Below are 55,366 nucleotides of genomic sequence, written 5' to 3'. Positions count from 1 at the left end.
CCGAGCAGCCCGTCGACTAGGCCGGTATAACGGCCAAAGTCGAACCCCCGCCCCGGCTCGTACACCGCAGACGGGATGCCCAGCCGCTCCGCAATATCCCGCTGCACCGCGGCGTCGCCGGCAAGCTGCGCGGGATCGTCCGCGTACAGCAGCTCTGCCTCTATCCCGGCTGCAATCAGATGCCTGGCGCATACAACCGCATCCCCGCCATTGTTGCCTTTGCCGGCCAGCATCAGCCAGCGCTGCTTGTCTCTGCCGGTGTACTCATACCGGCCCGGGCGGCGGATCGGGGCTGAGCCGCAGCCGCCCGCCTGCTCCTCCCGGAGGAAGCGTCCCTCGCTCCCCTGTCGGCCAGTCTGCCTGCGGCACAGGTTCAGGACCTCCTCCGCAATCGCCCGTCCGGCGTTCTCCATAAGCACCAGAGCCGGGATGCCCAGGCCTTCAATCGCCTCCCGGTCAAGCGCCCGCATCTGCTCCTTATTGACTATGCGCATGGCGATTCCCCCTAAGCTGAGCTTCATATATTTCCGCCGTCAACGCTCCTTCGCTCAGTAAGCTACCGTAAAGCGTTCCCGGATAAACTGGGCGTCCTCCACCTCGTCCAGCAGGGCAGCGGCGTAATCCTCGGCCGAAATCCGGCTGTTGTCGAGCTCGTCGAGAATAACCCGGGTCGTCCCGATCCGGAACATGCCGGTGCGTTCCCCGGGCACAATGACAGGCGGCGGGCTCAAATACGTCCAGTCGATGTCCGAAGTCTTATAAATTTCATAAGCCTGGGCATGGGCGCGCGCCAGCGGCTTGATCTCCTCCGGGAATTCCGGGGTATCCATCAGCATCACGCCGGGCTGAGTTTCAAGGCTTCCCGCGCCGCCCACTACGATCAGGCGGTGAACATGCGCTCTCCGCACCGCTTCCACAAGCGAACGCGCCGCTTCCAGCAGCTCGTCTTCCGCTCCAAAGCGCGGTCCGTAAGCGCTGATAACAACATCCTGCCCGCTGATAGCCTCCGTCACCGTATCCGGCAGCAAAATATCGGCTGTCGCGATATGCAGCCGTTCATGCGGCGTAATGCCGGCAATTTTGTTCTGATCCCTGACCACCATGGTCACCTCGTGCTCGCGCCGCAGCGCTTCCTGCAGGATGCGGCTCCCGATCGTGCCCGTTGCTCCAAATAATGCTATTTTCATTTCCGTTCCCTCTTCCTAGCCCGGCGGTCAATCCATCCGGCTTTGTATTGTCTTCTGCTGCCCTGCGGCATTCACTCTTCTAATTTACCCATAATTATGGCCCTTCTGCAGTCCGAAACACAAGTTTACCCCTGTACATAACTATAATTGCCCCGGCGATCAGGAGCATCCCCATCAATGCGGGCGAGGCATGACCAAGGGATACGTAAATCTGCCCTCCGATGACAGGCCCGATGATTCGGGCCAGAGCCTGTATCGACTGGCTGCCTCCCTGGATTCTTCCCTGCCCGCCCGGCTCGGCCGATTTGGAGAGCATGCCGTTAAAGGCCGGCCCGAAGACCGAATCCCCAAAGCCAAATATAAACATGCCGGCGATCATAAGCGGGTAGAAGGAAAACAGCGCCGAGGCCGCTATAAAACCGTAACCGGCGATCTCCGAAGCCATTCCAAGAATGGCGATCTGTGCGTCGCTAAGCTTTTTCAGCAGCTTTGGCATAATAAGGCCCTGGGAGACAATGTCCTGAATGCCCATAATGGAGAACATAAGCCCGATCAGGGCAGGCGCCCAGTGGAAGGTGTCTACCGTAAACTGGGAGAGAACCGCCTGCAAAGAGCCGTTAGGAACCCAAATGAGGAAGGCTGAGATGAGCAGTCTGCTTAAATTTTTTGCGGTAAGTACGTGAAACAGCTGTGCCAAAGGATTGAGCCTTGCAGCGGTAATTTTGCTCAGCCTGTTCTCCCTGCCAAGACTCTCCGGCATCAAAAAGAACCCCGCGCCCGCATTTAACACCGTTATTGCTGCAGCCGCATACATAGGCACAGAATAGCCAAATTTGGCAAGCAGCCCGCCGATCGCCGGCCCCATCGCTGAACCTGCGCCGACAGCCGCACTCATCCATCCGAAATATTTGGTCCGCTGCGCCGCAGGCGTAATATCTGCAAAATAAGCAAAGAGAGTACTGATCACCCCGCCTGCTATCCCCTCAATTATCCGCCCGGCAAACAGCACCCACAAGGCTCCCCCCAGGCCAAAAATAAAGTAACCTGCTGCCGAACCGAGCAGGCAGATGAAGAGCAGCGGACGGCGGCCATACCGGTCGCTCAACGCTCCGAGCCCGGGTGCTGCAAGAAATACGCACAATGCATAAACGGAGGTGAGCAGCGTGACGACAACCGCCTGATTCCCCTGATTGGTATAGGGCTGCACCAGAAACGGGACAACCGGTGCGATGATGCTGAAGCCTATCCCGCATAGAAAAACAGACATAAGGCCGAATACGAAAGCCTTTTTATCGACGGCTTGCTCGTTGGCTTGCTCGTTGGCTTGCTCTTTAGTCTGCTCTCTGGCAGTTCCTCTGCTTGATTTGGATTTGAACAATGGAAATCTCCCCTTAAAGCTCGCTATTTTTCCTTCCTAGGAAACAAAATAAGTGTATCACGTTTTCCCTTCCTTGGAAACAAAAATTAAGCATCAAAAAAGGCACCCGCTCTCTTTCGAGTCCGGCTGCCTGTGGTTTGATTTTCAATTTTCAGCAATCCTATTTTTGTTCCGTTGCTTGCTCCGGCTTCATTCCCAGCCCCTGCTTCTTGATTTCCGCATCCAGATGCCTGCTGTAGTTCTCGATAAAACCGAGCATAGCCTCAAACTGCCGGTCGGTGATCTGCGCAAAGACGGCTTGGTCCCGCTCCTGAAACTCATTATGCAGGTCCTCATGGATCTTGAAGATCGCATTCCCCTGCTCCGTAAGCCTGAAATAAATTTCCTTCTTGTTATCCGGCTTCTGATAGCTTTCGATAATGCCTTTTTCAAGCAGCTTCTTCATAATTTTGCTTATAGCCCCGGTAGTCATATAAAGGGCTTCTGCAAGCCTGGTCACGTTGGGTTCTTCAAGCTTTCCAATGTATTCGATGCAGTGTACTTCAGAGGGCTTATAGCCTTTAAGACTCTCTTCCATTTTAAACTTATTGAGCCAAGCCAACTTGTTAAATAATTCCCGGAAGCTGGCTATGACCTGTTCTTCTTTGTTCATGATTTGCTCCTCCACCCGTCAGCAGCTTACAGCTATCATTATAAACAACCTGGCTGGACTTGTCCGGAAAATAAACAAAGCAGGCGGTCCCGCGACCCCTGCTTCTTCAGTTCAATTAAACCCTTAACCCGCTTTGCCCAGCGCGAAGCTGATGATCAGGATGACCAGCACAAGTGCGGTGATCCAGGCGAAGCGGTAATCTTTTTCATGGAGAAAGGTAAACAGGGACACCACCACCCGCATCACCGGGGTCAGGATGAGCAGGAACAGCCCCGCCTCGATCACGGCAACCGGCTTCCAGTCGGCCACGCCGCTGGCGATGTCCGTGAAGCTGGTCGGATACGTATCCTCCGGATACCCGCCTTCGCCGGTAATCAGCAGCCACAGCAGACCTGTAACGATAACCGCTGCAGCGGCGTAAATGCCGATGCGCAGCATCTTGGTTACGGCCAGCTCGACCGCGGCTATGCGGCTGGCGGCTTGTTCCCCTTCCGCTCCTGTTATTGCATTTGCATTTGCGTCTGCTTTTGCCTTCGCTTTCGCTTCCTCCATGCTTAACCCCTCCAGCCTGTGTAGAGCATTTGCGCCGCGACGTAAATCATGACCGGAATGAACAGCTTGCGGATCGTTCTGCTCTTCATGCGCTGCATAAGCCGGGAACCCACCGTCGCGCCGATCAGAACGCCCAGCGCTACCGGTGCTGAAATAACCGGATCAATATCTCCCCGGAACAGATAAATGACCGCGCTCGCCGCCGCCGTTACGCCCATCATAAAGTTGCTTGTAGCCGTCGATACTTTAAGCGGCATCTTCATAAAGACGTCCAGCGCCATAACCTTAAAGCTCCCGCTGCCGATGCCGAGCAGGCCGGAGATGACGCCCGCGCCGTACATAACGCCGAACCCCTGCGGCACCCGGTCCACGTTATAAGCAACGGTCTCCCCCAGCGCCTTGTCGTAATACTCCCCCTGCAGGCGCAGCTTCTGCGCAATCGGGTGCAGCGGGACATTCTGCGGGACTTCCTGGCTGGCCTTCTTGACCATGGCATACGCGGAGTAGAGAAGCAGTACCGCAAAGATGACGTACAGAAATTTCGGAGCGATGACGGCTCCCAGAAAAGCGCCGGTAATCGCCCCTACGGTTGTAGCGACTTCCAGAAACATGCCCACCCGGATATTCGTGATTTTGTCCCGGATATAGGCAACCGCCGAGCCGCTGGAGGTCGCGATAACGGAGATAATGCTGGCCCCGATGGCATGGTTGATGTCCACCCCGAACAGCAGCGTCAGCGCCGGCGTAACGACAATCCCGCCCCCCAGGCCGAGAATGGAGCCCACCACCCCTGCAAGGATGGCAATCAGAAAAATTTCAATCACTTCAGCCGTCAATATTGGCCCTCCTTCCTCTTCTTTCCTCTTCCTTCCTCTTCCTTCAAATTCCGTATCTCTGCTTTGTATGTCGCCACATTATATCATGAAAGCAAATCAGATCATTATATTCCGCAAAAATTAAATTACTTTACCCCAAGTTTCTTTTCGAAATAGTTTATCTTGATTTTTAATCTTTATGTCACTTCCTCGTAAAATAGATAAGTCTCAGCTCCGAATGGCGCCGAATTCCAGCAAAAAAAAAGAAGAAGAAGCCCCAGAGGAGGCTTACAAGTCCTCTTTAGGCTCCCACCCGGAGTCTTCTTTATGCTCAAGAATGTACAGTCCCTCGGATTTTTGCCATTCCGCATAAGCGATGTTCTTGAGGTCTGCATATCCCTTCTCCTGGAGCTCGTTCATGAGCCAGGCTTTATTTTTGCCGATGAGCTTGAGGTTCTCCTCGATGATCTCCCCGTCCTCAATCAGATTATAAGAAAGCGCGGGAGGCTGCTCCGGTAATTTCAAGTCCCCGCGTGTTACCGTCTCGGATTCTGACTTCTTCATCACGCTCAGCGTTCCGTTGGCCTCAAACAGGGCATATTCGACTTCGCCGATATAAAAAATATTTTGCTGCCGCAGCAGCATCCGCAGCTGATCAAAATCCACGCTGTTGCGGCGCATTTCCTTCAAATCGGCTTTGCCGCCGCGGATCAGGACGCCCGGCCTGCCGTCCATCACTTTCCGCAGCCTGCGGAAATGCTGGGTTACTTTTTCAAACAGGTAGGACAGCAGTGCCCACAGCAGCAGTGCATACAACAGCTTCACCACACTGGCTTCCTCGTCATAAATCGTGTTCCCGACCAGCTCGCTGAGCATAATGGAAGAAATAAAATCGAACGGGGTCAGCTGGGAAATTTCCTTCTTGCCAAGCCATCTTGTCATCACCCAAAGACCCAGAAAGCCGACGATCAGCTTAACGGTGATTTCGCCTATCATCATACAGGAACGCCTCCTCGCTACATTCAGCTTGTAATTTATATACCCGCTGTGCTTGAATTCGCATGCATTCTTGTGCAATAGTGGAAATATTAGAGTCAAGAGGAGTGAGCTTGGTGTTCCTTACGGATTGGCTGAATTGGATGGATCAGTATCCGCTGCGGGCCGCTGCGGTTATAGCTTCCGTGCTTCTCTTCGTCTGGCTGTATGTAACGGCAGCCCGGTTTTGGCGGAGAAATGAGGAAGCGCGGCTCAGCAGGCTCCGGGAGAGCCTGGAACGGTTTGGAACCGCCGGTTATGAAATCAGGCGGCAGCTTGCCAGACAAGACGGCCTGGAGGGGCCGGAGGAGCTGGCGGAGAACGCGGAGCTGGCAGACAGCCTGCTGTCCTGCCAGGCAGCGCCTTACAGCTCCTCCAATCTCCGCGAGCAGATCGGCATTTATTTGAAGCGGGGAGACGCTTCAAGGCTGGAGCCGCTCCTGCGCCTGCTGAACCGCGAAGCGCATCAGCTTGCGGAGGAATATGAGGCGCTGCTGGAAGCTGCCGAGCAGCCGGGCTGGGGACGTTCGCTGCTCAGGCTGCTGCAGCCGGCCCTGCCCTTTCTGCTTGTGGCTGCCGGCGTTTTGCTTGGCGTCTGGCTGGCGCTGGATCTCGCGGATCTCCCGCCGTCCGATGCGCCGGACTACGCCTGGACGATCGCCTGCCTGGTCATGCGCACCGCTTCGGGGCTGTTCTCGCTGCTTATGCTGGGACATGCCCTGCTCGTCAGCCGGAGGCCCGCTCCCGGCGCAGGCCTGCAGCGCTGGCTGGCGCTGCTGATCGCCGCTTTGTTCGCCGTACACAGCGCCGGGCTGGAAGCCGCGCCCTATACGCTCACGCTCCAGCTTCTGCTGTTCCCGCTGGGCTTCTGGAACCAGGGCAAACCGCGCAAATCCCGGCCGTTCGCCGGGCATTACGAGCTGGCCGGGCTGGACGGATCTTCGCAGCCTGCAGATTCATCCCAGGCGTCTTCGCTGGAGAAAGATTTAGAGCCTTCCGTCCTTCATTCCCGCGAATGAGGGAATGAATAGAATAGACAAGGCCCCCTGCCGCTTGTTGTTAACCGGCAGGGGGCCTTGTCTTTTATTTTTGCTGCTGCAGCCAGGCGCATATTTCCCGTTACGGGTCAGCGCATGCCTGTTCCACAGGCGTCCTTATATTCGCTCGGGCTGTAACCTGCATATTCCTTGAATACCTTGGAGAAATAGTGCTGGTCGGCAAAGCACAGCAGCTCCGCAACGTCCTTGACCTTGACATCCGGGCCTGTAGCGAGCAGGCGGCGGGCTTCAGCAATTTTAAGACTCATGTAGTAGTGGACGAAGGTGTCGCTTGTGTACCGCTTGACAATCCGGCTGATATAGGACGGGCTGACATGAAAATGCTGCGCCGCATCGCCGATGGACAGCTGGGCGTACAGGCGGCTCCGCAAATAGCGGTCGAGCTGGCCGAACAGCTCCTCGCCGCTCTTCCGGCAGGGCTCCTGGAGCGCCTCAAACTTCCGGCCGGCCCACGCCAGAAGCTCTTCGCCAAGCGACTCCAGGCTTTCGCCCGCCATGAACTGCCCCGCTTCCTCAGCCGGGCTGCTGCAGCCGGATTCGCCCGGGCTGTCCCTGTCCGTCCCGGGCACGGCGGCGAAGGCTTCCGCCAGAAAGCGGACGGAGCGCTCCAGCTCGCAGAGCCGGGCCGAGCGGCTCAGCCATTTCGGCAGCTGCTGGCGCAGAAGCAGCAGAAAGCGCTCCTTGTTCCGCTGCGCGATCAGGTCGGCGAGCTGGGTCCGGACGGCGACCGTCTCCGCTGCGTCTCCCGGAGCCGCGCCGCCCTCCCTGTCTGCCTCCGCAGGCTGCGCCAGCTCCCCGGCAATTGTGAGCCGGCCGTTCATGGCCCGGTCCAGCCGGCCATAGACCGACACCAGCGGCTGAATACCCGCCGGCAGGTGGTCGGCCAGCACGGCCGCCCGCAGGCCGAGCTGCTGCAGCCGGCTCTGCACCGCCAGGCCCCAGGCCCCGGCGGATGCCGGTGCGCTGATCCCGGCATTCCCCGGAATCCCTGCATCCCCTGCGCCCGCCAGCACAATAAACTGCTCCGGGCGGCCTGCAGGGAGCACGGTGCAGCCGCAGGGCGCGCAGGCTTGTTCCAGGGAAGCGCGCATCTCTGGTGCGCGCCACTGCTCCGCCCCCGGAGTAAAGGGCTGCCTGCGCACCAGCAGCATGATTTTATCTGCGGCATACAGCTCAGCGCCGAGCGCCATTGTGGGCAGAAATTCAGGCTCGACAACGCCTTCAAGCAGCTTGCGGTCCATCTGACGCTGCGCATCCAGCTGCTCTACGAGCCGCTGCATGACCTGGCTGAACTGGCTCTCCTCCAGCGGCTTCAGCAGGTAATCAAACGCCTGGAGATTCAGCGCCTTGCGCACGTATTCAAAATCGTTGTACCCGCTGATCAGCACGGTCTGGAGTCCGGGGCAGACGAGCTTGCCCTGCTCAATCAGCTCCAGCCCGTTCATCTTGGGCATCCGGATGTCCGTCAGAAGAATATCCGCAGGCTGGGACTTGAGAATTTCGAGCGCTTCAAGCCCGTTTGCGGCGGTGGCGGCCAGGCGGACCGGAAGACCGGCCGATTCGAGCAGCCTTTGAATATGGCGCAGGATCGGCTTGCTGTCTTCAGCGATAATTGCGGTATACATGATGCAGCCCCTCCCTCCACTTTCGTACCTTTTTTTCCTAAGACAAAGACGCCCGGCAGCCTCCTAATAAAAATCCTCCGTCAGCGACGCGATGATCTGAACTGCTGCTCCTCCGCCGTCCTCCGAGTGATTGTAGAGGTTAAAGAACAGCCGGTTCTTGTACATCAGCTTGAGCCGGTGCACCGTGTTGACGATTCCCATGTTGCCGATGCCGGCCGAGTCCAGCCCGGTCCCCTGCTCCCCGTCCTGCGCGCAGCCTGCATTCACGTTCTCCAAAATTTCACGGATCTTGTCCGCCTCGAACCCAGTGCCGTTATCCCTTATCTCCAGAGCCCACAGGCCGTTATACAGCTTCACCCTGACCTCAATTCTCCACGGCGGGTCTTCGGACTTAAAGGCATGCTCGATGCAGTTCTCCACAAAGGGCTGAATAACGAGGCGGGGCAGCCTGATCTGGTCAAACACAGGGTCTGCATCGACGATCCACTCGAGATCTTCTTCAAAATTATGCTGAACCAGCGTCAGATAATGCCTGGCATGCTCCAGCTCCTGCGTCAGACTGACATGCTCATACGGAGAAGAAACAATATACCGCAGGCTGTCTGACAGGTGCTTGCACATATCCGAGACAACCTCATTCTTCCCCTCCTGTGCGGCGATGCTGATCAGGTACAGCGTGTTGTGAATAAAATGCGGCGCAATCTGCGCCTGCAGCGCCGAGTTGCGCGCTTTCGCCTCCTCATGCACCGCCTGCTTCTCCCGCTCGATGGACACCTGCAGCCGCTCAAGCAGCTCGCGGAACGCCTCGTTCAGCATGAGCAGCTCGTTGTTGGAGGAGCGCGTCTCCACCTTCATGTCCATATTGCTGTAATTGATCCGCAGAATCTGCTTGCGCAGCTTCCGGATCGGCAGCAGCAGGTTGCGCGCCGAGACGTAGAGATACGCTGCAGAGAACAGAATCAGCGAGGTAATCAGCAGCATCGAGAGATATTTGACCGAGTTCACCGGTCCGAGCACGACCTTTCTCGGAATCACCATGTACGTCGTCCAGCCTGTCTCGGCCGAACGGTGGTAGGCGACATAAGTCATCCGGCCGCCCGGGTAGACGCCTTCTTCCGCTTTCGGCTTGTCAAACGAAGGGATTTTCCCGTTTCCTTCCCCTTCCCCTTCACCTTCACCATCCTCAAGCACAGATGAGCCATAGACAAGCTGCCCGTCCGGGTCCAGCACATAGACGTCGCTGCCCGCACTTCCGACAGCCGCCCTGCTCAGGTACTCCTGCTTCAGCTGAATGGACAGATAGCCGAATACCTGCCCGTTCTGGTTCATAATGGTGCGCAGAAAATAAACCCGCCCGGACTCCGGCCGGTATAACGCATACGCGCTTTCGGACCAGCTCGGAAATTTCCAGCTGTCCTCGAGGAACAACACGAGCGAGGACAGGTTGCCGGAATTGCCGATGTACGAGGTCAATAGACTGCCCTGCGCATCATAAATCGCCATATCCTCAATATTCATGCTGGGGCCGATCGCCTGGAACATCACTTCCCGCAGCTTCCGGTTGATTGTAAGCCCTTCCAAAGGAGGCGGCGAATCTCCTCCTCTCGGGAGCAGCGTATACACCTGCGTGTTGGCCAGTATGCGCTGGGACAGCTCGTTCTGGCTGCTGACGTACAGGTCCAGCTGATCGCTGATTTTGGCCGCCGCAAGCTGCATTTCATTCTCGCTTCTGGCTTTGAGCGGCTTTATGACCACAACATTTACATAGACGGTGAAGCAGCCGACCACGATCAGCAGAAGCACCCCAAACGCCAGAAAGAACCTGGTCTGCAGGCTTGTCTGGCCGCGGCGGACCCTGATTATCCCCTTGCCAAAAACCACTCCAACTCCCCCCGGCCTTGTGTTTCTCATACTTTACAACTAAAATGGCAGCCGGACAACCCATTCTTGCAGGTTCAGGATATTACACACAAAGAGTAAACCAGAAACATGTACCTTTACCTGCATCGTCTCTATAATCAATCGGTGTAAGCGGATTCACTGGTTCGTTACTACCATTCACTAATCTCAGGGGGAGATCACATGAATAAGACAACGAGGAAGGCTTCGGCAGTTCTGCTGGCGGGTATGATGGCTGTTTCTCTGGCTGCCTGCGGCTCCGGCAATTCCAAATCAGACAGCTCCGCAGCATCCGGCAATAACAGCAGCGGCAGCGGCGGCAATGTGAAAATTGAGCTGGCCATTTCCAAGAGCTCGCAGGATTCGGCGTTTGTTCAGCAGGATCTGCTGGATGCTTTTGAGAAGGAAACCGGCATCAAGGTCAATCTGCAGCTGCTCCCGGCCGAGCAGACCGCAACCGTGCTGCAGACCAAGCTGGCTGTCGACGAGACGCCTGACATTATCCAGTACAATCTTGCCAGTGCGACAACTGACCTTAACCTGGAGCGGAACTTCGAAATTCTCGACAACGAGCCTTGGGTCAGCCGCATTCTGAACAAAGACGTGCTCTCCGCCTACGGCCATGTCTACAGCTTCCACGTCAGCCAGGATACCGGCATGCAGGGCGTTGTGTACAACAAGGATATTTTTGAGCAGCTGGGGTTGTCTATTCCGAAGAACTACGATGAATTCCTCGCAGTCTGCGAGAAGATCAAAGAAGCGGGCATCACGCCGGTATTTATGCCTTATAAAGACAACTGGGCCGCTAACGTATGGCCGGCAGCCGCTTTTGCCGATTATGCCGACAAGAATGATCCGACGCTGTTTGACGATATCAACTCCAACAAGAAGAAGTGGTCCGACGTACCGGAGTTCCAGACCATTCTTCAGCAGCAGTATGACATTTATAAAAAAGGCTACACCAACGCCGACATTCTCAGCGACAGTTATGATATGGCGGTCGGCAAATTCCTGAACAAGGAAGTAGCCATGATGTTTATGGGCGACTGGCTCATCCAGGACGTCGTTACGAAAGATCCGAACATGCACCTCGGGCTGTTCCCGATTCCTTATACTGATGATGCCAAACTCGGCGCCAGCCCGCTCGGCGGCCAGCTCTTCATTCCGAAGAAAGCCAAGCACATGGAAGAAGCCAAGAAGTTCCTGGATTACATTGCTTCCAAGGATGTCGCCCAGAAGATCGTGAACGAACAGAAATACGTGTCCAATTTGAACGACGTGCAGACACCGGAGCTGCCGGAATACAAGCAGGAGATCGTAGACAACTACATTACGCCTAAGAAAACCGTGCTGACCACCGACGCCTACATGCTGGTTGACCGCAGCGAGCTGTACCGCCTGCTTCAGGACGAGTTCGCCGGAGGGCAGGATCCAAAAGGCGTGCTCTCGGCCTGGGATGACAAGTTCCAGCAGCTCATGAAGGATAAAGGGATCGAAGGCTTTTAACTAGACTAACTAGATGCGGTAAATGAACGGGGGCCGCGCAGGCCCCCTGTTTAAATCCCGCTTTAAGGATGGGGTGTGAGAGAAGGATGAAAATATCGCGCAAGCTGTACTCCTATTACCTGGCCTGGCCGGCGCTTTTGATCTATTCGGTCTTCTTCGTCATCCCGGCCATCGCCGGCCTGTACTATTCGTTCACGGACTGGCGGCTGGACCGGACGGCCATCAAGTTTATCGGCTGGGACAACTTCGAGCGGATCTTCACGGACAAAACCCTGCTGCTCGCCATCAAAAATACGCTGATCTTTGCCATAGCAACCGTAATCGGCAAAAATCTGATCGGAATCGCGCTCGCCGTCGGCTTGAACATGCGGCTTAAGACGCGCAATATTCTGCGGGCGATCTTCTATTCCCCGTCGATTCTGAGCATTCTGGTCATCAGCATTGTGTTCACGCCTATGCTGCGCGCTGACGGCACCATCAACCGGATCCTGGATGCGGTCGGGCTTCACTTTCTCAGCCAGAACTGGCTGACCAACCCTTCCGTCGTAATCTGGACCATCGCCCTGGTGTCAATCTGGCAGCAGGCCGGCTTCCAGATGGCGATCTACCTGGCCGGTCTCCAGTCCATCTCCAAAGAGTATTATGAAGCCGCCACCATCGACGGCGCCGGCGCCTGGAGAAGCTTCCGCAGCATCACGCTGCCGCTGCTGCTTCCCGCGCTGAACATCAACCTGATGCTTACGCTGATCGGCGGCCTCAAGGTGTTCTCCGAGGTATTCGTGCTCACCGGCGGCGGTCCGGGCAATTCGTCCCAGGTGGTCGGCACCATCATTCTGCGTTCGTTCGGCGAGGGCAGCTGGGGCCTCGGGACAGCGGTTAACACGCTGCTGTTCGCCGCAGTAACCGTCATCGCCATCCCGCTGCTGATCTTTATGCGCCGCAAGGAGGTATCGGAATAATGAGCTATACACGCAAACTCGCCTGGCGCGGTTATCTGGTCGAAGGCTTCCTGATTCTGGTCTCGCTGGCCATCATCCTGCCTCTGCTCATCATGATCTTCGGCAGCTTCATGAACAGCACGGAGGTACTGAAGTTCTCGCTCCGTTTTCCGAAAGAATGGCTGTTCTCGAATTACTCCATGGTCTTCCGGGAGGGAGGACTTGGACGCGCCTTCCTGAACGGAATTCTGATTACGGGCGTGTCTTCTATCTTGAACATCTTCACTTCGTCGGCCGCCGCCTTTATTCTGGTCCGCAGGGAATCGAAGCTGGCGAACTTCCTGTATATGTTCTTCTTCATGGGGCTCATTGCGCCGATGTCCACGATCACCACGATCCGTGTAGTCCAGTGGCTCGGCTTCTACGGCAGCATCACCAGCGTTATTCTGATTTATGCGTCGCTTAATACGGCGTTCAGCGTATTTCTGTACAGCGGCTTTATCCGCTCCATTCCGAAGGCACTGGATGAGGTGGCTTTTCTGGAGGGCGCCAACACGCTCCACGTCTTCTTCAAAATCGTCACGCCGCTCATCCTCCCGGTTAACGCGACGGTGGCGATCATGGTCTTCATGTCCGTCTGGAACGACATCACGATTCCGCTGTACTTCCTGACCGACAGCTCGGACTGGACGATGCCGCTTTCGGTGTACAACTTCTACGGCAAATACAGCCGGGACTGGAACCTGATCTTCGCCGATCTGGTGCTGACCTCGCTGCCGGTGTTCATTCTCTATCTGTTCTGCCAAAAATACATCGTCAGCGGCCTCACAGCCGGCGCCGTCAAAGGCTAAAGCAGAAAGCAGAAGCCAGAAACCAGTAAGCATAAATGCAGCAGCGGCGATCCGCCCTTGTGCAAAAAGAAAGAGAGCCTTCACCCGCGTCAATGACGCTCAGGGTGAAAGCTCTCTTTTCCTGTGTCCGGGCAGGCTCCCCGGTCAGTCTCCCCGGCCCGTTAATGGCCGTGCTTCCGCGTGAACCAGGCCTTTACAATCAGCGTGACCAGCGCAAGCAGCAGCAGGAGCGAAGCCACGGCGAAGGCGGCCGAGAATTGGTACTCATTGTACAGAATCTCGACGTGCAGCGGCAGCGTGTTCGTTTCGCCCCGGATATGGCCGGACACCACCGATACGGCGCCGAACTCGCCCATCGCCCGGGCGTTGCAGAGGATAACGCCGTACAGCAGACCCCATTTAATGTTGGGCAGCGTAATATGCCAGAATACCCTCCAGCCCTTGGCGCCCATCGTGACGGCCGCTTCCTCCTCCTGCTGGCCCTGGTCCTCCATCAGCGGAATCAGCTCGCGGGCCACGAACGGGAAGGTAATGAAGAGTGTAGCCAGAATGATGCCCGGCAGCGCAAAAATAATATGAATATTATGATCATCCAGCCATGGGCCGAGCCAGCCCCTTCTCCCGTAGATCAGCACATAAATCAGGCCGCCCACCACAGGCGATACGGAGAAAGGCAGATCAATCAGCGTCGACAGCAGCCCTTTGCCTTTAAAGCGGAACTTCGTAATCGCCCAGGCGGCAGCTACGCCAAACACCGTGTTAACAGGCACGGTAATAAGCGCAACCAGCAGCGTCAGCCGCAGTGCCGACAGCGCGTCAGGGTCGGTAATGGCGGCAAAATAAACGCCCAGCCCCTGCCTCAATGCTTCGATCAGCACGGACAGCAGGGGAAGAATGATGAGCCATAACATGACTAAACCGGCCAGTCCAATCAGGACCCATTTGACCGTTCTGGACGGGGCCGTGCCGCGGCTGCGCACAGCCGGCGTGTTTGGAGCTCTTTTTAATGCCGGAACTGTTCCTGCCATTTGTTATCCCTCCACTTCCGGATTTATCCGGCGTATTTCCGAACCCAGCGCTGCAGCATGTTGGTTCCGAACAGCAGCAGGAACGAAATCAGCAGCAAAATAATCGCAACCGCGGTTGCTCCGGCGTAATCAAAGCGCTCCAGCTTGGACATAATCAGCAGCGGCGCAATCTCCGTCTTCATCGGCATATTGCCCGAAATAAACACAATCGAGCCGTATTCCCCGATCCCGCGCGCAAAGGCAAGCGCAAAGCCGGTAATCAGCGAAGGGGCAAGCTGCGGCAGAATGACGGCAAAGAACGTCCGCGCCCGGCTTGATCCCAGCGTCGCCGCCGCTTCCTCTACATCGGCCTCCAGCTCCTGGAGCACCGGCTGCACCGTCCGGACGACAAACGGAATGCCGATGAACATCAGCGCGACGATGATGCCGAGCGGTGTGAAGGCCACCTCAATGCCGAGCTTCGACAGCCACGAGCCCATCCAGCCGTTCTTGGCGTAGATGGAGGTCAAGGAGACGCCGGCTACCGCCGTGGGCAGCGCAAACGGCAGATCGACGAGCGCGTCGAAGATGCTTTTTCCGGGAAAATCATATCTGACCAGCACCCAGGCCAGCAGAAGTCCCAGCGCCGTATCAATCAGCGCCGCAGCCCCCGCCGTCAGAAAGCTGATCTTGTAAGACGCCATAACCCGGGGGTCCGCGGCGACATCCGCAAACTTCGCCCAGGTCAGGCCTGTAGAATTAAAGAGCAGTGCCGAAAGCGGGATCAGCACAACCAGGCTTAAATACAAGACCGTGAAGCCCATCGTGATTCCGAAGCCGGGCAAAATCCCCCTATTGGATGCCGATGCCGGTGCGGCTCTCATGGCTCATCCCTCCCTGTTCAAACTTTCCATCCATTCGTGATCACCCTCAGTTCCCGCTACTTCCCGGGCGTATAAATCTGGTCAAAAATGCCGCCGTCGCTGAAGTGCTTCTTCTGCGCCTTGGCCCATCCGCCAAATTCCTCATCTATCGTGTACAGCTTAAGGTCCTGGAACTTGTCCTTAAACTTCTCCTTCACACTTTCTAGAGTTGGACGGTAAAAATTCTCCGCGGCAATCGTCTGCCCCTCTTCCGAGTAAAGGTACTGCAGATAGGCCTCGGCCGCCTCCCGGGTGCCTTTGCGGTCCACATTATGGTCCACGACCGCCACCGGCGGCTCGGCCAGAATGCTTTCGGAAGGGTAGACGATGTCGAATTTATCCTCTCCCAGCTCCTTCCGGGTGAGCAGCGCTTCGTTCTCCCAGGCGATCAGCACGTCGCCGATGTCGCGCTGGACGAAGGTGGTGGTGGCGCCGCGCGCCCCTGTGTCCAGAACGGGCACGTTCTGGTAGAGCTTTTTCATAAACGTCTTGGCTTTCTCCTCGTCGTTGTTGTTATGGTGCATCGCGTATCCCCATGCCGCCAGATAGTTCCATCTTGCTCCGCCCGACGTCTCCGGATTCGGAGTCACGACCTGCACGCCGTCCCGGATCAGATCGTTCCAGTCTTTAATGCCCTTCGGATTGCCCTTGCGGACCACCAGCACAATGGTCGAGGTGTACGGGGCGCTGTTCAGCGGCAGCTCGCTCTGCCAGCCCTCATCAATTAATCCGGCCTTCTGGATCGCGTCGATGTCATAGCCGAGCGCCAGCGTCACAACATCCGCATTCAGCCCGTCATTGACGGAGCGGCTCTGCTTGCCCGAGCCCCCGTGGGACTGCCGGATAATCACCTTCTGGCCTGTCTTCTCCTGCCAATAGGCTGCAAAAGCTTTATTGTAGCTTTCATACAATTCACGCGTCGGGTCATATGAAACGTTAAGCAGTTTAATCGTTTTACTGTTTGCCCCGGTTGTTCCCCCGGAGCCGCAGGCCGTAACCGCCACCGTAAGACTTAAGACAACCCCTGCCAGAACAGCCTTCTTTAAACCTTTCTTCAACCGTTTCACCCCTCTATCTAACGCTCCCGTAAAAAAAACAGAATGAGTCTGCGCCCGCCCTTTGGTTTAACCGGGCTGCGTCCGTGCTCGTCAGGCGCCGCTTCCCTCATTCTGCTCTGTAAATTGCCTATTCTCTTAAATCCTACCTGTTTAGTCGACTATCTTATCTGCCATTTTAAAGCGGCCTTCCGAACGTTGTCAAACCTTTTCTTCCGGGCTTCCCTGCCGCCATCCGGCGATGCACACCGGTTTGCCCACCTTGAGCGTATAGCCGGTCGCTGTAAGGGCTCCGCTCGCCGGGTCAATGAAGAAGGAGCTGATTCCGCCGCCGTCCTGATTCGCGCACAGCAGAAGCCGCTCGTTCACAACCGCAAAGTTCCGGGGCGTCTTCCCGCCGCAGTCAAACCATGCCGGGCTGCCCAGCTTCCCGCTCTCACGGTCAACGACAAACCGGACCAGGCTGTCCGAGCCGCCCCGGTTAGAGCCGTACAAATAACTGCCGCATACTGAAAAATGCAGATCCGCAGCCGTGCAGTCCTGCGCGCTCACATGCTCTGGCAGCGTAGAAATCCGCTGGATAGGCGTCAGCCGGCCCTCTTCCGCTTCAAGTGCATAAACCGTAATCGTGCTGCTGAGCTCGTCAATGCCGTAGGCACGCTTGCCTTCTCTGTCGATCACGAAATGGCGCGGTCCTGTGCCGCCGGCCAGCTTCACTTCCTCATGCGGCTCCAGCCGGCCCTCTGCGAGCTTATAGATCACGATCTTGTCCTGGCCCAGGTCCGAGACATAGACAAACCTGCCCTGCGCATCCGGAATGGCGGAGTGGGTGTGCGCCTTTTCCTGCCGTTCTGAATTAGGACCGCTGCCCGTATGCTGCACTCTCGACACCAGTGCCTCGAGGCTGTGAGTCTCATCCAGCTTGTAGCTGCTGACCTGCGCGCCCGAGTAGTTGACCGTCACCAGATACGAATCCGGCGCAAAGGCAACATGGCAGGGGTGCTCCCCGCCCGTTGGCAGCCGTTTTTGTTCGGTTAACTTTCCGTCCTCCCCGATCGCATAGCTCACAACTTCTCCTTCCTCCGTCTCCGTAACCGCATACAAATTGCGGCCTTCCGGATGGACCGCCAGGAAAGAGGGATTTTCCACACCGGCCGTGCTGCTGAGAATGTGCATTTCCCCGGTGCCCTGATCGACAGAAGCCAGATGAATTCCCGGCTGATCTGCCGCCGAATAGGTACCTATGTAGAACTTCCAGTGGTTCGAATCTGATTGAGCAGGCATGATAGCATTGCACTCCTTTTCCTAATAATGGATGAATAAAATCCCGCATGAAAAATATACCATCCCGCCCCTTGAAACGAAATGCAGACGTCAGAATCAGAAACAGGAAGTCGCTGGCAGGATATGCTATAATGATTGCGTTCTGCTCCGGCAGTGGACCTGTCACCCCTATTAACTTTAGTATAGAGAGGAAGACCCTTATGGACGTCACCACGATTTTTGGTCCAAATACCCTGCGGATTCTGGTAACGGTTATGACCGCCTTTATTGCCCTGTCCGTCATCTTTGTGCGTTTGAAGGCAAGCAGCAGACCTGTTACGATCCGAAAAATCATCATCCCGCCCGTCGGCATGGCCACCGGGGCACTGATGTTTGTCTATCCGCCTACCCGCATCCCCTTTTGGTGGGGATTGATCGCTTTTGCAGTAGGCTGGCTTCTTTTCTCTTATCCGCTGATCAAGACAACAAAGTTCGAGCTGAAAGACAGCGAGGTCTACGTCCAGCGCTCTGCCGGCTTTGCCTTTATCCTGCTGGGACTGCTCGTTCTGCGGCTGCTGCTGCATGAAGTGGTTCAGGATTACGTCTCCATTCCGCAGACAGCCGGCATCTTCTTCCTGCTTGCGTTCGGGATGATTACCCGCTGGCGGCTGTATATGCTCAGGGAATACTATAATATTAACCCGCCGCAGGCTCAGAGCAACTGAGGCCCAAGCAACGGCAAAAAGCCGCAGCGCACCGAGTGGTGCCTGCGGCTTTTCCTTCCTGCCGGTCAGCCTTAAGGGTTCTGTATAGCAACGCCCCTCTTGGGATCCTTACTGCTGTTATTGTTGACCAGAAGGGGAAGCATTTTGGTTCCCTTCTCCATGGATGCTGAGCATAATGGACAGACGGGAGTGTAGTCAAACGCAAAGTTATCCCTCATCCAGCCGTTGCATCCGTCACTGGTACAGGACCAAATTGGCGTAAGCTCCTGGGGTATTTCTTCAGACGTTTTTTTACGGTAATTCATGTTTTCCCTCCTAGGTCAGAATAAAAAAAGAAACTGCCCTTAACTTTCAAGTTAAGGGCAGAATTCTCCGGCATGCTTACAGTTTAACAACGTTGTCAGCTTGTGGGCCGCGGTTGCCTTGAACGATATTGAATTGAACGCGTTGGCCTTCGTCAAGGGTTTTGAAGCCTTCACCAGTAATTGCGCTGAAGTGTACGAATACGTCGTTACCGCCTTCAACCTCGATGAAACCAAAGCCTTTCTCTGCGTTAAACCATTTCACTGTACCAGTTTCCATGGATGAATTCCTCCTCAAGTAAATTAATATGTTCCCTTTTTCCTTATCAATGCAGCTGAACCCCAATCTCCCCGGAAGGAGCCCATAAATTCATCTGGCAGAGCAAAAAAAAATTCACACATTGAAAAAAGTTCCATCTTCAAAGTGACACTCTTTTCAATAGGTGAATATCGAGGTGAATATCGCTTAAGAACTGTTAACAATTAATAATATTATACCGCTCCTCCCAGAAAAAAGCAAACGAGCCTGCTTATCCAAAGTTCCGCCCCCTGCGCTGTTCTCTTTATCCTATGCAGCTTCATTAATAAGAAGACCTAAAAAGCTTAAAATTTATAAATCAGATTAGTTGACGGACCAGGTCTTGTTTGCTTCCGTTTCTCCCCTGTTGTTTAATTAAAGGAAAGAAAATGATTGGCTGGGAGCTGATTAAACATGAATGAATCCAATGCTGTAATTGAGCTGCTGATGAAGCACCGTTCAATACGAAAATATACCGGCCGCCCGGTGGACCGCTCCACCCTGGAGCAGATTGTGGCCGCCGGACAAATGGCGTCCAGCTCGAGCCATGTTCAAGCCTACAGCGTGATTGCAGTCACGGATCCGGAACGCAAAGCCAAGCTGGCCCAGCTCTGCGGCGGGCAGGCCTATGTGCAGGAATGTCCTGTCTTCCTGGTCTGGTGCGCCGATCTGCACCGCTTGAAAGACGCAGCCGTCCGTTATATGCCTGAGCTTGAAAGCCACGAAGGCTTGACCGAGAATTTCATTATCGGCACCGTCGACGCTTCGCTTGCGGCCCAGAATGCCGCCGTCGCCGCCGAGTCTCTGGGTCTCGGAATAGTATACATTGGCGGAATCCGCAACCGGATTGGCGAGGTCACCGGGCTGCTGGAGCTGCCTGAGCTTGTCTATCCGGTATTTGGCATGTGCCTCGGCTACCCGGATCAGGAGCCGGTGAGCCGTCCCCGCCTGCCTGTCGGAGCGGTGCTGCATACCGACCGTTACGACAAGGAGGAGGCCGACCGCCATCTTGAGGCCTATGACAAGACAATGATTCAGTATATCTCCGAACGGACCGGCGGTGCACGGGATACGGCCTGGACCCGGTTAATGGCGGACAAGATTACAGGGCTGGCCCGGCCTCATATGCGCGAATACCTTGAGCAGCAAGGCTTTAAGCTGAAATAACCAAACTGGACCATGCTGGAATATGCCCCCGGTAACAGCAAAGCTCCTCTTGTGCTATAATAAATATAAGAAACGATTTATTTGAATTTATTTGAACAGAGATATAGATTCAAATTAGATTTCTTCACATGTGATGGACAGGAGTTTTGCAGGATGAGAAACAAAAAGAGTTTTCCAAACCGTATATACAGGGCTTTCAAGCTTAATTTTCTCCGCCTGTTCCGGACTCCGGGCGGGGTGAAGAAGATATCGCTCGGCTTCTCCATCGGCTTCGGCCTGGAGATGATCGTCATTTCGACCGCCTGTCTGGTTTATCTGATCTTCTATCCTGTCGTTAAGATGGCCGGAGGCTCCATACCCGCCGCCATTATCGGCAACGTGGTCGGGAAGCTGACCTTCCTGCCGATCATCTTGATGCCGTTTGCGAAGAAGCTTGGCGAGTGGATTTATCCATCGTCTTCCGGATCTGCCACCGTTAAGGAGGCCTCGATCCTGGATATTTTTCAGGGCAATTTCGAAGCCGTCAAAGCCATCCTGCATGGCGGTCTGCACATCCTGATCGGCATGACGATCTTTGGCATCCTGTCTGCCTTCATTTCCTATTATGTCATCCAGTTCTTCCACAACCGGAATCATAAGCGCCGGCAGGCCAAGCGCAGAAGAAAGAGAATGCTCGTGTCGGAGACTGTTTCGAGCTGAGCCGTACCATGAGCTGAAAATCGAGTAGGAGGGGGCGGCTACCCCCCGTCCTCTCACACCACCGTACATGCGGGTCCGCATACGGCGGTTCCAAAAGGTTAACAAAGCTCCATGTAACGAGAAAGTAAACTTTTCAGCCCTTTCGCTTCCCAGTAGGAAGTCGGAAGGGCGTTATTTGTGTTTCGGGACATTCCCCACCCACCTCGTCTATAATTGGCCATAACAAAACAGGCCCACTCCGGAACGCCGAGTGCTCGCACCTCGCGAATTCGGGTTCGCACTCGTTTCCATTGTTTCCACAAACACATTCGCAATCTCCTTCGAATCCACTGGTCTATTCTTTCACAGTGGTTCTTGGCAGAAGCTATCCGGAAGTAGCCAATCCAGCCCATGAGGTAACGATTTAATCGTGAAATCCGCTCTTCCATCGATATGGCGCGGGTGCGATTCTTCAGTTCTCGGATTTTCTCCTTAAACCGGGAGATCGTCTTCGGGGCTAGGCGAATCGTTGCCTGTTTATTAGACAGGAAACTGAAACCCAGTAGCTTGCGGTTCCACGGCCTGTCTACCGCACTTTTGTCCCTATTCACTTTCAGCTTCAACTTTCCTTCCACAAATCGAGTGACCGATTCCATGACCCGTTCGCCTGCTCGTTTACTCGCAACAAAGATATTGCAGTCGTCTGCATAGCGGACGAATCGCAAGCCCCTCTTCATCAGTTCTTTATCTAGATCGTCCAACAGAATGTTCGCTAGTGCCTCATCAGACAACCTTGATCTTATTTTGCTCACGTAATATAGCGGTATGACGTTGGTTTTTATTTCGCCAACGAAGATATGCTTGAATGGCTGAACCCAGATCTTTATGTTCGGAGAAGTCGCTGCCCTCCAGTACAAATTTTCGAAGCGGGCCAAAGTGGCATTCTATTCGGTTTAACCACGAGGCATACGTTGGCGTAAAAACCAACTCTACGTTGTTTTCGCTTGCCCAGGCCTTCACTTTCTTGTGATGATGCGGCGAGAAATTGTCGAGGATGATGTATAGTTTTTCCGAACGATGGAAGCGTCTTCGGAGCACTTTGAAGAAACGAAGAATATCGGCGTGTTTCTTCGTTTTAGAGGCGTGACCCTATAATTTATTCGTCTTCAAATCAAGTGCTGCAAGGAGATGGCGCACTCCATGTGGTCTTGTGTACGTAGCGCGTAACCGATTCGGACGACGTTTTTGAAACCAGCCTTTCCCTCGATAGGGCTGAAGAGAAAGAGGGCCAAATTCGTCCATACAAATTACGCGCTCGTCTGCTGGAGACGATTCGTAGAGCGTTTCGATTCGTTTTTTTTAACTTCAAATTCAGGGTCAGTCGATTCCTTCCATGTCTTGGTGTGTTGGTACGTAATTTGAGCCTCGTCTAGAATAACCCTTATCGTTTCAATAGAAATTGACGAAACCAGGCCTCGTTCTTCGGCCGCTTCTTTCAATTTAGAAAGCGACCAATAAGTAAAGGGATATCCGATGGTGTGCGGCAGAATCTGCGCCAAATCAATGATAGCCTCCCGTTGTTACACGGTGAATGTGGGTGGTCGACCTCCGCCATAGTTTGGTTTAAGCGAATCTAGCCCCTCCGTGTTGAAACGACGAATTGTCTTACGGATATGTTCACCAGAAATATGATAGAGACTGCTGATTTCCGGCACCTTCATTTTTTGAGTGGAAGCGAGAATGAGTAAAGCACGACGAACCTCGACCGGATCTGTCCCTCTACGAGCCAAATGCAAAAGTCGATTACCTTCTTCGTTCGTCAATTCACGCACGTACAAATTCATAACAATCCCTCCGAGTCGTAGTCGTTATGGTTAATTACCCATTTCTCCAACTACGATCTCGGATGAGGCACTAGGAGCAGCGCTTGGTGCAGCAGCGGCCTTTTGCGGCGCTAATATTACAACAGACAAACAAGTCGCAAGAAGAGGATGTTTTAACTTTATGAAGAACATGGCACGCCTTCATGGTATAATTCACTAAAATGGTAATAATAAATAGTTATGGTATATATTTTCCCAATCATTATTAGGGGTTATGTTATGAAAGTGTCCAAATTTATACTACTTGCATCTATTTTAGTTTCAACATTAACTGCTTGTTCAGAGGTTAAGAACCAAAGCCAAGCTGCAAGTACGCCTGCGAATTTACCAGAAAGCAAAGCAAGTTTAACTGACACTCAGTCGTTTCCAACTACGGTTTATATATCAATTTATAATCCGGGCTCAAAAAAACCGCAGCCAGAGCTAATCTCGGTTCAGAGTGATGAAGCTATATTAAAGCATGTGAGTGACTGGAAGGAAGGTAATTCGCCTACTATACTTCCTTCAGCAGAGAAAATCGATCGTATTTATGTATTTCAGTATGATTATGAAATGGACGGAACGACAACCGCTGAGTACTATATGTACATTACTGATTCAGAGGGGACTGATTATATCAAAGAGTTTAAATATAATGAGGCTTTCCAGAATACTACCGATAAGGAACAGATCTTAGGACAAATCGGTTCTGATAATTGGTTCAAAGTTTCTCCGCGATCTAAGCTGCTAGAAACCTAAGAACCTCCGGCTTTAGCCGGAGATCTTCGACAATCAACAAAGAACCTCCGGCTTTAGCCGGAGATCTTCGACAATCAACAAAGAACCTCCGGCTTTAGCCGGAAGTTCTTCAGCATGCTTTTTCCGCGGGAATGGAGGGTCTTGGTGTTTAAGCTTAGTATCCCAGCTCTTTTCTTGCTTTCGCCCACTTCTTGTTCAGATCGTCGAACGCTTTGTTCAGGTCCTTGGCCGTTACCAGATCCTGATCAACGCTGCCTGTGCCCAGGGCAATCTCGGCTTTGTTGGCGATTTCGTTAAAGCGAGGGTCCACTGCTACAGCTTCAATAAACGTAGGATTGGAGGCTTTGAATTCAGCCAGCTGAGCCACTTGCGGCTCTTTGGTCTTGTCGATTGGCATAAAGCCGGAGTCGGTGTCATAGCCGGATTCCTTAACGAAGAAGTTCACCCATGCGATGGCAAGCTCTTTGTTCTTGCTGTCTTTGCTTACGCCGATAAAGTAGTCGCCGCCGAGCGGTGCGTTGTATTTGCCGCTGTTGTCATATGGCAGTGGGAAGAAGCCGATGTCGTCGGAGCTTGCGCCTGCTGCTGCAACCTGCGGGATTACCCAGTTGCCGAGGAAGTACATAGCCGCTTTGCCGGAAGCCACTTCACCTTTGGACATTTCCCAGTTGTTGGTGGAGAGGTCTTTCTCAACCCAGCCTTTTTCCACGAAGGTGCGGGCGATGTTGATCAGCTTGCCCCAAGGGCCGTCCACCTGGAATGGATCGTCTTTGGAGATCAGCGTGTCCGTCCATTTGGCGTCGCCGGCTACATAAGTGTAGGAGTTCTCACCCCAGTTGCCCATCGGCCACTGTGCGCCGTAGTTCATGTACAGCGGAATGATGCCTGCGTCTTTCAGTTTCTGTGCATCTGCATACAGCTCATCCAGCGTGGCTGGAGTCTTGTCGATGCCGGCTTTCTGGAAGGCCTGTTTGTTATAAACAATGCCCTGCGTGTTCACGCCGGTCACGATGCCGTAGCGTTTGCCCTCATAAGCGTCATAATCTGCAAAATAAACGTTATCGAACATGTCGTCTGGCAACGCTTCGTAATATTTCGGCATCTCGCTTGTCGCCATAGCGGAAGGAATCATGTTGACGTCGCCCGCTTCGCCGGTTGTCAAACGAACCTTGATGTCAGTCGCATAGTTGGTTAATCCTTCAAACTCGATTTCTGCATCCGGATATTTCTCTTTGAACTTCGCAGCGTATTTGTCCATGGTGCCGTCGTTCACGAGGTCCGTGCGGTGGGTCAGCACTTTGATTTTGCCGCTTAAGGTTTTGCTTGTGTCTGTGGATGCCGCTGTATCCGTCGACGCGGATGCCGTGCCCGCATTCCCGCTGCTGTCCGCAGAGGAAGCCGAATTGTTATTGTTGCCCCCGCCGCAGGCCGACAGCAATGTTGAAGCCATAAAGAGAGAAATGACTGCGAGTGAAATCTTCTTCACCAAACTCAACCCCCATACAATTATTTGGTGTTTCTGTTTCGGCGCCATTCGTGACAGCGCTTACTGTTATCGCTTACATTTACTGATTATAAGGATATTGGGATTTAACAACAGGTTCTGGATTTGTTTTTCTTGTCATTAATTGTGGTTCTGCAAAATAGCACCGCTGCGCTTCAGAAACGCAAGCTCCGGCGCCTGCATCCGCTCCAGGTTGCGGGCAATCAGCTCGCTGCGCTGGTCCACACAGGCCCGGGAGCGGAGCGGATCGGCCGGGGTATTTTTCACATAGTCAATCAGCTGGCTGATCGTCGTTGATGCAGCATGCACTCTTGTGTCGGAAGAAGCATAATAAATGTACACCTCGCCGCTGTCCCTGGCAATCACTCCATTGCAAAATACGACATTCGACACGTCGCCGACCCGTTCCTCCCCTTCAGGTGCGATCAGATAACCGCCCGGCGCATAGGTGACGCGTTCCGGCTGCTCCAGATCAGTCATAAAGGCGTAAATCACATACCGCAGACCCGCCGCTGTATTCCGGACGCCGTGCGCGATATGCAGCCAGCCTTCAGCCGTCTTAATCGGCGCAGGTCCCTGGCCGTTCTTGACTTCCTTGATCGTGTGGTATTCCTTCGCATCAATAATCGTCTCGTGATCAATCACAGCCGGGTTCATGCTGTCCGACAGGCCCCAGCCGATGCCGCCGCCACCGCCTGTGTCAATAAATCCGTCCTGCGGGCGGGTATAGAACGCATATTTGCCGTCCACAAACTCCGGATGCAGGACGACGTTGCGCTGCTGCGGAGAGGAGGATTTCAGGTCAGGCAGCCGCTCCCACGATTTCAGATCCTTCGTCCGGACAATGCCGGCCTGCGCAACCGCGCTGGACGTGTCTCCCGGAGGGGCATCCGGGTCCTTGCGCTCCGTGCAGAACAGCCCGTAGATATAGCCGTCCTCGTGCTTCACCAGGCGCATATCATACACATTGATGTCCGGATCGTCCGTTTCTGGCAGCGCCACCGGGTAGTCCCAGAAGCGGAACCCTTCCGCCGGTGAATCACTCTCTGCCACAGCGAAAAAGGATTTCCGGTCCGCTCCTTCCACCCGCACCATCAAGTAAAACTTTCCGTCCAGCTCAATCGCTCCCGGGTTAAAGGCTGCGTTCACGCCCAGCCGCTCAAGCAGCAGCGGATTCCGCTCCGGGTCCAGGTCATACCGCCAATATAGCGGCGCATGTGCGCTGGTGATTACCGGATACTCATGTCTGCTGAAAATCCCGTTCCCGCCCGGAACCGCCGGGTTGCTGCGCGTGATCAAAGCCTCCTGCTCCTCCGCCAGCCGGCGGAGCTTGTTCATCCATTCGCTCATTCGTTCTCCTCCTCAAATGTGGTACTTTGAAAGTGTGTTGTTAGTCCGCCTTGCGCTTGATCGCTTGAATCCGGTTCAAAGCCTCCATGCACGCGCGGCTGTTATGGTACGGGCATTTCCAGGCGCCGGCCTTCGGCTGGCCGTCCGAAATGACGGGCGTTCCGTCGCGCCGGACCTGCCAGTGCCACTCGCCGCCTTCACGGTCGCTGACAAAGCGGGTGATAAAGGACCAGCTGCTGCGCGCTGCCTGCAAAAAGGCCTCCTCTCCTGTCAGCTGATAAGCGTTCAGGTAGCCGACCATCGCTTCGGCCTGCGGCCACCAGTCCTTGGAGTCGTCCAGATGAGCGCCGTCATACTCGTTAAAAATCCCTCCGTCGCTGTCGGTGCCCTCATCCAGTGTCGCCTCTGCCATCGCCTGCGCCGCCTCGTTCACACGAGTCTCCAGCGTCTCATCGCCCAGCACCTCGGCGGCTTCACACAACAGCCAGCTGCCTTCAATATCGTGGCCGTAGGAAACGTCCGGCGACTTGGAGTTCCACTCGTCGTCGAAGAACAGACGGAAGTGGGACGTGTCAGGGTCGATGATCTTATCCAGATGGACCTCGATCAGCTCCCGCAGCCTGCCGCCCAGCCCCTCCGCCGGGAACACCCGGTACAGGTTGGTATAGGCTTCAAGGACGTGCAGATGCGTGTTCATGGACTTCCGCTCATTCAGATCTTTGCCGCTCAGCGACAGATCGTCGGTCTCGCTCCAATCCCGGGCCAAGGCCTCCACGTAGCCGAGATGGACGGGATCGTAAGCATAGCGCTCCAGCAGACGGTACAGCTCCACCGCCCAGTCCAGCGCTTCCTGGCTCTCACTGCTTCCTGCGCCGTCCGCGCGGACATATTCCGCCAAGGCGTAGATGACAAAGGCCTGACCGTAGACCTGCTTCTTGTCCTGAACCGGCGCGCCGGCGGCATCTATCATCCAGTACAGGCCGCCGTATTCCGGGTCGCGGAAGGATTCGCGCAGGGTCTCATAGGCCCGCTGTGCCATCTGCAGATAACGTTCGTCCTTGCACTCCCTGAAGGCCGCCGCAAACGTCCACAGGATCCGGGCGTGCAGCACCAGCCCTTTGTCCGCCTCCGGCCGGATTTCGCCGCGGCTCGTAATCTCGCCGACAAACCCGAAATGCTTCTCATCCACGGTACGCTCCATCCAGTAGGCCAAAATGTTGTTCACCAGCTCATCCTTCAGCTCGCTGCTCCACTGGTCCAGCTCCGCCAGGCTCCTCTTCATCTCGTTCAATTCCCTCTCCCCTTCCCGTTCAGTTCGAAGCATTCAAAGCCGACACCTGCTGCGCATAATGCTCACGGATCACGTCAGCTGCGCTCTTGCCGTACATGCAGTAATCATCGTTCTCCGCCGCTTCCGCCGCATCATAAAGTTTGGCCGGCCAATCCCACAGCATAAAGCCCTGCACCCATTTTCGCTTCGCGCAGGCGGCGAACATGTCCTCGTAATACCGCTTCTGCGCTTCTTCGGACGGTGCGCCGGCCATCGACCAGTCGTTTGGACGGCTTGGCGAGTTCTCCCGGCTCGGGCATCCGGCCTCCATGAAGAAGAACGGCTTCTGCCACTTGTTCAGGACACCTTCGATCCGGTCCAGCTCCTGCTCCCATTCCCCAAGCGGATAGTATCCGCTGGAGGAGATCAGGTCGACATCATCCCACCAGCTGACATGTCCTTCCTGATACTTGTCGCAGTTGTAGGTGATCAGCCCGCTGTAAATGTCCCGCACCTCGGCGATCAGCGCCCGCCATTCGTCTTCCCGCTTGTCGGTCTGCACCATTTCGCAGCCGATGCAGAGCATCTCGCAGCCCTCCTCCTCGGCGATTGCGGCATAATGCCTGATGAACCGGCCGTAGGACTGGAACCACTCCCGCCAGCTCGGCTCGCCCGGCACCTCATGGTCGAAGAAGGCAATATGCGCCCGCCAGGTGCCGTTCCGGACATTGACCACCGGCTTCAGGCACACCTTCAGCCCCAGCGATTTGGCCTTCCGGATCGCCCAGCGCACCTCCGCGTCCGTCACTGTCGGCGCTTCCTCAAACGGAATTTCCGTCGACTGAGCCGTCTCCTGCAGAGCGGACAAAGCGATTGCCGTCCAGTTCACGCCGAGCTTCGCCATCTCCTCCATGGAGAATTCGGCCTCCGGTGTATTCCAGGTGCCGCGCACCCCCGTCCAGCCCCAGGTCATCCCCGCAGCCCAATCCTGCCAAGGCTCCTTGCTGCTTGTAACCATAAGCTCACTCCCTTTTATTGAAAATTTATTTATTTCACCGCTCCGCTCGTTACTCCCGCAAAAATATACCGCTGCAGGACAAGGAAGATAATAACGGTTGGAATAAAGATGACCAGGATGCCGGCTGAAATCACGTTCAGCTGTGCGGCGTTAGGCCCGACAAAGGAGTAAATCGCCGTCGAAACCACCCGCAGCTTCGGACTTGGCATATAAAGATACGGTGTATAGAAGTCGTTATAGATCGAGATGGTCTTCAAAATGATAAGCGTAGCCGTCGCCGGAGCCAGCAGCGGAAAAATAATGCTGCGGTAAATCCGGAACAGCGAAGCTCCTTCGATCATGGCGCTTTCGTCCAGATCCCGCGGAATGTTGTTGACGAACTGCAGATAAATAACGATTTGCAGCACGTCAGCTCCGAGATAGAGCAGGATCGGAGCGGACATGTGGTTGTAAGCGCCGATAAACTTGATCACGCTGAAAGTCGCAACCTGTGTTGTAATCATCGGGATGATCTGGGCGACCAGGTACATGCCGATGATCGGCTTTTTCAGCTTGAAATCAAAGCGGCCCAGCGCATAAGCGACCATGGTGCCCAGCACGACGTTGCCGGCAATGGAAGCAACCAGGATGATGGAGATATTTTTAAAGCCGAGCCCCAGCTTGCCGACCTTGAATACCTTGCGGAAGTTGGAGAAGTCAAACCAGTTATGCGGCAGCCGGAGGCCGGACTGGTAGTATTCCACCTGGGTTTTGAACGCGCCGATAAGCACGGAGTAAATTGGGAAAAAGACGACAAACAGCGCGACCAGCAGAAGCAGGTACTTGCAGACCTTCCAGAGTTTATTTTCGTTAGCCATCTTTACTCTCCCCCTCTAAACAGCAGCTTGCGCTGGATGAAGATAAAGAACATGACGATCAGAAGCAGCACAACGGCCATTGCGGAAGCCAGTCCCGCCTGCTGGAATTTAAACGCCATATCGACCGTCTTCGAGACAAAGGTGTCGGTGCCGTTTGCGCCAAGCATCATAATATAAGGAATATCAAACGCTTCCAAAGCACCGGTTAACGTAAGGATCATCATCATTTCAATGACGGAGCGGATGCTCGGAACGGTGATGAACCGGAACGCCTGCCAGCCGGAGGCCCCGTCGATTTTGGCCGCTTCATACAGGTCAGCCGGAATGGACTGCAGAGCGCCGATGAAGATGACCATGCTTAAGCCGAAGAACTTCCATACCGAGATAAAAGCGAGTGAAACGTTGACCAGATGCGGATTGCCCAGCCATTCCTGCTGCCAGCTTCCCAGCCCGATCGACTGCAGGAACAGGTTCAGGGAACCGTATTCGGAGTGGTAAACATTTTTGAACATAATGACGATCGCTACGCTGTGGAGCACGTAAGGCAGAAACAGCATCGCGCGGAAGACGTTCCGCCCTTTCAATTTGCCGGTCAGGATGACCGCGAAGAACAGGGCCACTGCGGTCTGGATCAGGCCGCCGACGAAATAATAGGCGTTGTGTTCAAACACGCTGAAGATTTCCGGACGGGTAAACACCTCTTTGTAATTGGCGAAGCCGACCCAGTGCATTTCCCAGCCCAGACCGGTCCAGTCAGTGAAGCTGTAGTACAGCAAGGAAAAGGCCGGATAATAAGAGAACATCAGCGACAGCACAACCGGTATCGTCAGAAAACCGAATAAGATCAAATAGCGCTGCGCCTTGTAGCTTAAATTGAACATAGACACCCCCGCTTTCTGCATTGATGGTTACAGCAGTACACACTTTAGTAATCGCTTACATTATAGCGGGAGGCCGATTGGCCTGTTAATGGACTGTGTTTGTTTTCCTTGTCTTGAATTGGGTTTGATGTGAAAAACTCCTCCTAATGAAAAAAGAAACCCGCGCACGCAGCGCAGGTTTCGCCTTCATCGCTACCGTGCCCGCTCCCGGTACTCCTTGGGCGTGCAGCCGGCCATCTTCTTAAATACCTTGTTAAAATAAGCCGGGTCGGCATAGCCCACCTGCTCCCCGACCTCGTACGTCTTGAGCCCCGGCTCTTTCAGGAGGAGCTCCTTCGCCCGCTCAATCCGGACGGAGATGATGTAGTCGGTAATCGTCTCCCCGGTCTCCGTTCTAAACAGCTTGCTCAAATAGCTGGGCGTCAGGTAAACCGCATCCGCCAGCCTCGACAGCTCCAGCTCCTCCTTATAGTGCTGCTGGATGAAGACCTTGACCGTCTCCACCGCCCGGTTCTCCTGCCGGTTCTCCTTCAGAAGCCGCAGCAGCTCTTCGGTCCGGGCAAGCAGCGCGGCCGAGAATGCCTCCCAGTGAGGATAGGCGGCCGGAATAAACAGCTGCGCTCCGGCACCTCCGGAAGCCGGGCCTGCCGCAGATGCTGCCGGGTGATCCGCTTCGCTCTGGTCGCTGCGCAGCAGCTCGAACAGGACCGAGCACGCCTCGGTGAGCTCCTGCCAGCCTGGACGCTGCGCCTCAACCTCGCGCAGCCACTGGGTCAGGATGTCCCTGATCCGCTCCGCATCAAGCAGCTCCAGCGCCGGACGCAGATTCTTGTCAATCTGCTTGTAAATATGCGGGCTGTCCGCCGCCGTTTTGGAGCGTTTCAGCCCTTCAGCCATGGTCACCGCCTTAATGCTCCGTTCATACCAGCTGTACTGCAGGCCGGCCCGGGCTTCCTCGTAGGCGGCGCGGAGCCCGCCGGCTCCGGTTTGAATGCAGCTGACGCCAAGCCGGACGGTATGATGCTGCGGCAAGTACTGAAGCAGCGAGTCCCCCAGCTCCCGCACCGTCCGCTCCTGCTCGCCGGGATTCACCGCGGCGATGATCAGCGTCTGCCCGGGCTCCCACTCGATGAGGCGGCAGCTTCTTTTCCAAACGGGGGTAAAACGCATCAGGCCGTCCCGCGACAAATCCGTCTCCGAACGGAGCAGAAATACAGCATACCGGTCATGCAGCTCCTCCGTTTCCTCCAGACGGAGGAGCGCCTCCTGGGCCACGGGCTCCCGGAGATGCAGGGCATTCATGCCAAGCAGCAGCCGGATGCGCTCCCTGGCCGACACCTCCTGGCGGGCCTTGTCCTGCTCAACTGCGTCCCTGATCCGGTTCAGCAGCTCGGTGAGCTCTTTCTGGTCCACCGGTTTAAGCAGGTAATCTTCTACGCCGTACCTGATCGCCTGGCGGGCGAACACGAAATCGTTAAAGCCGCTCAGAATCGCAAGCCTGGTGCCCGGGCTTCGCCTGCGGAGCTGCTCGATGAGCTGCAGACCGTCCATCTGGGGCATTTTTATATCCGTAATCAGGAAATCCAGCGGAAAAGTACCCAGCCGGTCAAGCAGCTCCTGCGCGCTTGCGAATGTACCTGAAACCTTGAAGTCGCTTCCGGTCAGTTCGATCAGCTTCGCGAGGCCCTGTCTGATTCTTTCCTCATCGTCTACCACAGCTATATGAATAACCAAGGGGTTCGCCTCCATCCTGCGGGAGAATAAGAAATTTGGGGGAATATTTAATCAACATGTCTGTTTTCCAGTATAATCACTTGTAAACCTGCCATCCAGCATAGAGGAGGAGAGAGGCGCGAATGGAACCGTATTTCGACTTTACTTTCGCCAAAATGTACTATCATGTGTCGCCGGAAGGAGCCGGCCAGCCTCTTTACGAGCAGCCGGCCGTCCGGATGTTCGAGGACCAGCCGCTCCGCGAAATGCTGAGCTCTTACGGGCAGCAGGTACAGGCTCTATCCCTGGAGCTTCCGGCTTCTTTCGTCGGAACCTCGCTCTGCAGGCTGACCTTAATTCAGCTGCTGTTCGCCGCCCAGTACGACAGGCTGATCGATCTGCAGCCGGACAATCTGGTCTATCAGGTAGAGAAACCCGGAGATTACGCCTATTTCGGCTACAAGATTAAGGAGGTCCGTTCGGACGAGATTCCGGCCGGGGAGCGCTCTTCTTATCTGGCCCGCCATTGGGAGCGCTATTTCGGGATGTTTATCACTCCCGCGATTGAGAAGATTGCCGGGGCAGCCGGGCTGAAGCCTGATGCCATCTGGCAGCAGTTCGGCGGACAGCTGAACTTTGTTATCGACTTCCTGGCCGCAAACGAGCCGCGACAGGAGGTCGTGGAACGCTTTATGCAGGACAGCCGGCAGCTCAAGGAAATGGCGCCGGAGTTGTTCCGCCGGAGAAGAAATCCATATCACCACCCGCCAAGATATGTGGAGAGCCCGCTGAATCCGGGGGAAAAGTGGCTGATCCAGTCCTCCTGCTGCATGTATGACCGCCGCGCGGGCGGAAGCAGGTGCTACACCTGCCCGCAATTGACGCCCGCAGAGCGGGAAGTCCGAAGGCAGGCCATGCTTGCCGAAGCGGGAAAATAAGCCAGCCGGCTCGCGGCGGGGCAGCCGGCCTGAGGCCGGTTCCCTCCCCTGGGACAGGGGCGGAACCGGTTTTCTTTTTCTAAGAGCGGCTACTGGTTTCTCAGCGTTACCGTTACTACGGTGCCGGTCCCTTCACTGCTCTGCAGGCTCAGTCCGTAAGCCTCCCCGTACCGGAGCCTGATTCGCTCATGTACATTCCGCAGCCCGATCCCCCTTCCGGCCGGATAATCGTAGCGGGTGCTGCGCAGCGACTGCCTCAGCTCATAGAGGGTATCCTCGCTCATGCCGCTGCCGTTATCGATAATGCGGAACACATGGTCGAGATCCTTGCCCTCCCGGCTGTGTTCGATCCGGATCACCATGTTCTCATTCGACTCCTGAAGCCCGTGGTAGACGGCATTCTCCACGATCGGCTGGAACAGCAGCTTCATGACGCTCATGCCCGCCGTTTCCTCCGGGTCCGGCAGGATCAGCTCAAACCGGTTGCCGTAGCGGTAATTGAGCAGCTCGACGTAGATGCGCAAATGCTCCCATTCCTTCTCAATCGGCACAACCTCGGTGCCGCCGGACTGGAAGCTGTAGCGGAGCAGCTTGCCCAGCAGCTGGGTCATATCCCCGACCTCAATATCATCATGGATTACCGCAGTCATGCGGATGGACTCCAGCGTGTTGTATATAAAATGCGGGTTAATCTGCAGCTGCAGCGCCTCAAGCTCTGCTTCCTTCTTACGCTGCTCTACCTCGTAAATATCCTGGATCAGCGCCTTCAGCCGGAGCAGCATCCGGTTGAACGCATTTCCGACAACGCCTGCCTCATCACGCCGGATCACCGGAAAAACAACGTCGAGGTTGCCCTTCTGGACCTCTTTCATCAGCCGGGTTAAGGAGCGCAGCGGACGGGTCAGCGCAAACACCATAACCAAGGAAATGAGCAGGGCAAAGCTCATAATGATAATGGCCGTGACAATCGTCAGATTCCGGGTCTGCACCGCGTCTTCCATCAGGTGCTGCTCGGGTATGGTGATGAGCACCTTCCAGCCCGTCCGGGAGGACTGTTTGTAGATCGTTACGGCCTGCTCCCCGTCGACCTCTCCTTTAAAGCTCCCCTGCTCTCCGGACATCCGCCGGGTCAAATCGCTGCGCGGCATGCTTTGGGCCAGATATTTCTTCTCGCTGTCGTAGATCACCCTGCCGCTGTCGTCGATAATCAGTGTGGTGCCTGCTGTGACCTGGTCCAGGTCCTTGACGATATTCTCGATAACGCCGATGTTGGCGTCTACCGCGATCATGCCGAGCGGCTCGTAATTATCCGGATCGATAATCGCCCGGACTACAGTAAAGACGTAGCGCTTTGTATTGGCCGTCTGCGTAACCTCCTGGGTGCTGACCAGCACCGGGGTGCCGTTCGCCGCATCGGCAAGCTTTTTCCACTCCGGGTAAACTGTGCTTAGATCCGAGCGGATGTACAAGCTTTTGGAGGCGTAGTAGACATGTCCAAACCGGTCGAACAGATAGACGGTATTGGTGCCGCTTTTGACATTATTCAGAAAATAAATGCTGTTCCCGATCTTCTTCTGGATATCAATCGCCCACTGCTGATCACCGGGCAGAATGCTGGGCGTGCCGCTGAGTGCCTCGCTCTGTCCCTGATAATGGCTGTTGGACATTTTGAGACCGGTCTTGATCTCCCCCAGGTAAGACGGGATAATCGAAATCTTCTTCATATCCTCCATATAGTCGTCCAGCTTGGTCATCATCTGGTCAGACAGCTGGGAGGCGTAGCTGACGGTCGTATTTTCAATCGAGCTTGAATAACGGAGAGCCGACAGATAGCTCAGCACCCCGATCGGTAAAATAATCAGAAACAAAAAGACGATCAGCAGCTTCGTCTCCATCCGGTTTAAGGCTTGAGAATACCTGGTCCCCAGCCTCAACTTCCAGCCTTTCATCAGTCGGCCCCCTTGAATGTAGAGAAATGAGTAATGTAGAGAAATGAGTGCGGTTTCATTATAAGGGCCAAGTCTTGGTAGAATAAAGGAGAAAATTTGTCATAGGAGGTTAGAATGATAAAACTAATTCAGGAGCGTGGAGTTTATGAGTAGTCGATTAGAACAAGACATCATTTCAACAGCGGAGAGCTTTGCGGCAAATTTTTCTGATAGAGGCAATTTTGATTTTAGTATTCAAAGTCTACGAAAGCTGGACGATCTTCTCGAAGAGTTAGGTAATTATAAACTAGATAACCATGCATTAGATTCTGCTTCGTCTATGGCGGGAAGTTACATCTTTGAAGTGGCCAGAAGGAATTATGGCGGCCGGTACTTTTGGGTACAAGATAGAGACCAGCCTGTTTTAGTTACCGGCGAGCCGGAATATTCCATTTCAATATTTGCATTCGATAAAGTTAAAGGCCGCATCCAGAACGGTAAAGAAGATGATATCCCCTATTATTTTGACGGCTATATTGAGGCAGTTAAGAAAGGCAAGCAAACCGGATACAGCGCTACTATAGTTTAGATTATAGGAGATTAACCGCAAACCGCCATGAAGGCGGCTTACGGTTTCTAAACTGAATTAGGCCAGAGTATCCGGCCATTAAGGCTTCGTCACTTCGACACCGTTCAGCACGACTTTGTAGCTGATGTCTGCTTTCAGGGAATCGGACACGGCGCAGTATTTCTCTTTGCCCATCTCGATCGCTTTCCAGATCCGGTAATCCGGAATGTCGCCTTCGACGCGGAAGGTCAGCTGAATAGCGGTGAATCCCGTTGGGTTCTGCTCTTTTCTGGCGCCGTCCGCCTCGATCTCAAGCGATTTGATGGAGCCCAGAAACTGATCCAGGATCATCGTTACGTCAATTCCGATACAGCCGGCCAGCCCGGCCAGCAGCAGCTCCATCGGCGTAGCGCCTTTGCCGTCGCCGCCGTATTTCGGTGTCGCGTCCATCCCGATCTGGTACCCGGAGTCTCCTACCGATGTAAACAATCTCTTTCCATTCCAAGTTGTCATAACCTTCATGTCGTATCCCTGCTTTCTCATTTATATCAGACCCTCTTAATGCTCCTGCAGCTGCCGGATGAACTTTCTCGCTCTCTCCGACTCCGGATTCTGGAAAAAGATCTCCGGCGACTGCTCCTCCACAATGACGCCGCCGTCCATAAAGACGATCCGGTTCGCCACCTGGCGCGCGAACTTCATCTCGTGGGTGACGATGACCATCGTCATCCCCTCCTTCGCCAGCTGGCGCATCACCTCCAGCACCTCGCCCACCAGCTCGGGGTCCAGCGCGGAGGTCGGCTCGTCGAACAGCATAATGGCCGGCTCCATCGCCAGCGCGCGGGCGATCGCCACCCGCTGCTGCTGCCCGCCGGACAGCCGGGACGGGTACTCGTCCTTCTTGGCAAGCAGGCCGACCCGGTTCAGCAGCCGCTCGCCGATAGCCGCCGCTTCCTCCTTCTTCATCTTCTTGACGGTCAGCAGCGACTCAATGACATTGCCCAGCGCCGTCTTGTGGGGATACAGGTTAAACTGCTGAAAAACCATCCCGGTATGACGGCGGATCTCCCGGAAATTCGCCTGCTTCTTTCTGGCCGGCATCGCGGCATCCACCTGCACGCCGTTCACCTCGAGCGATCCGCCGTCCAGCTCCTCGAGCCCGTTCAGGCAGCGGAGCAGCGTGCTTTTTCCGGAACCGCTCGGACCGAGCAGCACCACAATCTCCTTGGGCGCCACCTGCAGGTCAATGCTTCTTAACACCTCTAAACCGTTGAAGGACTTGGACAGCCCGGTTGTTTGAATCATCATCTTATTCGTTCACCTCCGGCCTAATAAACCCTGGACAGCCGCTTCTCGATGCGTTCCAGAATGAACGAGAACACAGTGCTCATTACCCAGTACATAGCGGCGATTCCAAGGAAGAAAGGCATATAGACATAATACTGGGCGATCAGCAGCTGCGCGGACCGCAGCAGCTCGGTTACGGTAATGGCCGACACCAGCGCCGTCTCTTTGAGCATGCCGATAAACGTGTTGCCCATCGGCGCAATGGCGATGCGGGCGGCCTGCGGCAGAATGATGCGCCGCATCGTCTGCCACGGCGTCATGCCTGTCGCATAGGCGGCTTCCGTCTGTCCCTTGGCGATCGACTGGATCGCGCCTCGGAACGTTTCGGACAGATAAGCGCCTACGTTAATGCTTAACGCCACATAAGCGGCGGTCAGCGGGCCGAGCGTCACCCCGTAATCAACAAGCCCGTAATAAACAATAAAAATCTGAACAAGCAGAGGCGTACCCCTGATGATCGAGACATAAGCGCGGGCCAGCCAGCGGATCGGCTTGTTTCCCTTCAGGCGGGCAATTGCGACCACCAGGCCGATAATCAGGCCGAAAAACATCGACACAACCGTAACCAGCAGCGTATAATAAGCGCCTTTAAGCAAGAAAGGCACGTTCTCCCATAAAAGGTTCATAGTCGTTTGAATCCCCTTTTGCTTCCTTGTTTAAGAAGACAAGGCCATGAGCAGAATGAGCATTCTCCATGGCCTTTGTCTGTTCAATTCTTACTCTGCCGGCGGCTCTTCGCCGAACCATTTTTTGAAGATCGTGTTATACGTTCCGTCCGACTTCATATCGGTCAGCGCCTGGTCAATAGCGGCCAGGAACTCCGGATTGTCCTTTCGTACGGCAACCCCTGCCTGGTCGGATTTGATCGCTTCGCCTACCGCTTTGATCTTGAAGCCGTTCTTATCGACGATTGGCTTCAAAGCGTACATGTTGTTGATGGTGGCGTCAATGCGGCCTGCGTTCAAATCCTGGAGGGAGGTGATGACATCGTCATACGTCTTGATCGTGAAATTGCCGACCTTCGGCAGCACTTCATTGCGCAGGTAGGATTCGTCGTTGGTGCCGAGGCCTACCCCGATATTTTTCCCTTTGAAATCCTCCAGCTTGGTAATCGAATTGTTGTCTTCCTTAACGATGACTTTCACTTCATTTGTAATATAAGGCTGGGAAAAATCAATCTGCTGCTTGCGTTCATCCGTAATCGTCACCTGGCTGATGATGGCGTCGATTTTGCCTGCCTGCAGGCTTGGAATCAGACCGGAGAATTCCTGCGCAGCAAACTCTACTTCAACGCCCAGGCGTTTACCGATTTCTTTGGCAATATCCGCGTCAAAGCCGTCGATTTCCTTGTCATCGTTCAGGAAGTTGTAAGGCGCATAAGTGCCCATAAGGCCTACCTTCATCACGCCGGCCTGCTTGATCTGGTTCAGCAGGTTGTCGGCGCTGCTGTCGCTGCTGCTTGCGCCCGCGCTGTCCGAAGAAGCATTTGAAGGCGCCGTGCTTGCAGCATTCTCCGCATTGTTATTGTTTGATCCGCATCCTGCAAGTGCCAGGACAACAAGCAGCAATGCCGATAAAGTCAGGAAGACCGGCTTCCGGGAAGTTTTGTTCTTAAGCATGATGTTCTCTCCTCTATCTCTTTATGATTTTTGAATAATAGCGGCGTTATACGCCAAGCAGACCGAAGAATTCAAACCGGGCTGTCTCGGCAGCCAGCTCGCCGGCCGTTTTGGAAGCAATTCCGCTGTCCGGAGGACCAAAGCCAAACAGCCAGCGCGAAATAACACCCTCAATTAAGCTCATGATCAGGCCCGCGCGGAATTCGGCATCAATTGGAGCCGGCAGCATGCCGAGCTCGATCGCTCTCCGGATGTTCTGGAGAAAGGCGTGCTCCATGGCCCCGCGGGTCTCCCCAATCGCTTTGCGGACGGGCTCGCTTGTCCCGCCTCCGCCGAGAAACAGCTCCATGAGATAGCGGTTATCCTCAGCGAACTGGAACAGCCTGCCCAGCATAGCTTCAGAGGCCTGCACCATATCCGGCACCGTTCCTGCCTCGCGCCGGTAGCCTTGGGCAATCAGGCCAAGCAGCTGATCGCGGCCTTCCTTTACAATTTCCAGAGCGATCGCTTCCTTGCTCTTGAAATACCAGTAGAATGTCCCCTGCGCCACACCGGCCTCGGCGACAATATCTGATATTTTGGTTGCATGATAGCCGTCCTTCGCGAACCGCCTGAGAGCAATCTGCAGGATATGCCTTCTGCGCTCGCTGCTGATTTGGGTATCCTTCTCTGCGTCCACTTGCTTTCCACCCCACTCGATTGACTAGTCAGTCGATTACGGTTTAAATCCTATCGGGTTTCTATGATATTGTCAAGCCTTTACCTTTGTCCTTCTTATTATTCAGGATTTGGGGGCTTCTTATGGTTAGATGAAAGGCGGGGGAGAATGGTTGTCGGAAGAAAATAAAGTTTTAGACTGGGTGTCCTTATTTCATGCGGATTCTAGAAAGTAATACCGTCAGACTTCATAAAATGAATTTTAGACTGCCCGTAGAAATTGAAACAGCGACAGCCAAGGACGAGAAAATAAAGTCCCAGACTGTCGCTGTTTCATTGAACTAACGTCTCCGATAGGTTAATGGAAAATTCAATTTGACTTCACTGCTTTATCTTAATTAAGCATTTCTTATTAGGGCAGTATACAATAACGACTTGTAAACTAGCTGCCCAGCTCTTACTTTCATATTCTTGTATTAACTTTATATAAGGTTTTTTATGAATGAGATTCCGTTTTTACAGATACTTTTGCTTTCAACGAAACTAGAAGTCCCAATAAACCTGCAAATAACATAATAATGAATTCTCCTCTAAATCCAGTGTACTCCACTAATGAACTAAATAGGGACAACCCTATGGTTCCTCCTGCAAAAGTTAGCATATTAAATATCCCGACTCCGACATTGAGTTGTTCTTTAGGTAAAACCAGAGTAACGGCAGCCATTGCAGAAGATTGCATCATTGCAAATCCTATACCTAATATCACTAAATCAATTGTCATGCTTACACTCCAGATATCCCCTGAAAATATCACCAACCCGAGAGCGCCTAGAGATGTAAATATCATTCCGAGTACCATAAACAACTTGCTTCCCAACCGATCAATATAATTACCTACAATTGGCGAGACAATCATGATAGTAATAGGCAGCAAGAATAGTGCTAAGCCGGTCTCTTTGGGACTATGATTATAAATCTCACTCCAATACAACGGTATAAGGAATAGAGAACCGTACAACATGGCCATTTGAAGAGCCCTACTTATCGAAATGCTGTTAAACGATACATTTTGAAATAACTGCAGCGGTATAAAAGGCGATTTAACACGCTTTTCCACTACAATAAATGCAATAAAAGAGACAATAGTTAGTACTGCGAAAATTCCATTCGATACAGAAAAGACTCCGGATTTGCTTGCAGCTGAAATAAGGAGCATTAGGAATATCATAAATGAGGAGAAGAAAATGGCTCCATAGAAATCAAACGATGTCTTCCCTGTTGATTTATCCTCTTTAGGTATGACAAACAACGTTGATAAGAAAGCTAAAATAGAAAGAGGAGCTACGATATAAAAAATGGAATGCCAGCCTAAATAATCTGTCAGAATCCCTCCCAGAGGAGCACCAATAGCAGTTGAACTAGCTACTACCATTCCTAGAATACCCATAGCCTTTCCACGTTCCTGCGCTTGAAAATGATGCGAAATAATAACCATAGCACAAGGAAGACAAGCAGAGATTGCAATACCTTGAAGTCCTCTAAAGATAATAAGCAACACTAGGCTATTTGTAATCCCACAAAGAAATGAGAAGACAGAAAATAATATCAAACTCCAGATGTATAGATTACGATTTCCAATAATCGCACCAATCTTACTTGCTAGAGGCATGAAAGTCGCAAATAACAAAGTATATATTGTAAGAATCCAAATTGAATTATTGACAGATGCCCCAAGGCTATTAGCAATAACGTTTACAGCTGTATTAGGCAAAACGGCTTCAAGATTCCCTACAAAAGCTCCTATAACAACGATCAGTAGAATCAAGTATTTATTCTTCATTAGTTTTCATCATCCTCTTTTAAATGCTCTACGAGCCGTCCAAGCAAGAGACTTAAGGTATGAATTTCTTGGTCGTCGTATATTTGATAGGCTTGAGCATTAAAATCATAGCGAGACTCTTTTAACTGCTCATAAACCTGGTGCCCATGTTCAGTTAATGTTGCAATTGTTCTTCTTTTATCCGCGGGATCTGGAGCTAAGGCTACAAGGTTAGATTGATGCAGACGATTAACCATACCCGTCATATTCTGTTTGGTGACAAGTGTTTCTTTTTTTAGTTCCCCAATAGAAATCTCACCCTTTCTGGAGATTGTGCTGAGGATAACCCATTGCTGTATGCTGCTAAGTCCAACATCGGCGACCATCTTTGCGCCATACCTGCTCAGCAGATTTGAAATCCTTAAAAAATCAAGGGTAATGTCTGTTTTTATATGATCCATATCCATCCTCCTTCTTATCTAGTCAATATATTGACCAAAATAGTCAATATATTGACTAAAACAAATATACTTTCTTATGTTGAAATAGTCAACCTGTTGACCTTTTTCTCTGTATCTCATTAAATTTATTTTCATTAGCTTAAACTGCCCGTTAGCTTATTGGGGCGATGCCACTCCTTTTAATCTGGGGATTGTCCGGAACCTGGGCAGGCTTGATTTTCATCCTAAAGTGACCTATATCGTCGGGGATAACGGGATGGGCAAGTCCACCCTGATGGAGGCCATTGCGGTTGCCTGGGGATTTAATCCGGAGGGCGGGACGATTAACTTTACTTTTTCGACCCGGTCAACGCACTCCAGCTTGTTTGAGCATATTCAATTAGTCAGAGGTCCTTACCGCCCGAAGGACGGCTTCTTCTTCCGCGCTGAGAGCTATTATAATTTGGCGTCAACCATTGATGATCTTGATCTTGAATATTCATTCGGACCCACGCTTAAACAAGCCTACGGCGGAAAATCCCTGCACGAGCAGTCCCACGGGGAGTCCTTCTTCTCGACCTTCCTGCACCGTTTTGGCGGGATGGGCTTATATATCCTGGACGAGCCTGAGGCCGCCCTGTCGCCGCTCCGGCAAATGTCGATGCTCGCCCGGATTCACGAGCTGGTCCGGCAGGGCTCACCGTTTATTATCTCCACCCATTCGCCCATCCTGATAGCCTACCCGGATTCGGTGATCTATAACCTTTCCAGCGAGGGGATCGAAATCCGGTCTCTAGAGAAAACGGACCACTATGTCATTATGAAAGAGTTCCTGAACAACAAGGACAAAATGCTTGGCCATTTATTTGAGGGATGAGGCGGAGCCGGAGTAGAAGCAGAGGCGGCAGAAGCGGATGAAAAAAATAAAGCGGACATAAGAAAAACGGGCCGGCTGCAGGCAGCCCGCCCTTCTCCCTAATTTATATCCGGTAAAAGCTCCGCGTGTTAGCTTCCAGCCGCAAACACGCTTCCTCATACGTCCAGCCGTGAATCTCCGCCCAGGCCCGGGCTGCGCTGTGAATCATGCGCGGATGTGTAGGCTGTCCCTCGAACGGTCCTTCAAACGGCCAGGGCCCGTCCGTTTCAGCCATCACAAGCTCAGGCGGATACATGTGTGCAAGCCCGCGGATCTCTTCCTCATAGAGGATGTCGGGTGTAAACGAAATAAAGTATCCCCGCTCCGCCATGCGGCGGACCGTCTTCTCCGGCCCTTTAAACCAGTGAAAATGCGCCCGCTCGATCCGGTGCTTCTCCAGCAGACCACAGACCACCTCCGCATCCTCGTACACAGCATGCAGTACCACCGGCTTGTCCAGCTCTGCGGCCAAAGCCAGAAACCGCTCCAGCACCTCGATGTACGGCTGGAGCTCAAAATGCTCTCCCGCCTGCTCCTTCTCAGAGCGGAGGTAATACGGGAGGCCGATTTCGCCGACGGCCGTCATGGCCCCGGCGTGCCGGCGGATCCACGCCAGCAGCCGGTCCAGCTCTGCGGCCGCCGGGACCGGCTGCTCCGGGTGAAAGCCGTAGGCCGGCTTCACCAGCGCCGGATAGCGGGCGGCCAGCTCCGCCGTGCGGAGGCACGACTCCAGATTCATGGACACGGCCACGAGTCCCTGAATCCCGTCCTTCTCCGCCTCCGCAGCCATGGCAGCGATGTCCTCATCGCTGTACTGCTCCAGATGGATATGCGCGTCGATCATCGCGCTGCGCCCCCTTCCTGCATCTTGCGCTGCTCCCCACGCATCAGTTCGGTCAGCTCACGGCGCAGACGCAGAAATTCCGGCTCCTCCGCCATCTCCGGGCGGCGCGGCCGGGCAAACGGGACCGTCAGCTCATGCAGCACCCGGGCCGGACGGCCGGACAGCAGGATGATCCGGTCCGACAGCAGCAGCGCCTCCTCGATGCTGTGCGTAATGAACAGCACCGAGCGGCGGTGCTTCTCCCACAGCTCCAGCAGCCAGTGCTGCATGTCGCTGCGCGTCAAAGCGTCCAGGGCGCTGAACGGTTCGTCCAGCGCCATCAGCTCCTGCGGGCTGAGCAGCCCCCGCAGGAAAGCCGCCCGCTGCTGCATCCCGCCGGACAGCATGTGCGGGTAAGCCTGCTCATAGCCGCCAAGCCCGGCTTTGAGCAGCCACTCGCGCGTCTGTTCCCGCGCTTCGCGGCGCGGCGTGCCGGCGATCTCCATGCCCAGCGCTACATTGTCCTGGATGGTGCGCCAGGGGAACAGCGCCGGCTGCTGCGGGACATACGCGATGTGCCCGCGCTGGCCGGTAATGTTCCGGCCGCGCAGCAGCACGCGGCCCGCGTCCGGCTCCGCGAGTCCGCCGATGAGGTGGAACAGCGTGCTTTTTCCGCTGCCGGAAGGCCCGACGATCGACACGAACTCGCCTTCAGCAACGGACAGGTTGATGCCGTCCAGCACCTGCACCGGACTCTGCCCCTCGCGGTACGTCTTGGTCAAGCCTGCGACCTCAAGGACCAGGGGACGAGCGGACTGCTGGCCGCTAATGCCGGCGTCTGCCCCGCTCCCGTGTATCCGTTCATGCTCCTCTGCTGGCATTATTCCTCCTCCTTCTCTTCAAATATCTATCCCAATCTCAGCGCATGACGTTTCTTTAATCAAATGCCGCCGGCATTCTAATGTCCTCGGCCTTAACGCCCGCTCTTCCGGGGCGGGCTGTACCGGGACAGCAGCCGCTCCACAGCCGCAACCGCGACAAACATCGCCAGGCTGATCGCCACGATAATCAATATCGCCACAAACACACGGTCCGTGCGGAACGTGGATTTCTGCATTTTCATATAGTAGCCGATGCCCTTCTCCGCACCGAGCCACTCCGAAATAATGGCGCCCATCACGCTGTATGTTGCGGAGATTTTCAGGCCGGACAGCAGGGAAGGAATCGCATACGGGAACTCCAGCTTGCGAAAAATCTGCCCCTTCGACGCGCCCGCCATCTCCATGTAATTCCGCATCACATGATCCGTCCGCGCCAGGCCGTCCATCGTGGCAACCGCTACCGGGAAGAAGCAGACCAGCGTAATGAGGATCAGCTTCGGCAGAATGCCAAAGCCAAACCAGATCATCAGCAGCGGCCCAAGCGCAATCGTGGGCACGTTCTGGCTCAGGATCAGCAGCGGATACAGCGCAGATTTGATGAAGGGAATCCGGTGCAGCAGCACGGCTACGAGCAGCCCGAAGACCGACCCGACCGCAAAGCCCTCGAGTGTCAGCCGAAGCGTCGCCTTCGTATCGTCCCACAGGCCGGAAGCGCCGGTGGCCGCCTCTTGCCCGATGTCGGAGGGGCTGGGGAGAATCCATTTTTCCACTTGAAAAAGATCTACCGCCATCTCCCACGCCAGCAAAAAGAAGAGGACCGCCACAAGGGGCGGCCACACGCTTTTCCAAACGGCTCTTACCGGATTCATGGGCGGTACTTCTCCGTCAGCTTATCCATGCTGACCCCATCCGGGTTGTACAGAATTTTGACCTGGGAGATGATGCTGCCGCTGCCAAACTCATGCACCGCCTCGTTCATTCGGCGCACGATGTCCAGCAGCTCGGCGAGCTCGCCTTCCATCGTCGTCTCCAGCGCGTTCACCTGATGCTTGACGCCGGACGTCTGAATGACCTCAATCGCGCGGTCGACATAAGGAATGACATCTTCGCCGTTTGGCGTTTTGGGAATGATTTGGATGCTCAAAAGTGCGTTTGCCAATGGGGGTTCCTCGCTTTCGGGTGGAGTGAAAAAAGGGACAAATGAGACCTGGCTAGGTGCAAAGAACTGGGGAGTTATGCCCTCTCATGGCTGCGATCCGAATGTCTTACGACCGCTGTTGTTTTTGTAATTGCAGAATTGATATGAATTAGGTTGATCCCGCTCATTTGTACTTTTTAGGGGTGTAACATTTAGGAGATGGATCGCTCTAAATCGCGAGCCATCTCGGGATAGAACTACTGTTATCTATTACCCAAACCTCAAGACTCCGGCAAAAAGTCGTTCGTGAACGCCTTGGAAGCGTCCAGCGGCTTGTCGAGCAGCTTGCGTTCGTACATCCAGTTGGCGTAACCGGTCCAGACGGACTCCTTCTGCTCGCCCCAGCGCGCGGCGTCGTCCTGGTAGCGCGGGCTCAGCCATTCCTGGCTGGCCTTGACCAGCTTCGGATCGAGGTCCGGCACGGCTTTGATCAGGATGTCGGCGGCTTCGTCCGGATGGGCGATCGCGTACTGATAGCCTTTGGACGTTGCTCTCATGAACGCTTTAACCAGATCGGGGTTCTGCTGGATTTCTTGTTCGTTGGTGGCGATAACCGGGGTGTAGTAATCCAGATCCTTCGAATAATCCTTCACATACATCATATCCAGCTTCTCGCCGCGCAGCTCGGCCTCAATGCCGGTCCAGGCGTAATAAATCCAGGCAAAATCAACATCCCGCTTCACAGCCGTAAAATAATCCGCGTCGCCTATATTGATAATCTTCACCTTGTTCACATCGGCGCCCTGCAGATCCATGATCGACTTCATGACGGCTTCTTCAACCGGGGAGCCCCAGCCGCCGTATTTTTTGCCTTCAAAGTCCTTCGGCGATTTGATATTCCGGTCAGCCGGAGCCGCAAAGCCGGAGGTGTTATGCTGAATGACCGCCGCAATCGAGACGAGCGGTACGCCCTGGGTCTGCGCCTGCGTGATGCTCTCCTGGTAGCTGATGCCAAACGGCACTGCATCGGAAGCGATCATCGCATCTGCGCCGCCTTCATCCGGCTGCACGATGTCCACGTTCAGGCCCTCTTCCTTGTAATAGCCCAGCTCCTGGGCCACATACAGGCCGGTGTGGTTGGTGTTCGGCGTCCAGTCGAGCACGACCTTGACGTCCTTCAGCTCTTTAGAATCTGTGGTAGACTGTGCGCTGTCAGCGCTGCCTGCAGTGCTGGCAGAGGACACGCTTCCCTCCGGCGCCGCACTTCCTGCCGCGTTATTGCCTCCGCTGGTACCGCAGCCTGCCACCGCTGTCAGCAGCAGCGCAGTGAGCATAAATGCACCTAATTTCTTTGCTTTCATGATGAACCGTTCCCCCTTATTCTGTTCCCGCTTTGTAAGGAAACCTGTTCTTGCGCAGGAGCTGCCAAGGAAATTCAGCAGACAGCCATAAAAAAAGGCGCCCGTCCAGGGCGCCTGCATCTTGTCAATGGGTATAACCATCAAATTGACAGTAGCTTTTTCCTACGCTGGCATTATCCAGATCAGGTTTAAGGGTCAGCGTCTACTCGGGACGCACTCTCAGCCGGCCTTCTCCAGCTCCCCATCATTATGAAATTGCGGTTTATTCAACAAATATTATAGTCTTAACCCGTGAACGCTGTCTATAGCGTCTTTAATCTGGCGGCTTCCAGCTATTTTACGTCGTAGCCCTGGTCCTCAATCGCTTCCTTGATCGCTTCAAGAGCCACTTTGCTTTCGTCAAACGTAACTTCAACCTTCTTCGCTGCAAGGTCTACCTTGCCGGCTGCGCCAGCTTCCTGAACCGCTCCCTCCACCGCTTTCACGCAGTGATTGCAGGACATGCCTTCGACATTCAAAGTTACTGTAGTCATTGTGAAAAATCCTCCTTAAATAATAGTTATTTATTTCATCAGCTTGTTGATCGTAATGAGCAGCTCGTCGACGACCTCGGTCTCCCCGGTCTGAATCCGTTCCACAATACAGCTCTTCATATGGCCTTCAAGCAGCAGCCTGCCCACACTGTTCAGGGCCGACTGTACGGCTGCGATCTGGTTCAGCACATCGTCGCAGTAAGTGTCCTTCTCAATCATGCCTTTAATGCCGCGGATTTGGCCTTCGATCCGGTTCAGGCGGGCAACCAGCCTGCCCTTCATCTCTTCGGAGTGGTGGCTGTGCCGCCCGCTCTGCCCATGCTCCGTTCCGCAATGGCAGCCATGCTCCGTCTGCTGCTCCATGTGCTGCTCCATCTGTGGTTCTGGCTGTTGTTCTGGCTGTTGTTCCTTCTGCGAAGGAGATCCGCTTATTTCTGCCATGGACTTCACTCCTTAATAGCCGCTTTGATCTTCTATCTTCGGTTTAACACCTTTATTGTAGCATACCCCTATAGGGTATTCAATCCTCTTTCCGGCAGCTGCCCCTTGTTAGGAAAAAGGCAGAAGCTGGGCATGCTAGGCATGACAAGCCTCTCCCAATCTTTCACAGGATCGACACAGCTCTTCTTAAATTTAAAATAGTCATAGCCCGTTAAGGTCATGATTTGTCCGGCACACCATGTTAAATTGGAAAAATAAGCACCTGAGAAGGTAGGTTTTGCTTCATGGTTAAAAAATATGTTACCGGCGGATCAGCCGCCTTACTTGTTTTGCTTCTGCTGCAGCTGCTGTTTCCGGCAGCCGGCTTGGCGCATGCCTATATCGTCAAATCCGATCCAGCCTCGGGCCAGACGCTGCAGAGCGCGCCCGCACAGGTGCACCTGCTGTTCAGCGAGGCTATTGATCCCTCCTTCTATACCTTGAATGTCATGAACGATAAAGGGACAACCGTCTCAACCGGCAAGGCCGCCATCGATGCGGACAACCCTGCGGGCTTGTCAGTCCAGCTGCAGCCGTCCCTGCCGGACGGCGTGTACATCGCCCACTGGCGGGTCGTTTCCGGCGACGGCCATCCGGTGGCCGGCACGGTTCCCTTCGCCGTAGGCGAAGCGGCCAGCAGCAAGGCCGCCGCCCTCGCTTCCGGCTCCGCGGCCGCCAGCCCCGGAGCCGACCAGGTCATCATCCGCTGGGTGCTGTACAGCGGACTCATGCTGCTGGCGGGAAGCCTGGCGTTCCCGCTGTGGATCTTCCCGCGGGCTTACCGCCCGCGGGCATTCGAGCAGCAGAGCTTCCGCCTGCTGCTGCTGGCCGGCTCCATCCTCGCCGGCCTTGGGGTGCTGCTCAGCCTGCCGCTGCAGATCCGGCTGGACACCGGTGCCAGCTGGATGAACCTCTGGCAGGGAGAATGGTTCCGGCAGACGCTGAAGGACGGCTCGTTCGGCACCATCTGGTGGGTGCAGAGCCTGCTGCTGCTGCCGCTGGCCTTTCTCGTCTACGCGCTCTGGTCGCGTGACTACGTGAACCGCCGCCGGATGCTGGGCATCCTGGCCTTGGTCAACGCCGCTGCCATTGCGGCGCTCAAGGCCGCTCTCGGCCATCCGGCAACGGCTCCGTCCCGCCTGGCGGCCAGCGCGGCGGACTTTCTGCACCTGGCAGCCGCCTCCGTCTGGGTCGGCGGCCTGCTGGTGCTGGCCTTCGTGCTGCCGAAAGCCGCAGCACGGGATGAAAGCGGCACGCTGTACCCCGAGACGGTGCGCCGGTTCACGGACACCGGGTCCATCAGCGCTGTCGTGCTGCTGTTCAGCGGCATTTACGGCAGCCTGATTTATCTGCCGGACCTGAACGCGCTGTTTCAGACCGCATACGGCTGGACCTTGATCGCCAAAACCGGCCTGCTGCTGGCGATGCTGACCTTCGCCCTGTTCAACTTCCGACGCGGCAGACGGAATCAGCGGCTGGGCGCGGGCATCAAGCTCGAATGGGCGGCCGGGATCGCCGTGCTGGTCCTCGCTGCCGTGCTGACCAATCTGTCGCCGGGAGAGCCGAAGGGCGGCCCTGTCCAGCATTCTGATAAAGCGGAGTCCGGCTACACCACCTTGATTGACGTCACGCCCGCCGTGGTCGGGAACAATCATTTTAAAGCGACAGTGACCGACGCGGACGGCCAGCCGGCCGAGGTTCAGCAGATTACGATGAAGCTGACCTCGCTTGAGATGGACATGGGGGTCATCGAGGTCAATCTGACCGATGCCAGCCAGCTGGAGGCCGATGCCCTCGTCACGATGCCCGGCCGCTGGCGCGCCAGCTACCATGTATTGTTGAAATCGCTGGATTCGTTCGACGGAAGCTTTACGTTTGAGGCCGCCGCGCCTTAACGGCGGCTGGCTGCGTGAGAACCGCGGATTGCGGGAATCCCATTTTTGATAAAGGAGTACTTGAATGATAATCGTTAAAAAATCCCTGCGGCTTGCTTCCATCCCGGCCGCCATGCTGGCCTTCCTCCTCCTGTTCGGAGGCCTGGCAAGCGCGCATGTTACAGTAAAACCATCAGAATCGGCACCAGAGGCCTGGGAGACCTACACCATGAAAGTGCCGAATGAGAAGGACATCCCTACGGTAAAAGTAACCCTCAAGGTGCCTGAACAGGCCGAGCTGGAGCAGTATCAGCCGGTTCCGGGCTGGACGGCGGCCACCGCGAAGGATGACAGCGGCCGCATCAAGACGATTACCTGGGAAGCTGCAGCAGGCGGCGGGATCGAGGCCGGCCAGTTCCAGCAGTTCAGCTTTGTCGCCAAGAATCCGTCTGCCGAAGGCGAGCTGGCCTGGGACGCGTACCAATATTACAGCGACGGAACGGTCGTCGAATGGACCGGAGATGAGGATGCCGAGTCGCCGCACTCCATCACCACCATCACATCGGCCCCGGCGGGCGAAGCCGCCGGCACAGCAGGCACGGACAGCCCCGCCAGCAGCAGCACGGACAGCGGCGCAGCAGCTTCGGATACCGCAGCCGATGACAGCGGCTCCTCCAGCAGCGTATTGGAAACCCTCACGCTGGTCATCAGCATCATCTCGCTTCTGGCAGCACTGGCCGCCTTGTGGCTGACGATCCGGAGCGGACGGCGCAAAGCCTGATTTGCAGCAAAAAGGCAGATTCAACTTATCCGAGGCGGCCGTTGCGGCCAGCCTTCCGGACTTGAATCTGCCTTTATTTTTATCAGCGAATATGAGCTTACCCCTGCACCAGCTTCTTCAGCTTGCCGTTTAACCATGCCGCTTCCGTAAGCGCACGTTCATCGTTCTGAATATCCCCTGGCTTTGACGCCTGGCCGATCAGATAGCCTTCAAGCGGCATTCCCACAAAATCAAAGGTATACTTCAGCTGCTCAATGAGCGGCAGAGCCTTGATGCGCGGATTGTCCCCGCCGGCGGTGATTACGAACGCCTTTTTCTGAGCCATCAGCGCCTTAAAGTCAAATCGGGTATCCCGCAGACTCTGCGACCAGCGGTCGATCATGTTCTTGAGCAGCCCCGATACGCTGTACCAGTAAACCGGCGTCACAAACACGAGGATGTCATGCGCCAGCACCTCTTGGATAACGGCGTCATAGTCGTCCTCCACCGGCTGGAAGCCGCCCGGGGAGTGGCGCTGGTCCACGATCGGCAGAATCTTTTTCTCCCGTAATACAATCTCCTTGTACTCCAGTCCCTCAAGCGCAAGGCGGGTCAGCTGCTCGGTGTTGCCGCCCTCCCGTCCGCTGCCGTTGATGACCGCTATACTCATATCAGTCACTCCCTCATTCATCATTTCTTAGATTTCTCCATCCAGGCACTCTTATTGTTATACGGCGGATAACGCTGTTTCAGACTATATTTTACCAAAACATACACCAATCTGCTCATGCCTCCCCCTCTCCGGGACCGAGCCGCACCCCCGACCAAGGTCCAGACGATAAACCGTCTTCGGGCCGTTTTGAGCAGAATGCAGAAAGGCTATGATTAGAACATAACAAAACGAACGAGAAAGCGAGTGAATGAGGAATGAGTAAATTGTACCGTTCCAGAAAAGATAAGAAACTTTCCGGCTTGTGCGGCGGCCTTGCCCAGTGGCTCGGCTTTGACGCAACGATTATCCGTCTGGCTGTTGTGATTGCCGCGTTTTGCAGCTTTGGCGCCGTGGTGGCTCTTTATCTGATCGCCAGTCTCCTCGTGCCCGATGAACCAGCAGGCTGGTATGACATTGATGATTCCTACTACTCCAAATACTAGGCAATAAAGGCATTAGACAATCACTTCCAAAACCCTTTCAAGGAGAGATGAACATGAGTTTATTTGATCGTATCGCCAACATTACCAAAGCAACCTTGCATGAGGCCCTGAACAAGCTGGAGGACCCAGTGGTCATGACCGGACAGTATCTGCGCAACCTTGAAGAAGAGCTGGACGATGCAAAAAGCGAGCTGGCCGCGGCCAAAGCCTCGGCACGCCTGCTGCAGGCCCAGCGCGAGGAAGCCGGGCGCCAGACGGCGCTGCATGAGCAGCACGCGCTGAACGCAATAAAGGCCGGGGATGAGCTGACAGCCCGCCGCGCAGTAGAAGCCAAGCTGCACTACAGCGAGCAGGCTTCCCGCCTGGCTGCTGAAGAGGATGCCGTCAAGCGCCGTATTGCCGAGCTAGAGCTGCAGCTGGAGATGGGCGAAGAGGAATTGGAGCGTTTGAAGAAGAAACGCGAAGAGCTTGCCGAACGCGCCCGTAAAGCATCCGAGCTGAAAGCCTCCGCGCGCCCTCAATTCACCCGCGGCTTGGAAACCGGCGCTGCTGCCCGCGGATTCGAGCGCATGGAAGAGAAGATCAACGGCTGGGAGGCTTCCGCCGCTGCCCGGGGCTCCGTCGGCGGCCATCCCGCTTCATCCTCAAGAGTGGATGAGGAGATCGCCCGCCTGCAGGGGAAAATGAACGCGTCGGATTCCGGCGGAGAAGCCGGCAGCAAGTAATTCAAGTCACGCAAGTCATGCAAGTCACGCAAGTCATGCAAGTCACGCAAGTCATGCAAGTCACGCAAGTCATGCAAGTCACGCAAGTTATTCAAGTAAGCATGCAAGTCATGCAAGCCGTACTGCTAAGCTGCCAACGTTTAGCATAAAGCGAAGGACGGCCGGAGGAATCCCCCTCCAGCCGTCCTGAAGCACAAAGAGGCCCGGTCAAGGAATCCCCCTTGACCGGGCCTCTTATTTTTCTTGCTGTACTCAGCTATTTAACTATTCAGAAGAGGCCGCATCAGCCCTTCTTCTTCTCCTTAAACAGCTCGCCTACAGCGCCAAGGCTGCCAAGCGTTTCCACCGCGTTGGAAGGGATAAACACCTTGTTGGCCGGACCTCTGGCCACTTCCTCGAGCGCCTCGAAGGAGCGGTAGGCCAGCACCGTTTCGTCCAGCCCCGCGCTGCGGAGCAGCTCGATCCGCTGCTTCTCGGCAGCCGCTACGGCTTCAATCGCCTTCGCCTGGCCGAGCGCTTCCAGCTCCTGCGCCTGGCGCAGACCTTCCGCTTCGCGGATGCGCGCTTCCTTGTCGCCTTCGGCTTTGAGGATTTTACTCTGCTTATCCCCTTCCGCGCGCAGGATCATGTCCTGCTTCGCCGCTTCCGCTTCCAGCACGATCGCGCGTTTATTCCGCTCGGCCTTCATCTGCTTATCCATTGATTCCTGGATGTCTGTTGGCGGCTGGATGTCGATGACTTCGACCCGCTCAATGCGGACGCCCCATTTTTCCGTGGCTTCGTCCAGCGCGATGCGGATCTCGTTGGAGATTTTTTCCCGGCCGGACAGCGTCTCATCCAGCTCCAGCTTGCCGATAATCTGCCGCATGGTTGCGGTGGAGATGTTGCGCACCCCGTATACATAATCGGAAATGCCGTATGTCGCCTGCTCAGGATTCACAACCTGGTAGAAAATGATCGAGTCGATCTGCACCTGCACGTTATCTTTCGTAATAACCGTCTGCGGCGGCACGTTCGCCTGCTGAATCCGCAAATCGTGGTACACCCTTACCTGGTCAATAACCGGAATTAGAATGTTAAGGCCCGGGTTCAGCAAACGGTTAAATTTACCGAGACGTTCAACGACGCCAACCCGCTGTTGGGGAACAACCTTAACGGTTAATGCGATAAAGGCGACGACCACAACCAGAATGACAACAATAATAACCCACTGCATCTCTAAATCTCCTCCCATTTCACTACTTCAACTCGGGTACTGCTCATCTTCATCACCCTCACACGTTCCTCCTTGCCCAAGAACACCGGAGCCGTGGCACTCCAGGTATCCCCGCCGATCTTCACGATGCCGTAATGTCCCGGTTCGATCGGTTCAATGACGATTCCCTGCCTGCCGATCAGCTCGGTTCCCGGATCTTCATATCCCCGCGAGCTGCGCAGCCGGCGTGAAAGAGGCTTGGTAAAGACCGTCAGCACGAGAGCCACTATACTGCCTGCGATCACCTGCAGCAGCACCAGGTCCGGAGCCGCCAGGGAGACCAGAAGCGCTGTCACCGCTCCGATACAGATCCACAATAAATAGAACGTAAGCGTGAACATTTCCAGAACGAGCAGCACTCCCGCCGCGATCAGCCAAATCACCCATGCATGCATAGGGCAGATTCACCACCTTTTGTCAGCTTGAATTCAGCTTATATTCAGTATATACGGATACATGTGATGTTAGGTAGCAAATTTGTCGCAACTTTAGGACATGAAAAATACCCCGCTTCACCAATCGGCAAAACGGGGCATTTCGAAGACTTATTCTGCTTGTTCTTCCGTCTGAAAATGAGTCAGCGCCTTCTTCATGGACCCGGCCAGCTCTTCGAGCCTTGCGGAAAGGCCTACCAGCTGCTCGCTGACCTTAAACTGCATAGCCGACATGGATGCGGCCTCCTCGGTAGCTGCGCTGGTCTGCTGAACGGCGGAAGCGACACTGAGCATCGACCGCTGCAGCGTTGCCTGTGCCTCGGTCAAATCCCCAAGCGCTGCACCTGATACCTGGATCTGATCCAGGAACAGGTTCATTTCGGACGCTACCCGGCCGAAGATATCGGCAGCTTCTTTCACGGAATCCAGCTGGATGGCGAATACCGGGGAAATCCGGCCGACCACTCCGGCTGTTTCTTCCGTATCTCCGCTGATCTCATCAATCATGCGGGCAACATGGCCGATCGAGGCCTCCGACTGCTCGGACAGCTTGCGGATTTCCTCCGCGATGACTCTGAAGCCTCTTCCTGAGTCCCCGGCTCTGGCCGCTTCAATTGAAGCGTTAAGCGAGAGAATCTGGGTCTGTCTGGTCATCTCTGCCATAGGCGCCAGAATGGTCCGGATGAGTTCCGTATTGTGCCGCAGCTTGTCCGAAGTCTGGCTCAGCTCGCCTGCCATGGAGGAAGCGGCTTCCGTCTTCTCGACCAGCTCCTTCATATATCCCGATCCGTCTCCGCTGATGCCTGATACCCGGCGTGCCGCTTCTTCCATCATCCGGTTGGCTTCATTCATGCGCTGCATGCCAGCGCCGATGGTCTCAACGACCTGCTCGCCGTTCTCCGCTTCTGCCGCCATTCCGGCTGCACCAAGCGCAATTTCCCGGGTCACATTCGCGACTTCACCCGCCGTCTCGGAAGTACGGCGCGCTGCATGCGCCAGCTCTTCGGACGTGTTCAATACGCCTGCCGCCGAGTTGTTCGCTTCTCCGACCAATCCGGAGATCCGGTCCATCATCTGGTTAAAGCCTTTGCCCAGCATCCCGATTTCGTCACGGGATTTGAATTCGGTACGCACCTGGAGATTGCCGCGCTCGGCTTCCTCCATCAAATCGTTAAGCTGCACAAGCGGCTTTCTGACCAGGCGCGCTACATAGAGACCCACCAGCACAGCGACAATAACAGCACCTAAAATGATGCCGAATGTCACGACCAGCATACGGTTGGCCGCGCTCAGGAAGCCTTTCTCCGGAGCAAAGCCGATGAGCGTCCATCCGTTGGTAGACAGCGGTTTGTACACCACCCACTGCGAAGTCCCTTCTTTATCTTCTGCAGTAAAGAACCCGCCCTGCTGCGCAGAGTCCTTGCCAGCGGTTTCGGACTTGGCTTCGGACGCCGTATCCGGCTTAATGTCAGAAGCGGTCGCCAGCAGCTTGGTATCGGCTGCGTAGGTGATCTGTCCATCTTCGGACAGCAGTCTGGTTTCACTGTTGTCCCCGATGCTCAGCCCCGAAAGAATGGTATCCAGGGA

General features: G+C 54.8%; 58 protein-coding genes, 2 pseudogenes and 1 riboswitch (2 of these 61 only partly in view). Of the genes and pseudogenes, 15 read left to right on the top strand and 45 right to left on the bottom strand.

Annotated features, from left to right (window positions below; genetic code table 11):
- From FCN15_RS11490 to FCN15_RS11460, 7 genes are all read right to left on the bottom strand, one after another.
- Positions 1 to 494, bottom strand: the beginning of a protein-coding gene (locus FCN15_RS11490) for an NAD(P)H-hydrate dehydratase (RefSeq protein WP_138495153.1). Its footprint begins 1,171 nt before the window's first position; only the first 494 of its 1,665 coding nucleotides appear in the window; its start codon is at positions 492 to 494; its stop codon lies beyond the left edge, outside the window.
- Positions 495 to 548: 54 nt separating this feature from the next.
- Positions 549 to 1,187, bottom strand: coding sequence for an NAD(P)-dependent oxidoreductase (locus FCN15_RS11485; RefSeq protein ID WP_138495152.1), 639 nt, complete (start codon positions 1,185 to 1,187; stop codon positions 549 to 551).
- Between the two features lie 94 nt (positions 1,188 to 1,281).
- Positions 1,282 to 2,565, bottom strand: a complete 1,284-nt coding sequence (locus FCN15_RS11480; protein WP_238996638.1) for an MFS transporter — start codon at positions 2,563 to 2,565, stop codon at positions 1,282 to 1,284.
- A gap of 160 nt (positions 2,566 to 2,725) precedes the next feature.
- Positions 2,726 to 3,217, bottom strand: coding sequence for a MarR family winged helix-turn-helix transcriptional regulator (locus FCN15_RS11475; RefSeq protein ID WP_138495151.1), 492 nt, complete (start codon positions 3,215 to 3,217; stop codon positions 2,726 to 2,728).
- A 123-nt stretch (positions 3,218 to 3,340) separates the two neighbouring features.
- Positions 3,341 to 3,655 carry a DUF1634 domain-containing protein gene (locus tag FCN15_RS11470; RefSeq protein ID WP_238996647.1) on the bottom strand — a complete coding sequence of 105 codons (315 nt, stop codon included), beginning with the start codon at positions 3,653 to 3,655 and terminating at the stop codon, positions 3,341 to 3,343.
- 116 nt (positions 3,656 to 3,771) lie between these two features.
- Positions 3,772 to 4,605, bottom strand: a complete 834-nt coding sequence (locus FCN15_RS11465; RefSeq protein WP_138495149.1) for a sulfite exporter TauE/SafE family protein — start codon at positions 4,603 to 4,605, stop codon at positions 3,772 to 3,774.
- Positions 4,606 to 4,872: 267 nt separating this feature from the next.
- Positions 4,873 to 5,583 (bottom strand): DUF421 domain-containing protein, encoded by a 711-nt coding sequence (locus FCN15_RS11460; RefSeq protein WP_138495148.1) that lies wholly within the window; start codon positions 5,581 to 5,583, stop codon positions 4,873 to 4,875.
- Positions 5,584 to 5,696: 113 nt separating this feature from the next.
- Here FCN15_RS11460 and FCN15_RS11455 point away from each other — a divergent pair, with 113 nt between their 5' ends.
- Positions 5,697 to 6,638, top strand: coding sequence for a hypothetical protein (locus FCN15_RS11455; protein WP_138495147.1), 942 nt, complete (start codon positions 5,697 to 5,699; stop codon positions 6,636 to 6,638).
- A gap of 107 nt (positions 6,639 to 6,745) precedes the next feature.
- Here the strand turns inward: FCN15_RS11455 and FCN15_RS11450 are convergent, their stop codons facing one another.
- Complete coding sequence (locus tag FCN15_RS11450; protein ID WP_138495146.1) at positions 6,746 to 8,302, bottom strand: response regulator transcription factor; 1,557 nt, start codon at positions 8,300 to 8,302, stop codon at positions 6,746 to 6,748.
- Between the two features lie 63 nt (positions 8,303 to 8,365).
- Positions 8,366 to 10,183 (bottom strand): sensor histidine kinase, encoded by a 1,818-nt coding sequence (locus FCN15_RS11445; protein WP_238996637.1) that lies wholly within the window; start codon positions 10,181 to 10,183, stop codon positions 8,366 to 8,368.
- A 201-nt stretch (positions 10,184 to 10,384) separates the two neighbouring features.
- Here FCN15_RS11445 and FCN15_RS11440 point away from each other — a divergent pair, with 201 nt between their 5' ends.
- The 3 genes from FCN15_RS11440 to FCN15_RS11430 all read left to right on the top strand — a co-directional run bounded on the left by FCN15_RS11440 (position 10,385) and on the right by FCN15_RS11430 (position 13,496).
- Positions 10,385 to 11,707, top strand: coding sequence for an ABC transporter substrate-binding protein (locus FCN15_RS11440; protein WP_138495144.1), 1,323 nt, complete (start codon positions 10,385 to 10,387; stop codon positions 11,705 to 11,707).
- 86 nt (positions 11,708 to 11,793) lie between these two features.
- Positions 11,794 to 12,666 (top strand): carbohydrate ABC transporter permease, encoded by an 873-nt coding sequence (locus tag FCN15_RS11435; RefSeq protein WP_138495143.1) that lies wholly within the window; start codon positions 11,794 to 11,796, stop codon positions 12,664 to 12,666.
- On the top strand, positions 12,666 to 13,496 hold the full coding sequence (locus FCN15_RS11430) for a carbohydrate ABC transporter permease (protein WP_138495142.1): 831 nt from the start codon (positions 12,666 to 12,668) through the stop codon (positions 13,494 to 13,496). Before FCN15_RS11435 ends, FCN15_RS11430 begins: the two co-directional genes overlap by 1 nt.
- A 161-nt stretch (positions 13,497 to 13,657) precedes the next feature.
- Here FCN15_RS11430 and cysW read toward each other — a convergent pair whose 3' ends face one another.
- The 4 genes from cysW to FCN15_RS11410 form a co-directional block, all read right to left on the bottom strand.
- Complete coding sequence (gene cysW / locus FCN15_RS11425; RefSeq protein WP_138495141.1) at positions 13,658 to 14,524, bottom strand: sulfate ABC transporter permease subunit CysW; 867 nt, start codon at positions 14,522 to 14,524, stop codon at positions 13,658 to 13,660.
- Between the two features lie 23 nt (positions 14,525 to 14,547).
- Positions 14,548 to 15,387 carry a sulfate ABC transporter permease subunit CysT gene (gene cysT, locus FCN15_RS11420; RefSeq protein WP_138495140.1) on the bottom strand — a complete coding sequence of 280 codons (840 nt, stop codon included), beginning with the start codon at positions 15,385 to 15,387 and terminating at the stop codon, positions 14,548 to 14,550.
- Positions 15,388 to 15,443: 56 nt separating this feature from the next.
- Complete coding sequence (locus FCN15_RS11415) at positions 15,444 to 16,484, bottom strand: sulfate ABC transporter substrate-binding protein (protein WP_138495139.1); 1,041 nt, start codon at positions 16,482 to 16,484, stop codon at positions 15,444 to 15,446.
- Positions 16,485 to 16,682: 198 nt separating this feature from the next.
- Positions 16,683 to 17,765 carry a lactonase family protein gene (locus tag FCN15_RS11410; protein ID WP_138495138.1) on the bottom strand — a complete coding sequence of 361 codons (1,083 nt, stop codon included), beginning with the start codon at positions 17,763 to 17,765 and terminating at the stop codon, positions 16,683 to 16,685.
- A gap of 200 nt (positions 17,766 to 17,965) precedes the next feature.
- Between FCN15_RS11410 and FCN15_RS11405 the strand changes: the two genes are divergently transcribed.
- A complete protein-coding gene (locus FCN15_RS11405; protein ID WP_138495137.1) occupies positions 17,966 to 18,469 on the top strand; it encodes a CcdC family protein in 504 nt (167 codons plus the stop codon).
- Positions 18,470 to 18,540: 71 nt separating this feature from the next.
- Here FCN15_RS11405 and FCN15_RS11400 read toward each other — a convergent pair whose 3' ends face one another.
- The gene (locus FCN15_RS11400) at positions 18,541 to 18,774 is read right to left on the bottom strand and encodes a cold-shock protein (RefSeq protein WP_138495136.1); all 234 of its coding nucleotides are present in this window, start codon (positions 18,772 to 18,774) and stop codon (positions 18,541 to 18,543) included.
- A gap of 76 nt (positions 18,775 to 18,850) precedes the next feature.
- Positions 18,851 to 19,051, bottom strand: a complete 201-nt coding sequence (locus FCN15_RS11395) for a cold-shock protein (RefSeq protein ID WP_138495135.1) — start codon at positions 19,049 to 19,051, stop codon at positions 18,851 to 18,853.
- 432 nt (positions 19,052 to 19,483) lie between these two features.
- On the opposite strand from FCN15_RS11395, the gene nfsA reads away from it, so the two are divergent.
- The gene (gene nfsA, locus FCN15_RS11390; RefSeq protein ID WP_138495134.1) at positions 19,484 to 20,236 is read left to right on the top strand and encodes an oxygen-insensitive NADPH nitroreductase; all 753 of its coding nucleotides are present in this window, start codon (positions 19,484 to 19,486) and stop codon (positions 20,234 to 20,236) included.
- A gap of 153 nt (positions 20,237 to 20,389) precedes the next feature.
- Positions 20,390 to 20,935, top strand: a complete 546-nt coding sequence (locus FCN15_RS11385) for a DUF2062 domain-containing protein (RefSeq protein WP_138495133.1) — start codon at positions 20,390 to 20,392, stop codon at positions 20,933 to 20,935.
- A 98-nt stretch (positions 20,936 to 21,033) separates the two neighbouring features.
- Here the strand turns inward: FCN15_RS11385 and FCN15_RS11380 are convergent.
- From FCN15_RS11380 to FCN15_RS11365, 4 genes and pseudogenes are all read right to left on the bottom strand, one after another.
- Positions 21,034 to 21,690: pseudogene (locus tag FCN15_RS11380) on the bottom strand (group II intron maturase-specific domain-containing protein); the annotation flags it as partial.
- Positions 21,691 to 21,697: 7 nt separating this feature from the next.
- A pseudogene (locus tag FCN15_RS19700) lies at positions 21,698 to 22,039 on the bottom strand (transposase); the annotation flags it as partial.
- Between the two features lie 182 nt (positions 22,040 to 22,221).
- Positions 22,222 to 22,473: a hypothetical protein gene (locus tag FCN15_RS11370; RefSeq protein WP_138495132.1), complete on the bottom strand. Its 252-nt coding sequence runs from the start codon at positions 22,471 to 22,473 to the stop codon at positions 22,222 to 22,224.
- A 21-nt stretch (positions 22,474 to 22,494) separates the two neighbouring features.
- Entirely contained in the window at positions 22,495 to 22,758 is a 264-nt protein-coding gene (locus FCN15_RS11365) for a helix-turn-helix domain-containing protein (RefSeq protein ID WP_138495131.1), read from the bottom strand.
- 258 nt (positions 22,759 to 23,016) lie between these two features.
- Between FCN15_RS11365 and FCN15_RS11360 the strand changes: the two genes are divergently transcribed.
- Positions 23,017 to 23,535, top strand: coding sequence for a hypothetical protein (locus tag FCN15_RS11360; RefSeq protein WP_138495130.1), 519 nt, complete (start codon positions 23,017 to 23,019; stop codon positions 23,533 to 23,535).
- A gap of 154 nt (positions 23,536 to 23,689) precedes the next feature.
- Here FCN15_RS11360 and FCN15_RS11355 read toward each other — a convergent pair whose 3' ends face one another.
- From FCN15_RS11355 to FCN15_RS11325, 7 genes are all read right to left on the bottom strand, one after another.
- Complete coding sequence (locus tag FCN15_RS11355; protein WP_238996635.1) at positions 23,690 to 24,985, bottom strand: ABC transporter substrate-binding protein; 1,296 nt, start codon at positions 24,983 to 24,985, stop codon at positions 23,690 to 23,692.
- A 174-nt stretch (positions 24,986 to 25,159) separates the two neighbouring features.
- On the bottom strand, positions 25,160 to 26,389 hold the full coding sequence (locus FCN15_RS11350) for a glycoside hydrolase family 130 protein (protein ID WP_138495128.1): 1,230 nt from the start codon (positions 26,387 to 26,389) through the stop codon (positions 25,160 to 25,162).
- A gap of 40 nt (positions 26,390 to 26,429) precedes the next feature.
- Complete coding sequence (locus FCN15_RS11345) at positions 26,430 to 27,713, bottom strand: AGE family epimerase/isomerase (RefSeq protein WP_420819569.1); 1,284 nt, start codon at positions 27,711 to 27,713, stop codon at positions 26,430 to 26,432.
- Positions 27,700 to 28,677 carry a glycoside hydrolase family 113 gene (locus FCN15_RS11340; RefSeq protein WP_138495127.1) on the bottom strand — a complete coding sequence of 326 codons (978 nt, stop codon included), beginning with the start codon at positions 28,675 to 28,677 and terminating at the stop codon, positions 27,700 to 27,702. The genes FCN15_RS11345 and FCN15_RS11340 overlap by 14 nt, the downstream gene beginning before the upstream one ends.
- A 29-nt stretch (positions 28,678 to 28,706) precedes the next feature.
- Positions 28,707 to 29,534, bottom strand: a complete 828-nt coding sequence (locus tag FCN15_RS11335; RefSeq protein ID WP_138495126.1) for a carbohydrate ABC transporter permease — start codon at positions 29,532 to 29,534, stop codon at positions 28,707 to 28,709.
- Between the two features lie 2 nt (positions 29,535 to 29,536).
- Complete coding sequence (locus FCN15_RS11330; RefSeq protein ID WP_138495125.1) at positions 29,537 to 30,415, bottom strand: carbohydrate ABC transporter permease; 879 nt, start codon at positions 30,413 to 30,415, stop codon at positions 29,537 to 29,539.
- A 192-nt stretch (positions 30,416 to 30,607) separates the two neighbouring features.
- Positions 30,608 to 32,149 carry a response regulator gene (locus FCN15_RS11325; RefSeq protein WP_162515348.1) on the bottom strand — a complete coding sequence of 514 codons (1,542 nt, stop codon included), beginning with the start codon at positions 32,147 to 32,149 and terminating at the stop codon, positions 30,608 to 30,610.
- Between the two features lie 122 nt (positions 32,150 to 32,271).
- On the opposite strand from FCN15_RS11325, the gene FCN15_RS11320 reads away from it, so the two are divergent.
- Positions 32,272 to 33,066, top strand: a complete 795-nt coding sequence (locus FCN15_RS11320) for a (2Fe-2S)-binding protein (protein WP_138495123.1) — start codon at positions 32,272 to 32,274, stop codon at positions 33,064 to 33,066.
- 89 nt (positions 33,067 to 33,155) lie between these two features.
- Here FCN15_RS11320 and FCN15_RS11315 read toward each other — a convergent pair whose 3' ends face one another.
- Positions 33,156 to 35,015: a cache domain-containing sensor histidine kinase gene (locus FCN15_RS11315; protein WP_138495122.1), complete on the bottom strand. Its 1,860-nt coding sequence runs from the start codon at positions 35,013 to 35,015 to the stop codon at positions 33,156 to 33,158.
- 145 nt (positions 35,016 to 35,160) lie between these two features.
- Here FCN15_RS11315 and FCN15_RS11310 point away from each other — a divergent pair, with 145 nt between their 5' ends.
- Positions 35,161 to 35,583, top strand: coding sequence for a hypothetical protein (locus tag FCN15_RS11310; RefSeq protein ID WP_138495121.1), 423 nt, complete (start codon positions 35,161 to 35,163; stop codon positions 35,581 to 35,583).
- A gap of 78 nt (positions 35,584 to 35,661) precedes the next feature.
- Here FCN15_RS11310 and FCN15_RS11305 read toward each other — a convergent pair whose 3' ends face one another.
- From FCN15_RS11305 to FCN15_RS11275, 7 genes are all read right to left on the bottom strand, one after another.
- On the bottom strand, positions 35,662 to 36,084 hold the full coding sequence (locus tag FCN15_RS11305) for an OsmC family protein (RefSeq protein WP_138495192.1): 423 nt from the start codon (positions 36,082 to 36,084) through the stop codon (positions 35,662 to 35,664).
- 36 nt (positions 36,085 to 36,120) lie between these two features.
- Positions 36,121 to 36,867 carry an amino acid ABC transporter ATP-binding protein gene (locus tag FCN15_RS11300; RefSeq protein WP_138495191.1) on the bottom strand — a complete coding sequence of 249 codons (747 nt, stop codon included), beginning with the start codon at positions 36,865 to 36,867 and terminating at the stop codon, positions 36,121 to 36,123.
- A gap of 23 nt (positions 36,868 to 36,890) precedes the next feature.
- Entirely contained in the window at positions 36,891 to 37,535 is a 645-nt protein-coding gene (locus FCN15_RS11295; protein WP_138495120.1) for an amino acid ABC transporter permease, read from the bottom strand.
- 90 nt (positions 37,536 to 37,625) lie between these two features.
- A complete protein-coding gene (locus FCN15_RS11290; protein ID WP_138495119.1) occupies positions 37,626 to 38,528 on the bottom strand; it encodes a substrate-binding periplasmic protein in 903 nt (300 codons plus the stop codon).
- Between the two features lie 46 nt (positions 38,529 to 38,574).
- Positions 38,575 to 39,207, bottom strand: coding sequence for a TetR/AcrR family transcriptional regulator (locus tag FCN15_RS11285; protein ID WP_138495118.1), 633 nt, complete (start codon positions 39,205 to 39,207; stop codon positions 38,575 to 38,577).
- Between the two features lie 474 nt (positions 39,208 to 39,681).
- Entirely contained in the window at positions 39,682 to 41,025 is a 1,344-nt protein-coding gene (locus tag FCN15_RS11280) for a DHA2 family efflux MFS transporter permease subunit (RefSeq protein WP_138495117.1), read from the bottom strand.
- Positions 41,025 to 41,465: a MarR family winged helix-turn-helix transcriptional regulator gene (locus tag FCN15_RS11275; protein WP_162515347.1), complete on the bottom strand. Its 441-nt coding sequence runs from the start codon at positions 41,463 to 41,465 to the stop codon at positions 41,025 to 41,027. The genes FCN15_RS11280 and FCN15_RS11275 overlap by 1 nt, the downstream gene beginning before the upstream one ends.
- A 118-nt stretch (positions 41,466 to 41,583) precedes the next feature.
- On the opposite strand from FCN15_RS11275, the gene FCN15_RS11270 reads away from it, so the two are divergent.
- Positions 41,584 to 42,321 carry an AAA family ATPase gene (locus FCN15_RS11270; RefSeq protein WP_420819570.1) on the top strand — a complete coding sequence of 246 codons (738 nt, stop codon included), beginning with the start codon at positions 41,584 to 41,586 and terminating at the stop codon, positions 42,319 to 42,321.
- A gap of 103 nt (positions 42,322 to 42,424) precedes the next feature.
- Here FCN15_RS11270 and FCN15_RS11265 read toward each other — a convergent pair whose 3' ends face one another.
- From FCN15_RS11265 to FCN15_RS11235, 7 genes are all read right to left on the bottom strand, one after another.
- Positions 42,425 to 43,204: a TatD family hydrolase gene (locus tag FCN15_RS11265; protein ID WP_138495114.1), complete on the bottom strand. Its 780-nt coding sequence runs from the start codon at positions 43,202 to 43,204 to the stop codon at positions 42,425 to 42,427.
- A complete protein-coding gene (locus FCN15_RS11260) occupies positions 43,201 to 44,064 on the bottom strand; it encodes an ABC transporter ATP-binding protein (protein ID WP_138495113.1) in 864 nt (287 codons plus the stop codon). Before FCN15_RS11260 ends, FCN15_RS11265 begins: the two co-directional genes overlap by 4 nt.
- Positions 44,065 to 44,156: 92 nt before the next feature.
- Positions 44,157 to 44,933, bottom strand: a complete 777-nt coding sequence (locus FCN15_RS11255; RefSeq protein ID WP_138495112.1) for an ABC transporter permease — start codon at positions 44,931 to 44,933, stop codon at positions 44,157 to 44,159.
- Positions 44,930 to 45,223, bottom strand: coding sequence for a thiamine-binding protein (locus FCN15_RS11250; RefSeq protein ID WP_138495111.1), 294 nt, complete (start codon positions 45,221 to 45,223; stop codon positions 44,930 to 44,932). The genes FCN15_RS11255 and FCN15_RS11250 overlap by 4 nt, the downstream gene beginning before the upstream one ends.
- A gap of 260 nt (positions 45,224 to 45,483) precedes the next feature.
- Positions 45,484 to 46,563 (bottom strand): ABC transporter substrate-binding protein, encoded by a 1,080-nt coding sequence (locus FCN15_RS11245; protein ID WP_138495110.1) that lies wholly within the window; start codon positions 46,561 to 46,563, stop codon positions 45,484 to 45,486.
- A 142-nt stretch (positions 46,564 to 46,705) separates the two neighbouring features.
- Positions 46,706 to 46,817: riboswitch (TPP riboswitch) on the bottom strand.
- Between the two features lie 78 nt (positions 46,818 to 46,895).
- Positions 46,896 to 47,096: a copper chaperone CopZ gene (gene copZ, locus FCN15_RS11240; RefSeq protein ID WP_138495109.1), complete on the bottom strand. Its 201-nt coding sequence runs from the start codon at positions 47,094 to 47,096 to the stop codon at positions 46,896 to 46,898.
- 30 nt (positions 47,097 to 47,126) lie between these two features.
- Positions 47,127 to 47,459 carry a metal-sensitive transcriptional regulator gene (locus FCN15_RS11235; protein ID WP_203232130.1) on the bottom strand — a complete coding sequence of 111 codons (333 nt, stop codon included), beginning with the start codon at positions 47,457 to 47,459 and terminating at the stop codon, positions 47,127 to 47,129.
- 362 nt (positions 47,460 to 47,821) lie between these two features.
- On the opposite strand from FCN15_RS11235, the gene FCN15_RS11230 reads away from it, so the two are divergent.
- Both FCN15_RS11230 and FCN15_RS11225 read left to right on the top strand, forming a co-directional pair.
- On the top strand, positions 47,822 to 49,471 hold the full coding sequence (locus FCN15_RS11230) for a copper resistance CopC/CopD family protein (RefSeq protein WP_138495108.1): 1,650 nt from the start codon (positions 47,822 to 47,824) through the stop codon (positions 49,469 to 49,471).
- Positions 49,472 to 49,535: 64 nt separating this feature from the next.
- Complete coding sequence (locus tag FCN15_RS11225; protein WP_138495107.1) at positions 49,536 to 50,231, top strand: YcnI family copper-binding membrane protein; 696 nt, start codon at positions 49,536 to 49,538, stop codon at positions 50,229 to 50,231.
- Positions 50,232 to 50,328: 97 nt separating this feature from the next.
- On the opposite strand, the gene FCN15_RS11220 is transcribed toward FCN15_RS11225, so the two are convergent.
- Positions 50,329 to 50,880, bottom strand: a complete 552-nt coding sequence (locus FCN15_RS11220; protein ID WP_138495106.1) for a flavodoxin family protein — start codon at positions 50,878 to 50,880, stop codon at positions 50,329 to 50,331.
- Positions 50,881 to 51,137: 257 nt separating this feature from the next.
- Here FCN15_RS11220 and FCN15_RS11215 point away from each other — a divergent pair, with 257 nt between their 5' ends.
- The gene (locus FCN15_RS11215; RefSeq protein ID WP_138495105.1) at positions 51,138 to 51,365 is read left to right on the top strand and encodes a PspC domain-containing protein; all 228 of its coding nucleotides are present in this window, start codon (positions 51,138 to 51,140) and stop codon (positions 51,363 to 51,365) included.
- A gap of 53 nt (positions 51,366 to 51,418) precedes the next feature.
- Positions 51,419 to 52,090, top strand: coding sequence for a PspA/IM30 family protein (locus tag FCN15_RS11210; RefSeq protein WP_162515346.1), 672 nt, complete (start codon positions 51,419 to 51,421; stop codon positions 52,088 to 52,090).
- 283 nt (positions 52,091 to 52,373) lie between these two features.
- Here the strand turns inward: FCN15_RS11210 and FCN15_RS11205 are convergent, their stop codons facing one another.
- The 3 genes from FCN15_RS11205 to FCN15_RS11195 all read right to left on the bottom strand — a co-directional run.
- The gene (locus FCN15_RS11205; protein ID WP_138495103.1) at positions 52,374 to 53,306 is read right to left on the bottom strand and encodes an SPFH domain-containing protein; all 933 of its coding nucleotides are present in this window, start codon (positions 53,304 to 53,306) and stop codon (positions 52,374 to 52,376) included.
- Positions 53,307 to 53,308: 2 nt separating this feature from the next.
- On the bottom strand, positions 53,309 to 53,740 hold the full coding sequence (locus FCN15_RS11200; protein WP_138495102.1) for an NfeD family protein: 432 nt from the start codon (positions 53,738 to 53,740) through the stop codon (positions 53,309 to 53,311).
- 150 nt (positions 53,741 to 53,890) lie between these two features.
- Positions 53,891 to 55,366, bottom strand: the 3' portion of a protein-coding gene (locus tag FCN15_RS11195) for a methyl-accepting chemotaxis protein (protein ID WP_238996633.1). Its footprint extends 636 nt past the window's final position; only the last 1,476 of its 2,112 coding nucleotides appear in the window; its start codon lies beyond the right edge, outside the window; its stop codon occupies positions 53,891 to 53,893.

This window comes from Paenibacillus pinistramenti, assembly GCF_005869875.1.
Taxonomy (GTDB): domain Bacteria; phylum Bacillota; class Bacilli; order Paenibacillales; family Paenibacillaceae; genus Fontibacillus; species Fontibacillus pinistramenti.
This window is presented reverse-complemented; position numbering and strand designations above follow the sequence as displayed.

What these genes read in the sequence shown, in the direction of transcription:
- FCN15_RS11475 (WP_138495151.1), bottom strand. Translation starts at nt 3,217, where the DNA reads ATGAACAAAGAAGAACAGGTCATAGCCAGCTTCCGGGAATTATTTAAC.
- FCN15_RS11300 (WP_138495191.1), bottom strand. Translation starts at nt 36,867, where the DNA reads ATGATTCAAACAACCGGGCTGTCCAAGTCCTTCAACGGTTTAGAGGTG.
- FCN15_RS11485 (WP_138495152.1), bottom strand. Translation starts at nt 1,187, where the DNA reads ATGAAAATAGCATTATTTGGAGCAACGGGCACGATCGGGAGCCGCATC.
- FCN15_RS11470 (WP_238996647.1), bottom strand. Translation starts at nt 3,655, where the DNA reads ATGCTGCGCATCGGCATTTACGCCGCTGCAGCGGTTATCGTTACAGGT.
- FCN15_RS11290 (WP_138495119.1), bottom strand. Translation starts at nt 38,528, where the DNA reads ATGCTTAAGAACAAAACTTCCCGGAAGCCGGTCTTCCTGACTTTATCG.
- FCN15_RS11275 (WP_162515347.1), bottom strand. Translation starts at nt 41,465, where the DNA reads ATGGATCATATAAAAACAGACATTACCCTTGATTTTTTAAGGATTTCA.
- FCN15_RS11200 (WP_138495102.1), bottom strand. Translation starts at nt 53,740, where the DNA reads ATGCATGCATGGGTGATTTGGCTGATCGCGGCGGGAGTGCTGCTCGTT.
- FCN15_RS11365 (WP_138495131.1), bottom strand. Translation starts at nt 22,758, where the DNA reads ATGAATTTGTACGTGCGTGAATTGACGAACGAAGAAGGTAATCGACTT.
- FCN15_RS11315 (WP_138495122.1), bottom strand. Translation starts at nt 35,015, where the DNA reads ATGAAAGGCTGGAAGTTGAGGCTGGGGACCAGGTATTCTCAAGCCTTA.
- FCN15_RS11205 (WP_138495103.1), bottom strand. Translation starts at nt 53,306, where the DNA reads ATGCAGTGGGTTATTATTGTTGTCATTCTGGTTGTGGTCGTCGCCTTT.
- FCN15_RS11410 (WP_138495138.1), bottom strand. Translation starts at nt 17,765, where the DNA reads ATGCCTGCTCAATCAGATTCGAACCACTGGAAGTTCTACATAGGTACC.
- FCN15_RS11335 (WP_138495126.1), bottom strand. Translation starts at nt 29,534, where the DNA reads ATGGCTAACGAAAATAAACTCTGGAAGGTCTGCAAGTACCTGCTTCTG.
- FCN15_RS11360 (WP_138495130.1), top strand. Translation starts at nt 23,017, where the DNA reads ATGAAAGTGTCCAAATTTATACTACTTGCATCTATTTTAGTTTCAACA.
- FCN15_RS11225 (WP_138495107.1), top strand. Translation starts at nt 49,536, where the DNA reads ATGATAATCGTTAAAAAATCCCTGCGGCTTGCTTCCATCCCGGCCGCC.
- FCN15_RS11405 (WP_138495137.1), top strand. Translation starts at nt 17,966, where the DNA reads ATGGACGTCACCACGATTTTTGGTCCAAATACCCTGCGGATTCTGGTA.
- FCN15_RS11345 (WP_420819569.1), bottom strand. Translation starts at nt 27,713, where the DNA reads ATGCTTCGAACTGAACGGGAAGGGGAGAGGGAATTGAACGAGATGAAG.
- copZ (WP_138495109.1), bottom strand. Translation starts at nt 47,096, where the DNA reads ATGACTACAGTAACTTTGAATGTCGAAGGCATGTCCTGCAATCACTGC.
- FCN15_RS11440 (WP_138495144.1), top strand. Translation starts at nt 10,385, where the DNA reads ATGAATAAGACAACGAGGAAGGCTTCGGCAGTTCTGCTGGCGGGTATG.
- FCN15_RS11260 (WP_138495113.1), bottom strand. Translation starts at nt 44,064, where the DNA reads ATGCCAGCAGAGGAGCATGAACGGATACACGGGAGCGGGGCAGACGCC.
- FCN15_RS11450 (WP_138495146.1), bottom strand. Translation starts at nt 8,302, where the DNA reads ATGTATACCGCAATTATCGCTGAAGACAGCAAGCCGATCCTGCGCCAT.
- FCN15_RS11210 (WP_162515346.1), top strand. Translation starts at nt 51,419, where the DNA reads ATGAGTTTATTTGATCGTATCGCCAACATTACCAAAGCAACCTTGCAT.
- FCN15_RS11295 (WP_138495120.1), bottom strand. Translation starts at nt 37,535, where the DNA reads ATGAACCTTTTATGGGAGAACGTGCCTTTCTTGCTTAAAGGCGCTTAT.
- FCN15_RS11265 (WP_138495114.1), bottom strand. Translation starts at nt 43,204, where the DNA reads ATGATCGACGCGCATATCCATCTGGAGCAGTACAGCGATGAGGACATC.
- FCN15_RS11330 (WP_138495125.1), bottom strand. Translation starts at nt 30,415, where the DNA reads ATGTTCAATTTAAGCTACAAGGCGCAGCGCTATTTGATCTTATTCGGT.
- cysT (WP_138495140.1), bottom strand. Translation starts at nt 15,387, where the DNA reads ATGAGAGCCGCACCGGCATCGGCATCCAATAGGGGGATTTTGCCCGGC.
- cysW (WP_138495141.1), bottom strand. Translation starts at nt 14,524, where the DNA reads ATGGCAGGAACAGTTCCGGCATTAAAAAGAGCTCCAAACACGCCGGCT.
- nfsA (WP_138495134.1), top strand. Translation starts at nt 19,484, where the DNA reads ATGAATGAATCCAATGCTGTAATTGAGCTGCTGATGAAGCACCGTTCA.
- FCN15_RS11430 (WP_138495142.1), top strand. Translation starts at nt 12,666, where the DNA reads ATGAGCTATACACGCAAACTCGCCTGGCGCGGTTATCTGGTCGAAGGC.
- FCN15_RS11305 (WP_138495192.1), bottom strand. Translation starts at nt 36,084, where the DNA reads ATGAAGGTTATGACAACTTGGAATGGAAAGAGATTGTTTACATCGGTA.
- FCN15_RS11340 (WP_138495127.1), bottom strand. Translation starts at nt 28,677, where the DNA reads ATGGTTACAAGCAGCAAGGAGCCTTGGCAGGATTGGGCTGCGGGGATG.
- FCN15_RS11255 (WP_138495112.1), bottom strand. Translation starts at nt 44,933, where the DNA reads ATGAATCCGGTAAGAGCCGTTTGGAAAAGCGTGTGGCCGCCCCTTGTG.
- FCN15_RS11385 (WP_138495133.1), top strand. Translation starts at nt 20,390, where the DNA reads ATGAGAAACAAAAAGAGTTTTCCAAACCGTATATACAGGGCTTTCAAG.
- FCN15_RS11435 (WP_138495143.1), top strand. Translation starts at nt 11,794, where the DNA reads ATGAAAATATCGCGCAAGCTGTACTCCTATTACCTGGCCTGGCCGGCG.
- FCN15_RS11350 (WP_138495128.1), bottom strand. Translation starts at nt 26,389, where the DNA reads ATGAGCGAATGGATGAACAAGCTCCGCCGGCTGGCGGAGGAGCAGGAG.
- FCN15_RS11280 (WP_138495117.1), bottom strand. Translation starts at nt 41,025, where the DNA reads ATGAAGAATAAATACTTGATTCTACTGATCGTTGTTATAGGAGCTTTT.
- FCN15_RS11215 (WP_138495105.1), top strand. Translation starts at nt 51,138, where the DNA reads ATGAGTAAATTGTACCGTTCCAGAAAAGATAAGAAACTTTCCGGCTTG.
- FCN15_RS11230 (WP_138495108.1), top strand. Translation starts at nt 47,822, where the DNA reads ATGGTTAAAAAATATGTTACCGGCGGATCAGCCGCCTTACTTGTTTTG.
- FCN15_RS11310 (WP_138495121.1), top strand. Translation starts at nt 35,161, where the DNA reads ATGAGTAGTCGATTAGAACAAGACATCATTTCAACAGCGGAGAGCTTT.
- FCN15_RS11395 (WP_138495135.1), bottom strand. Translation starts at nt 19,051, where the DNA reads ATGGAAACTGGTACAGTGAAATGGTTTAACGCAGAGAAAGGCTTTGGT.
- FCN15_RS11245 (WP_138495110.1), bottom strand. Translation starts at nt 46,563, where the DNA reads ATGAAAGCAAAGAAATTAGGTGCATTTATGCTCACTGCGCTGCTGCTG.
- FCN15_RS11220 (WP_138495106.1), bottom strand. Translation starts at nt 50,880, where the DNA reads ATGAGTATAGCGGTCATCAACGGCAGCGGACGGGAGGGCGGCAACACC.
- FCN15_RS11320 (WP_138495123.1), top strand. Translation starts at nt 32,272, where the DNA reads ATGGAACCGTATTTCGACTTTACTTTCGCCAAAATGTACTATCATGTG.
- FCN15_RS11235 (WP_203232130.1), bottom strand. Translation starts at nt 47,459, where the DNA reads ATGGAGCAGCAGACGGAGCATGGCTGCCATTGCGGAACGGAGCATGGG.
- FCN15_RS11460 (WP_138495148.1), bottom strand. Translation starts at nt 5,583, where the DNA reads ATGATGATAGGCGAAATCACCGTTAAGCTGATCGTCGGCTTTCTGGGT.
- FCN15_RS11400 (WP_138495136.1), bottom strand. Translation starts at nt 18,774, where the DNA reads ATGAATTACCGTAAAAAAACGTCTGAAGAAATACCCCAGGAGCTTACG.
- FCN15_RS11355 (WP_238996635.1), bottom strand. Translation starts at nt 24,985, where the DNA reads ATGGCTTCAACATTGCTGTCGGCCTGCGGCGGGGGCAACAATAACAAT.